We start from the raw sequence: 54468 nt of genomic DNA on the forward strand, positions 1-54468 counted from the left end.
CCGAGAATGTCGGTGTAGAAGTGCTCGGCGGCGTCGAGGTCGGTGACATAGAGGGCGGATTCAAGAATGGCAGAGGGAGTCACGAGGCACCCCCCTCTGGCCTGCCGGCCATCTCCCCCGCAAGGGGGGAGATTGGCAGCGTGAGCGCCGGCTCATGGTATTCTATGCTGATTATTGGCGAAGCTCTCGACAACAGCCGATCTCCCCCCTTGCGGGGGAGATGCCCGGCAGGGCAGAGGGGGGTGCCCAGGCTCCGCATGAAAAACTAAGCCACCGCCATCTGCTGCAGGCTGACCAACCGGGAAATGCCCTTCTTGGCCAGGCCCATCAAGGCCGCGAACTGCTCTTCGGAGAAAGGCTCGCCCTCGGCGGTGCCCTGGATCTCGACGATGCCGCCCTTGCCGGTCATGACGAAATTGGCGTCGGTGCCGGCCGAGGAATCCTCGATATAGTCGAGATCGATGACCGGCTGGCCGTCATGGATGCCGCAGGAAATCGCCGCGACATGATCCTTCAGCACTTTCGAAACACTGGCCATCTGCCGCGCTTCCATCCAGCGCAGGCAGTCATACAGCGCCACCCAGCCGCCGGTGATCGAAGCGGTGCGGGTGCCGCCATCGGCCTGGATGACGTCGCAGTCGACGGTGATCTGCTGTTCGCCCAGCGCCTGCAGGTCGACCACGGCGCGTAGCGAACGGCCGATCAGCCGCTGGATTTCCAGCGTGCGGCCGCCCTGCTTGCCGGCGGAGGCCTCGCGGCGCATGCGCTCGCCGGTCGAGCGCGGCAGCATGCCATATTCGGCCGTCACCCAGCCCTTGCCGGAATTGCGCATCCAGCCAGGCACCTTTTCCTCAAGGCTGGCGGTGCACAGGACATGCGTGTCGCCGAACTTCACCAGGCACGAGCCTTCGGCATGCTTGGAGACGCCGCGCTCGAAGGATATGGCGCGCATTTCGTCGAATTGGCGTTTGGAGGGGCGCATTCGGCCTGCTTTCTTGTCATTTTTTTGAATCGTGGCCGGCTTTTAGACGCATGCAGAGCACGGCGCAAAGGAAAAGGGGCGGTGACCCGACACAGACACCGGGTTGCGCGCGGCCCACCGAAGTCTATATCCTTGAACCGGAGGTTTTTAGCCGAATGACCAAGGCAGTCGATCCCGCCTCGCAGTCGCTGGCTCTTCAGTCGCTCGACATGCGCTCGCGCGACATCTTCCGGCGCATCGTCGATTCCTATCTGCGGGACGGCGAACCCGTGGGCTCGCGCAGCCTGTCGCGCATCCTGCCGTCCTCGCTGTCGCCCGCCACCATCCGCAACGTGATGAGCGACCTCGAGCATCTCGGGCTGATCTACGCGCCGCACATCTCGGCCGGGCGCCTGCCGACCCAGGCTGGCCTGCGTTTCTTCGTCGATGCCTTCATGGAGCTTGGCGACCTCTCCGACGAGGAGCGCCGCACCATCGAGGCGCAGGTGCGGGCCTCCGGCTCCGGCGCGACGCTGGAGCATATGCTGACCGAGGCCAGCCAGATGCTGTCGGGCATGTCGCGCGGCGCCGGCCTGGTGCTTGCCGCCAAGAACGAGGTGGCGCTCAAGCATATCGAATTCATCCAGCTGGAGCCGACCAAGGCGCTTGCCGTGCTGGTATCGCAGAATGGCGATGTCGAAAACCGTGTCGTCGAGCTGCCCGCCGGCATCACCGTCTCGCAACTGCACGAGGCCTCGAATTTCCTCAACGCGCATATCCGTGGCCGCACGCTGGCCGAGGCGCGCACCGAGATCGCCCGCATCAAGGAAGAGACGAGAGCCGCCCTCGACACGCTGTCGCAGGACCTCGTCGAGAAGGGGCTTGCGGTGTGGGCGGGCGCCGAAAGCGGCCTGCCTGCCCGGCTCATCGTGCGCGGCCGCGCCAATCTGCTGGAAAACGTCACCGCCCAGGCCGACATCGAACTCTTGCGCCACCTGTTCGAGGACATGGAAACGCAGGACGGGCTGATCCAATTGCTCGACCTCGCCGAGCAGGGATCGGGCGTGCGCATCTTCATCGGCTCGGAAAACAAGCTGTTCTCGCTGTCGGGCTCGTCGCTGGTGGTGGCGCCCTATCGCGACAAGGACGCCCGCGTCGTCGGCGCGCTCGGCGTCATCGGCCCGACAAGGCTGAACTATGCCCGCATCGTGCCGATGGTGGATTATACGGCACAGCTGATTTCCCGCATGCTGAGGTAAGGAGTCCGAGGAATTATTGCTTTGGTTTCCATGCCGGAATTCGACCGCGAACGACTTTCCTGGCGGGACCGTAATCCAGACAGGCTGCAAAGGAGAAAAAGAATGGCGCTGGAATCGTTCAAGGCCCAGATCAGTCTGCTGCTCGAGGAGATGGTCAACCAGCCGGAGGACCAGCACGAAATTCAGGAACAGCTGCGCGAAAAACTGCGCGAGATGCGCGCCATGGGCCTCCCATTGCCGGCCGATCTCGTTGAATTGGAAAAACGCCTGGACGACGATTTTTACGCTGCCGGGACCTGATCCGAGAAGTTTTGCGCATCGAGCGCAACGGAACCCACGAGCAAACCGATCGTTGCTTTCCTTCATGACGGATTGGAGGAAGTGATGCGATTGGCCGGACTGGCGCTGTCCGCACTGTTTGTCACGACCGCGGCGCTCGCCCAGCAAGCCGACCAGCCTGTGCTCAAAGGCCCGGCCGCCTTCGGCGACTGGCGGGCGGACAGGCCCGGCGTGCGCCGGCTGATCAAGCCGGAAGACCTGCCGAAACCCTATGTCACCAAATCCGCCTCCAACAGCGCCGGCGTGATCGACATGCCGGCGGACGCAAAGCCGCATTTGCCGCCGGGGTTTTCGGCCGAGTTGATCGCCTCGGGGATCGACAATCCGCGCGTCGTGCGCATCGCACCCAACGGCGACCTGTTCGTTGCCGACAGCAAGGCCAACCAGGTTCGGGTCTATCGCCTGGCGAAGGGCAGCGCGAAAGCCGCGGAGAAAAGCATCTTTGCCGGCGGTCTCAACCGGCCCTATGGCATTGCCTTCTATCCCCCGGGCAAGGACCCGCAATGGGTCTACGTCGCCAACAGCGACAGCATCGTGCGCTTTGCCTACGGCAATGGCGACCTGAAGGCCTCGGGCGAGCCGCAAACCATCGTCGCCGACATTCCTTCGACCCACCACTGGACCCGCGACATCGCCTTCTCGCCCGACGGCAAGACACTTTATCTTTCCGTCGGCTCCGGCTCGAATGTCGCCGAGGACATGGGCAAGAGGCCCAGGGGCGGGCTCGACGCCTGGGTGAAGGCTAAGCCGCTCGGCGCCAGTTGGGGTTCCGAGGCGGGCCGGGCCGAGGTCCGGGCCTTCGATCCCGACGGCAAGAACGGCCACACAGTCGCCACCGGCTTGCGCAACTGTTCGGGCATGACCGTCCAGCCGGCGACCGGCGCGCTATGGTGTGTCGTTAACGAGCGCGACGGGCTCGGCGACAATGTGCCCGCCGAATACGCGACATCGGTCAGGGAAGGCGCCTTCTATGGCTGGCCCTGGTATTATATCGGCGACAATGAGGACCCGCGCCACAGGGGCGAGCGCCCCGATCTCGCCGGCAAGGCTGACAGTCCCGACGTGCTGATGCAGGCGCATTCGGCGCCGCTCAATATCGCCTTCTACGATGGCAAGGATTTGCCCGCCGACACCGGCTTTCCCCAGGACTATCGAGGCGACGCCTTCGTTGCCCTGCACGGTTCGTGGAACCGCGGCAACAGGACCGGCTACAAGGTGGTCCGGCTTCTGTTCAAGGACGGCAAGCCAACCGGCGAATACGAGGATTTCATGACCGGCTTCGTCGTTTCGAACGGCGAGGTGTGGGGCCGCCCGGTCGGTGTTGCGGTGGCCGGCGACGGATCCTTGATCGTCTCCGAGGACGGCAACGGCACAATCTGGCGCGTGACTTATGGTGGCGACCGCTCCTGATCCTTGCTTGCGAACCGGGCCATGCCGTCTGGTGCAAGCGAATCCCGCGCTCAGGGGTTCACCTGGAGACCCGCCTCGTGCGACAAGGGTGCGACCGCCCTTGGACGCCAACGCCAATGACCCTCACCGGATTCCTCGCCTATAGCGCCGCTCTTGGTATCGCCGCCGCCATTCCTGGCCCCGGCATCACCGCGCTGGTCGCGCGTGCGCTGGGCTCGGGCTTTCGCTCGTCGCTGGCCATGTCCTTCGGCCTCATGCTGGGCGATCTCACCTACCTGACCGCCGTGGTGCTGGGCCTCGCCTTCGTCGCGCAGGAATTCGGCATGGTTTTCCTGGCCATCAAATGGGCCGGCGTCGCCTACCTGGCTTTCCTCGGCTGGCGCTTCTGGACCGCCGGCATCACACCCGAAACCGTCGAAGCCAGGAAGGGAAAGGGCGGCTTGCTGTCGAGCTTCGTCGCCGGCCTCACCGTGACGCTCGGCAACCCCAAGACGATGATCTTCTACCTCGCCATCACGCCGACCATCGTCGACCTGAAGACGATCACGCTTGCCGATTACGGCATTCTCGTCGCGCTGACGGTCGTCGTCCTGTTCGTCGTGCTGGTGCCTTACCTGGCGCTGGCGGCCAAGGCGCGCTGGTTCCTGAAGTCGCCGCGCGCGCTGAAGGTGCTGAACCGCACCGCCGGCGCCTTCATGGTTGGCGCAGCGGCGGCGATCGCCGCTCGTCAGTAGGTCGTTTCGGCCAAACCATTCCCTGCCCCGGCTGTTTCGGGAAATGCTTTTCCGAGGGCCAGGCGTTTTCAGCACGCGCCCCACTCGGATATTTTCCAGCCGCAGCCTATCTTGCGCGGTTGAAAGCCCTATTCTGTCGGCTACTGCCAATTGCCTGAAATCCAGGGAGCGAAACCAATGAACAAGCCCGTCACTTCAGCCCGCGTACCCGGCCGCGGCCGTATCTACGATTCCATCACCGACACGATCGGCGACACACCCCTGGTACGGCTCGACAAGTTCGCCAAGGAGAAGGGCATCGTCGCCAATCTGGTCGCCAAGCTCGAATTCTTCAATCCGATCGCCTCGGTCAAGGACCGTATCGGCGTGGCGATGATCGAGGCGCTGGAAGCGGCCGGCAAGATTGCCCCCGGCAAGACCACGCTGATCGAACCGACATCCGGCAACACCGGCATCGCGCTCGCCTTCGCCGCCGCCGCCAAGGGCTACAAGCTGATCCTGACCATGCCGGAGACGATGTCGGTCGAGCGCCGCAAGATGCTGGCGCTGCTCGGCGCCGAGCTGGTGCTGACCGAAGGCCCGAAAGGCATGAAGGGCGCCATCGCCAAGGCCGACGAACTGGCCGCGACGATCCCCAACGCCATCATTCCGCAGCAGTTCGAAAACCCGGCCAATCCAGAGATCCATCGCAAGACGACGGCGGAGGAAATCTGGAACGACACCCAGGGCGGGATCGACATCTTCATCGCCGGCATCGGCACTGGCGGCACCATCACCGGCGTCGGCCAGGTTTTGAAGAAGCGCAAGCCCGCGCTGCATGTCGTCGCCGTCGAGCCGGATGCTTCGCCGGTGCTGTCGGGCGGCCAGCCCGGCCCGCACAAGATCCAGGGCATCGGCGCCGGCTTCGCGCCAAAAATCCTCGACACCACGGTCTATGACGAGATCGTCAAGGTCTCGAACGAGGACTCGGTCGCCAATGCGCGCCTCATCGCCCGCCTCGAAGGCGTGCCGGTCGGCATCTCCTCGGGCGCGGCCCTGCAGGCGGCCATCGTCGTCGGCTCGCGCCCAGAGAACAAGGGCAAGACCCTGGTCGTGGTCATCCCCGATTTCGCCGAGCGGTATCTGTCGACGATCCTGTTCGAGGGGCTGGGGGCTTAGGCCTCGATACCCAAGAACAGCAGCGCTGGCGGGCCAGCGCCCTCAGGGGGGAGATTGGCAGTTTCAGCCCCGCGTCCTTTCTTCAGCGCCAAAATTGGCGAAAACGTTCGTGACATCCGATCTCCCCCCTTGAGGGGGAGATGTCCGGCAGGACAGAGGGGGCGCTGGCCCGCTAGCGTGGCTTGTTTAGCGTCCTGAGCCTGGCCCGTTGAAAAACCTGCCGTGGAGTCCTTACCCGACTTGAGTAGCCCCTGCTTCCGGTGCAAATCTCGAGCGCGCCCTGGTTCGGGCCGGGGGAGGATTTCATGTACAAGCTCTACACGCGTCCGGGCAGCGGCGGCTTTGTCGTCGAGGCGGCGCTGGCGCTGATCGATGCGCCTTTCCAGCAGATCGACGTGCCGAAGAGCGAGGCGCCCGATCCGGCCTTCCTCGCCATCAGCCCGTTGAACCAGGTGCCGGTGCTGACCTTGCCGGACGGACGCTCTATCACCGAATCGGCGGCGATCTGCATCCTGCTCGCCGAGCGTCACCCGCAAGCCGGCTTGGCACCGGCCGCCGATGAACCGGCGCGCGCGGAGTTCCTGCGCTGGATGGCGTTCATGTCCTCGGTGCTCTACCCGGCGATGCTGCGGCTCTACTACGCCCATCGCTACACGACGGATGCCGAGGGCACGAAGGCGGTGAAACAGGCGGCGGTCGCCGAGATGGACCGCGGGTTTGCCGTCGTCGATGCAGCCTTGCGCAACCGCGACTGGCTCGCCGGCGATCAGATGTCGCTGGCCGACATCTATCTCGTCATGCTGGTGGCCTGGCATCCCGACATCGACATGGCGCGGGCGGCTTGGCCCGGTATCGAACGCCTGTGGGCGCGGTTGCGCGAGCATCCGCTCATGAAGACGCTCAACACGTCGCACGAGATGTGGCCGGCCTGAACGAGGTGGTCCGAAATGCCGCCCGCGCCCGGGAGCTCATTGGATGAGAGCGGCGCGTCTTGCCTGCAGGAAGCGGCGCACCGCCGGATCGCGCTCTAAGCCGATCGCCCGATCATAGGCCTCGAGCGCCTGCGGTGCCTGGCCGAGCCTGGCCAGCAGGCCGGCTCGCGCGGCCCAGTAGGGCTGGTAGTCATTGAGCCGCTTGTCGTCTCCCAGCACGTAAAGAGCCGCCAACCCCGCCACCGCGCCCTCGGTCTCTGCGATCGCCACCGCGCGGTTGATCGCCACGACCGGTGATCCCGCGATCGAAAACAGCGCTTCGTAGAGCGCGCGGATCGCCGCCCAGTCGGTGCGGCCGCTCAGTCGTCGCGCCACATGCGCCGACTGGACCGCCGCCTCGAGCTGATAGCGGCCGATCGTGCCCATGGCGGCGGCACGGCGGAGCAGGGCTTCGGCCTCGTCGACCAGGGCGTGATCCCACAGTGCATGGTCCTGCTCGGCGAGCGGCACATACTCTCCGGCCGTGTCGCGACGCGCGGCGCGGCGCGCTTCGGCGAACAGCATCAGCGACAGCAGGCCCAGCGCTTCCGGCTCTTGCGGCAGCAGCGAGGCCACCAGCCGGCCGAGCCAGATGCCTTCGGTGGCGAGGTTCCGGCGCCGCGTCTCGGTACCGGCCGGGTCGGACCAGCCCTCGGCGAAAGCGGCGTAGATTGCCTCCAGCACCGCGTCCAGCCTTTCGCCGAGTTCGGCTCGCTCCGGTACGCGGAACGGAATGCCGGTCTCGCGGATGCGGCTCTTGGCGCGCACCAGGCGCTGCCCCATCGTTGACGGCGAGAGCAGGAAAGCGGAAGCGATCGTCGCGGCATCGAAGCCGAGGATGGTCTGCAGGATCAGCGGCGCCCGCACGCCGGGTTCGATCGCCGGATGGGCGCAGGCGAACATCAGCCGCAATCGTTCGTCGGGCAGGTCCTCATCGGTCATGCGCGCCTCCGCCTCCTCGGCAATCAGCTTGAGATGGTCGCGGCCGGCTTCGCTGGTCAGCCGCCGCCGCACCGCATCGACACGCCGCCGCCTTGCCACCGCGAGCAACCAGGCTTCCGGCTTTTCCGGCACGCCGGTGCGCGGCCAGCGTTCAAGCGCCGCCGCAAAGGCGTCGGCCAGAGCATCCTCCGCGGCAGCCACGTCGCGCGTGCGCGCCGCCAGCCAGGCGACCAGCTTGCCGTAGCTCTGCCGGGCGGCCGTCTCGGCGGCCACCCGGGCAATTTCGGGGCGTGTGTCCATCACGCCGTCATTTCCTGGGCAGATAGTCGGCCATTTCCCAGATCGGCCGCACCTCGACAGTCCCGGTGCTGGCCGCCGGACAGCGCGCCGCCCAGGCGATCGCGGCGTCGGCGTCCTCGGCCTCGATCATGTAGAAGCCGGCAAGCTGCTCCTTGGTGTCGGCATAGGGGCCGTCGAGCACGCTGGTCTTGCCGTCAGTCATCCGGACCAGGGTGGTCGCCTGGCTCGGGCGCAGCCTGTCGCCGGCCAGCCAGGTGCCGGACTTCTTCAGCGCTTCCGTGTAGGCGTCATAGGCGGCGCTCATCTGATAGGTCGCCTCGGTCGGCACGTTCGCCATCGCGGCTTCGTCGGCGTAGATCATAAGCATGTATCGCATGGGTCTTCTCCCGTGGTTTCGAAGGCCGCTTCGTTGCGGGCCGAACGTATGTCGCGCGACCTTGGCCGATTTCGACAGGCGCTGGAAAAACTTTCGGCTCCGGCCGCGCCTTGTGCAAGCGGGCATATGTTTGGCGACACTCTCAACCATTCGTCTAACGAGCGGAATTGCGGGTTGGCATTTCCCCTCCGCTGTCTAAACTCGCCCGGTTCGCGTCAGGGAGGCGATGCGGCCAATATTTCAGGGAGGAAACCGGATGTTGAATTTCAGAAAGACGTTTATTGCTGCCGGCGCGATGGCGCTTTCCCTTGGCCTTGGTGCGGTGTCCGCTACTGCGCAGGAATTCATCAATGTGCTGACCGGCGGCACTTCGGGCGTCTATTATCCGCTCGGCGTGGCACTGTCGGAAATCTACGGCAAGGGCATCGAGGGCGCCCGCACCCAGGTGCAGGCGACCAAGGCCTCGGTCGAGAACCTCAACCTCCTGCAGCAGGGCAAGGGCGAGATCGCGTTCGCGCTCGGCGATTCCGTCAAGATGGCCGCCGAGGGCAATGCCGAGGCCGGCTTCCCCGGCAAGCTGGACAAGCTGCGCGGCATCGCCGCCATCTATCCCAATTACATCCAGATCGTCGCCAGCCAGGAATCCGGCATCAAGACGCTCGCCGACCTCAAGGGCAAGAGCCTGTCGGTCGGCGCGCCGGCATCGGGCACCGAGCTCAACGCGCGGGCCATCTTCGCCGCCGCCGGGCTGAAATACGAGGACCTCGGCCGCGTCGAATACCTGCCCTTCGCCGAATCGGTCGAGCTGATCAAGAACCGCCAGCTCGACGCCACGCTGCAATCGGCCGGGCTGGGCGTCGCCTCGATCCGCGATCTCGCCACCTCCTTGCCGATCAATGTCGTTGCGGTGCCGGCCGAAGACGTCGCCAAGATCGGCTCGCCCTATCTGTCGGTGGTCATTCCCAAGGGCACCTATGAGGGCCAGACGGAGGATGTCGCCACAGCCGCCGTCGGCAATTTCCTCATCACCCGGGCCGATGTCTCGGATGAGACCGCCTACCAGATGACCAAGCAGATGTTCGAGCATCTCGACCAGCTTGCCGCCGCGCACGCCGCCGCCAAGGCGATCGACCCGGCCAAGGCCCTCGACGGCATGCCGGTGCCGCTGCATCCGGGCGCGGAGCGGTATTACAAGGAGAAGGGGCTGCTGAAGTAGGCGAGGACTATCTGAGATGTCTTCGCGACGCGCCTCGCACTATCATTCGCTCATTTTGGAGTGCGTCGGATGAGCGAAGCAGTCGACGGCAAATCCTCCACCTTCCATCTCCCCGTCGCCGAAGAGCAGGTCGAAGGACTGCCGCCGGGTTTCGGCGACGGCATCGCCGGCAAGGCGGCCTTCGCCATCGCGGTCGCTTTTTCCGCCTTCCAGATCTACATCGCCGCCTATGGCAGCCTGCCGAGCCAGGTGGTGCGGGCCATGCATGTCGGTTTCCTGCTGCTGCTCGGCTTCGGCCTGATCGCCAATCTGCGCGCCACCAGCCTGCCGGCCAAGGCCGCGTTCTGGACGCTGGGCGTGCTCGGCTTCGGCACCGGCCTGTACAATTGGGTGTTCTATACCGACCTCATCCGGCGCTCCGGCTTCCTCACCACGCCGGACCTGATCGTCGGCGCGGTGCTGGTGGTGCTGGTCTTCGAGGCGGCGCGCCGGCTGATGGGGCTGCCGCTGGCGGCCATCGCCTTCATCTTTCTCGCCTATTGCTTCGTCGGCAATCATCTGCCCCCGCCCTTCATCCATCGCGGCTATGACTTCGCCCAGCTGGTCGACACCTTCGCCTACGGCACCGAAGGCATTTACGGCACGCCGATCTATGTCTCGGCCGCCTATATCTTCATCTTCGTCGTCTTTGCCGCCTTCCTCGAACGCGCCGGGATGATCGCGCTGTTCAACGATTTCGCGCTCGGCCTGGTCGGCACCTGGCGCGGCGGCCCGGCGCAGGTCTGCGTGCTGTCCTCGGCGCTGATGGGCACCATTTCCGGTTCCGGCGTCGCCAATGTGGTGGCCAGCGGCCAGTTCACGATTCCCTTGATGAAGCGCTTCGGCTTCCGCTCGGCCTTCGCCGGCGCCGTCGAGGCGACCTCCTCGATGGGCGGCCAGATCATGCCGCCGGTGATGGGCGCGGTCGCCTTCATCATGGCCGAGACGCTGAACATCCCCTATGCCGATGTGGTCAAGGCGGCCATCATCCCGGCGCTGCTCTATTTCGGCGCCTGTTTCTGGCAGGTGCATCTGGAGGCAGGCAAGGCCGGCCTGCGTGGCATGGCCAAGGCGGACCTGCCCAACCCCTGGGACGCGGTGCGACAGCACTGGCCGCTGGTGCTGCCGCTGGCGGCGCTGATCTATCTGCTGTTCGCCGGCTACACACCTGTCTTCGCGGGTACGATGGGCCTGGCGCTGACCATCGTGCTGATCCTCGGCACGCCGCTGGCGGCGCTGATCGGGCCGCTCGCCTTCCGCGTCGTCTTCTGGCTGGCGCTGGGGCTTGCCGCCGCCTCCTTCATGAAATTCGGCGTCAACATCCTCAGCCTTGTCATCGCCGCACTCGTCATTGCCTGCCTTGCCTTCAGGGGTGGCCGCGAGACGCTGCGGATCTGCATCGACTCGCTTGCCGAAGGCGCCAAGAACGCGCTGCCGGTCGGCATTGCCTGCGCCATCGTCGGCATCGTCATCGGCACGCTGACGCTGACCGGCATCGCCTCGACCTTCATCGGCTGGATCATCTCGATCGGCGAGAACAATCTGTTCCTGTCGCTGGTGCTGACCATGCTGACCTGCCTGGTGCTCGGCATGGGCATCCCGACCATCCCCAACTACATCATCACCTCGTCGCTGGCCGGGCCGGCGCTGCTATCGCTCGGCGTGCCGCTGGTGGTCAGCCACATGTTCGTCTTCTATTTCGGCATCATGGCCGACCTGACGCCGCCGGTGGCGTTGGCCGCCTTTGCCGCCGCACCCATGGCCAAGGAGAGCGGCCTCAAGATCGGTATCCAGGCGACAAAACTAGCCATCGCCGGTTTCGTCGTTCCGTTCATGGCGGTCTACACGCCGGCGCTGATGCTGCAGGACGCCGGACCGATCGCCGCCCAGTTCGGTTATCCCGTCGAGGTCACCTACATCGTTCTCAAGGCCTGCATGGGCATCGTGCTGTGGGGCGCCGCCGCCGTCGGCTTCCTTGCCACGCGCATGGCCTGGTGGGAACGGCTGGTCGCCTTCGCCGCCGGCGTGCTGCTGGTGGCGGCGGTGCCGCTGACCGACGAGACCGGCTGGGCGCTGTCGCTGGCCTGGATCGGCTGGCATGTCTGGCGTGCCCGGCAGGCGCCGGCCAGGGCATGATCCCGAAGCGAAGGTCGGCGAACGCAAAATGCGGCACCCGGCTGGCGGCGGCGATCCTGCTCAGGCGAGAAACCGCATGAGCCTGTGCATCTTCGCCGCCGGCAAGAGCGTGACGCTCGGCGTTGCCGCCTTCACCCTGTCCTGGACGCATTCGGTGGAGCGGACACGCTGGGAGGAAGACTGGAAGGTGACGCCCTCCGGCCTGCAAGTGGTCGAGGCCCGTATCAAGGGCTCGGGTGCCGGCATGGAGCCGCCGGAAGGTGCGGTGCTGAAGGATGGCTGGTGGGCCTATTCGCCCAAGGTCGGGCCGCAGCCCCGTCTCGTGCTGGCGGCCTCCGGCGCGACGGCCGGTGGCTGGACGCTGTGCACGTCCCAGGATTGCCGCGAACTGGGTAGGGCGGCGGGCGGCGCGATTGTGCTCCAACCTTGTGTGGCCGATCGCTTGAGCCGGCCGCGGTAGCGCGCATTCATCCGATTGGCCGCAACCAGGCGCGACGCTCTCGAAGAGGATCAGCGGCTGCACCGAAGGGTTCAGAGGGGCGGCTTGCCTGGGGAGGGCTCGTCCGCGGCGGTCACGCTGGCCTCGGCTGCTTATGTCCTATGACATCAAGCCGGCCGATGGCGGCATCAAAGACGCGGCGTTGCCGCACGCCGCCGGTCGGCCAGGACAGGGCGTTCGGCGCGATAGGCGGTGGCGCGGCTGTCGGCGTCCGGCCTGCAGATGCGGCTGTTGTGTCGGCTTTCGAAGCTCATGGTCAGTGCGCGCCCAGCGACGTGCCGCGACGGGCGCAGGCCGGACCGGGGCCACGCATGTAATAGCGCTCGGGCCGATAGGTCGGCGCGACGAATTCGCGGATAGCGGCGGCATAGCCGATGAGTTGCGTGAGGAAGTTCATTTTACCTGGTCCCTGTCCCGATTTTCGGACGTCCCTTCCGAAGTGCGAGAACGATAGCATCGAGGCGTGAATACTCAGTGAACGTGATGTTAATTTTTGGTCGAAAACCCGTCGCTTCATGGCCGGATTGCGGCTGATTCGGGGTGTTTCGACGCCTTTTGTCACCATTTCGGTTGGTGTGACTTTTGCATCACATATGTTTCGTTTGAATGTCGCCTTGGCGCGCTTGTGTTTCAACTTTCGTGCCGCCCGGGAATTTCCTGCCGTGCGGCCGCGAGCGCTCGGAACCGGCCCCACCAATGGACGTTGAGTTCCAAGAACCGGCATTGCCGGCTCACAGGCACTGCCCAGGCAAGGCCGGGATCTCCCGAACAAGCAAGAGCAATGGAAAGGTTGAAATCATGGGCTTCTTTTCGAAGGACATCAAAACGCTGGACGACCTCTTCGTGCACACGCTGCGCGACATCTATTATGCCGAAAAGCAGATCGAGAAGGCGCTGCCGAAGATGGTCGACAAGGCAACCGATCCGCAATTGAAGGCCGGCTTCGAAAAACACCTCGAGCAGACCAAGGGCCATATCGAACGCGTCGAGCAGGTGTTCGAGCTGCATGGCGTCAAGGCCAAGCAGGTCAACTGCCCGGCCATCGACGGCATTCTCGAGGAGGCCGACGACGTCAGCGGCGATGTCGACGACAAGGACGTTCTGGATGCCGCGCTGATCGCCTCCGCGCAGGCCGTCGAGCACTATGAAATGACCCGCTACGGCACCTTGATCGCCTGGGCCAAGCAGCTCGGCCGCAGCGACTGCGCCAATGTGCTGGCCAAGAATCTCAAGGAAGAGCAGGCGACGGATCGCAAGCTGACCGAAATCGCGGAAAGCAAGATCAACCTGCAGGCCGCCGAATAGAGGCTGAAGGCCGGGGCCGGCGGCAACCGCGCCGGCCCCGGCCCGACCGGGTTGGAACCGAGCGAGGTGGTCGCCCGTTCCAGCTGATCTTTCTCACGGGGAAATCATCATGGCGCCGCGCCCGGCCTGGAAAGGCTATCTGAAGCTCTCGCTGGTCACCTGCGCCATCGAACTCACCAACGTGGTCACCCATGCCGACAAGGTCTCGTTCCACATCCTGAACCGCAAGACCGGCAATACGGTGAAGCGGATCTATGTCGACGCCGAGACCGGCAAACCGGTCGAGGACGGCGACGAGATCAAGGGATACGAGATCGAAAAGGGCGACTTCGTCCATATAGAGGAGGACGAGATCGAGGCGGTGCAGATCGAAACCTCGCACACGATGAGCCTCGACGGCTTCGTCGACAAATCCTCGATCCGGCAGATCTATCTCGACACCCCCTACTATGTCGCGCCGGCCGACAAGGTTTCGGAGGAGGCGTTCGCCGTCATCCGCGACGCGATGGCGGGCAAGAAGATGGCCGGGCTGGCGCGCATCGTCCTTTATCGACGCGAGCGTCCGGTGGTCATCGAGCCGCTCGGCAAGGGCATGGTGCTGACCACGCTGCGCTACGACAACACGGTGCGCCAGCCGGAGACCGTCTTCGGCGACATCGAGGCGGTGAAGACCGACCAGGAGATGACCGATCTGGCCGAGCTCATCATTGACAAGAAGAAGACCAAGTTCGATCCCTCGAAATTCGACGACAAATATGAGGAAGCCCTGCTCGAGCTGATCCGCGCCAAGAAGGCGGGGCACAAGGCGCCCAAGGCCAAGGAGGCGCCCAAACCCTCCAATGTCGTCAACCTGTTCGACGCGCTGAAGAAGAGCTTGTCGTCGGATTCGGCGCCGACCAAGTCGTCCCCGGCGAAAGCCAAGCCGGCGGCCAAACGTGCCAAGGCGAAAAGCGTTGCGCCGAAGCGCAAATCGGCCTGAGGATACGAGATGGCCAGCAGCCTCGAACAGTATCATTCGAAGCGTGACTTCAAGAAGACCGCCGAGCCGGCGGGCAAGGTTGCGCGCGGCAAGAAGGCCGGCGGCATCTTCGTCGTCCAGAAGCATGCCGCCACAAGGCTGCATTACGATTTTCGCCTCGAGCATGACGGCGTGCTGTGGAGCTGGGCGGTGACGCGCGGTCCGAGCCTCGATCCGCACGAAAAGCGGCTGGCCGTGCATGTCGAGGACCATCCCATCGACTATGCCGGCTTCGAAGGCACCATCCCCAAGGGCGAGTATGGCGGCGGCTCGGTCCTCGTCTGGGACGAGGGCACCTGGATGCCCGAGGGCGATCCGGCCAAGATGATGGCGAAGGGGCACATCAACTTCGAGCTCGAGGGCCACAAGCTGCGTGGCAAGTGGCATCTGGTGCGGCTGCGGCCGCGGCCCGGCGAAAAACGCGACAACTGGCTGCTGATCAAGTCGGACGATGCCGCCGCACGCCCCGGCGAGGATATTCTGCAAGACGAGCCGAAATCGGTGAAATCAGGCCTGACGATCGAGGAGGTCGGCGAAGGCAAGGCGGCCAAGGGCGAGAAGCCGAAGGTCTGGCATTCGAACAAGCCGGCCGCCGGCAAGGCCAAGACCGGCGGCAAGAAGCTCGATTTCATCGAGCCACAACTCGCCACGCTGGAGCGCGACGCACCGTCGGGCCAGGACTGGCTGCATGAGGTGAAGTTCGACGGCTACCGCATGCAGGCGCAGATCGCCGGCACCGACGTTCGGCTCCTGACCCGCACCGGGCTGGACTGGACGGAAAAATTCGGCGGCGAGATCGCGGCCGAACTCGCCGGGCTGAAATGCAGCGACGCCATCCTCGACGGCGAGATCGTCGTGCTGGCCGACAGCGGCGTGTCGTCCTTCGCGCTGCTGCAGCAGGATCTGTCGGCGAAGCGGACGAACCGCTTCATCTATTACGTCTTCGACCTGATGCGGCTCGACGGCAAGGATTTGCGCCGCGAGCCGCTTGTCGAGCGCAAGCAGGCCCTGCAGGCGCTGCTCGGCGAGCCGTCCGACACCGCGGCGGTGCGTTTTTCCGACCATTTTGCCGAACCCGGCAAGATCATGCTGGAACATGCCTGCCGCATGGGGCTGGAAGGCGTCGTCTCAAAACGCGCCGATGCGCCCTACCGCAGCGGGCGCGGTCCGGCATGGGTCAAATCGAAATGCACGGCACGGCAGGAATTCGTCATTGGCGGCTATCTGCCGTCGGACAAGACCGGGCGCGGCCTGCGCTCGCTGCTGGTCGGCTATTTCGAAGGCGGCAGCCTGCACTATGCCGGCCGTGTCGGCACCGGCTTCTCCACCAAGAGCGCCAACGACCTGAAGAAGAAGCTCGATGCGCTGAAGGCGGACGCCTCGCCCTTCGATGCGGCCGTGCCGAAGGGCAAGGGCCTGGTCTGGGTCAAGCCGGAACTGGTCGGCGAAGTGGAGTTTCGCAGCTGGACGTCGGACCGTATAATACGCCATGCTTCGTTCCAGGGGCTGCGCGAGGACAAGCCGGCGGAGGAAGTCGTGCAGGAAAAGCCCAATGCAACGGGAACAGGGGCAACGGGAACCAAGACAGCGACAGGCAAAAGCCCCGCCAAGGCCAAGCCGGCGGCAGGCAGCGCCAATACGGCGGCAACGGCGGCGAAAACCAGCGTGAAGCTCTCCCACCCGGACAAGCTTCTGTGGCCCGACGAAAAGATCTCGAAGCAGGCCCTGCTCGATCACTACGCGCTGGTATGGCCGCGCATGAAGCAATTCGTGGTCGACCGCCCGCTCAGCCTGGTCAGGGCGCCCGATGGTGTCGGCGGCCAGCGCTTCTTCCAGAAGCATGCCTCGCCCGGCATGCATGCGAAGATCGAGAAGACCAAGGATCCCACGGATGGCGAGGAAATCCTGTTCATCCGCGATTTCGACGGCATCGCGGCGCTGGTCCAGCTCGGCGTGGTCGAGATCCACATCTGGGGCTGCACCATCGACAAGCTTGAACAGCCCGACCAGATCGTCTTCGACCTCGACCCCGACGAGGGCGTCGACGTGAAGGCGGTGCGCGAGGCGGCGCTCGACATCAGGGGCAAGCTCGACGAGCTGTCGCTGCCCAATTTCGTCAAGACATCAGGCGGCAAGGGCTTTCACGTCGTCGTTCCGCTGAAGCCGTCGGCGGATTGGGCCGAGGTCAAAGGCTTCGCCCATGATTTCGCCAGGGCGCTGGAGCAAGGCGCGCCGGACCGTTACACCGCGACGCTGTCGAAGAAGGCGCGCACGGGGAAGATCTTCGTCGACTACCTGCGCAACGGCAGCGGCGCGACCACCGTCGCGCCCTACTCCTCGCGCGCCAAGAAGGGCGCGACGGTGTCGATGCCGGTGACATGGGCCGAGATCGAGGCCGGCCTGCCGCCGAACGCCTTCCCGATCGGCGACAAGACGACGCTGAAACGGCTCTCGGAAGCCGATCCGTGGGTGGATTTCTTCAAGAAGGGGAAGGTGCTGAAGCGCGGCTAGCTCGACTTTCAACGCTGCGGGACTCTCACCCCAAAAACACCCTCTCGAACGCCTGCTTGCCCGGCGGCGAGAAAATCACCGCGCGGCTGTCCTTCTCGCGGCGCGCCCATTTCTCGGCAAGGATCTTGTCGAGGATGGCGGCGCCCAGCGTCCCGGCGAGGTGCGAGCGCCGCACGCTCCAGTCGAGGCAGGCGCGGCACACCGGCCGCCGAGGCTTGGTGTAGACATCGATGCCGATCGCCGCGAAATGCGATGCGGCGGATGGCCCGAGCCTGATCTCCTTGTCGTTGCGGACCAGTATGTTTTTCTCGACGAGGCGGTCCAGCATCGCAACGGCCTGCTCGCCGGCAAGGTGATCGTAGCAGACGCGCGCGACGCGCATCGCGCCGTCGCGCGGGCCTGGCCGCACGCGCCTGGGGCCAACGGCTTCCGCCACGCCGGTGATGGCCTCGATCATGCCGGCCACTTGCGGGCCGGCCAGACCGTAATAGCGATGCCGGCCCTGGCTGGCCAAGGTCAGCAGTCCGCCCTCCATCAGCTTGGACAGATGCGAGGAGGCGGTCGGCAGCGACACGCCGGCCTCCAGCGCCAGTTCGCTCGCGGTCAATGCCGTGCCGCCCATCAGGGCATTCAGCATGTTGGCGCGGGCCGGATCGCCGACCAGGCTGGCGATGCGGGCAATGTCGGGTCCTTCACGCATGGTTTGATCCTCATCGAAGCATTCTTGTCAGATAACCATTATTCTCCGACGGGATCAAGGAGACGAGGATGGCCGCACGAATCGCTTTCACCCCCGAACCGGTGCCCCGCCGCCAATCGTTCCCGTTCGTCACCTGGGTCCGCTCACGGTTGCTGGCCCGCTGGTATGACCGCCATTCGCAGCGCCGCGACCTCTCGGAGATCGACGACCACCTGCTGCGCGACCTCGGCCTGACACGGGAGGACGTGCGCCGCGAATGCGCGAAATCCTTCTGGCAGGCGTGATCGCCAAATCATCTGCCTAGCAGATCGGGTGGCACGACGTTTCGAGGCCGCTCGAACTATCGGCGCGAAAGCCCATCAAGGAGACCGACATGACCATCACCTGCTTCATCCGCTACGAGATCGACCCGTTCGGCAAGGCCGCCTTCGAGGAATATGCCCGCAACTGGGGTCAGGCCATTCCGCGCTGCGGCGCCGATCTGATCGGCTATTTCGCGCCGCATGAGGGCTCAGCCACGACGGCCTATGCCGCCTACAACATCGAAAGCCTTGCCGCCTATGAAGCCTATCGTGCTCGGCTTGCCGCGGACCCCGCCGGCAAGGCAAACTATGAATTCGCCAAGCGCGAACGCTTCATCCTCAAGGAGGACCGCATGTTCCTGAAACTGGCTTCCGGCCCGCATGCGCCGCTGGTCAAGCTATGATCGCCGTCATCTTCGAGGTGCAGCCTGCGCAGGGCCGGCGCGAGGCCTATCTGAGCATAGCCGCCGACCTGCGTCCGCTGCTCGACGGCATTGACGGCTTCATCTCCGTCGAGCGCTTCCAGAGCCTGGCCGACCCGAACCGGGTGCTGTCGCTGTCGTTCTGGCGCGACGAGGAGGCGGTGAAGGCCTGGCGCAACACCGAAGAGCACCGGCAGGCGCAGCGGGCCGGGCGCGGCGGTATCTTTGCCGGCTATCGATTGCGGATCGCGCACGTGGTGCGCGACTACGGACTGGCCGAGAGGGACGAGGCGCCAGCGGACAGCCGGGCCGTGAATGGGTGAGAGCTATTGGGCTGACGTTTGGCGCCGCCCCTCACCTGCCAGCCGGCACCCTCTCCCCGTATACGGACGGGGAGAGGCGCTGTCATCGCCGGTTTCGCCAATCGCCAGCGTTGGAATGCCGGCAGGGCGATGAGGGGCAGCGTCGATCTTCGCCACTCTGTTTATGCATTCCCGATCAGCACGCCCGCCGCGAACACCAGGGCGCCGCCCAGCACCACCTGGAAGGCGGCGCGCAGGAACGGGGTCTGCATGTAGCGGTTCTGGACGAAGGCGATGGCCCACAATTCGAAGAACACCACCACGGCGGCTACCGCCGTCGCGGTCCAGAAATGCGGGATGAGATAGGGCAGAGCGTGGCCGAGGCCGCCCAGCGTCGTCATGACGCCGACGGTCAGGCCGCGCTTGATCGGCGAACCCCTGCCCGACAGCTTGCCGTCGTCGGAAGCGACCTCGGTGAAGCCCATCGAGATCCCGGCGCCGATCGAGGCGGCGAGACCGACCAGAAGCGTCTGCCAGGTATCATGGGTGGCAAAGGCGGCGGCGAAGATCGGCGCCAGCGTCGATACCGACCCGTCCATCAGCCCGGCCAGGCCCGGCTGCACATAGGTGAGGATGAACTGGCGCTGCTCGGCGGTCGCCTCCTCGACCTTGACTTCGCCCGGCACGTGTTTCTGCTCCAGCGCATGCGCCGAGCTTTCATGGCCCTGTTCGGCCGCGGCCAGATCGTCGAGCAGCTTGCGGGTCGAGGCGTCGGTGGTGCGCTTGGCCGCCTCGACATAGAACAGGTAGGCCTGCCGCTCCATCGCCTCGGCCTGGCGGCGCACGGCCTCGATGCCGAGCGGCCGCACCAGCCAGTCGGGCTTCCGCTCGAAATAGCCCCTCACATGTTCACGGCGGATCAGCGGAATGCGCTCGCCGAAACGTTTGCGGAAGAGTTCGATCAGCGAGTCGCGATGGCCGTCTTCTTCCTCGGCCATGGCCTCGAAGAGTTTGGCCGATTGCGGAAAAGTCTCGGACAATCCGTCCGCATAGGCTCGGTAGATACGCCCGTCATCCTCCTCCGATGAAATGGCCAGCGCCAGGATCTCCTGTTCGGAGAGCGATTCGAAGGAGCGGCGGCCGAAGCCGAAAACACGGGAAAGCATGAGGAAATCACCCTAGTTTAGAATTGTTCTAAACTATGGTTTGCAACGTCCTTGGTCAATCGTGCGCTTGGCCGCGGTCAAGAATAGTTGAGCCGGCACCGGGCATCCCCCTTCATTATCAGCGAATGTTTACCTATATATCGGGCCAAGCCAAAAAAGGAACGAGCTGATGACGGCCAAGAAGCCTCCGCACGCCTACGACCCGAAACCGGTCCTCGATCTCATCGCCAGCATCGAGGCCGACCTGCAGCGCCTGAAGGGGCTGGTCGAGCAGCAGGTCGAGAAATTCGACCCCGCCAACCCGCACAACAAGGCACCCGACGGCAAGCTGACAGAGGAAGGCGTCGAGTGCTGCTACCGCATGTTCGACGAGGGCAAGTCGCGCTATTCGGTCGCCCAGCAGATGAAGATCTCGTTTGCCGCCGCCACGCATCGGTTCAACAATTGGCGCAAGCTGGGCGGCAGCAAGCGGCAGCGGACATTGCTGGGGTGAATTTCGATATGCGGGCGTGACGGCCGCAACGCTGGATGCGTTTGTGTCTTGATCACAATCGCGAACTTTGTCCCCGTCACATCTTTTCGTTGGCATCGAGCGCGCCTTTGCGTGCACCATGGCCGGATCGCATCGCCACAGGACCCGCCATGACCACCCCTCCCGGCATCGCCGACATCCATGCCGCCGCAGCGCGCCTCTCGGGCCTGATCGTCGAGACCCCCTTGATCGAATCGCAGGAACTGAACAGGCAGTTCGGCGGCCGCATCCTGTTCAAGCCGGAGACGCTGCAGCGCACCGGCTCGTTCAAGTTCCGCGGTGCCTACAACAAGCTGTCGACGCTGAGCGAGGCGGAGCGCTCGCGTGGCGTCGTCGCTTTCTCTTCGGGCAATCACGCGCAAGGCGTGGCGGCTTCCGCCGCCATGTTCGGCGTCAAGGCGGTCATCGCCATGCCGGCGGATGCACCTGACATGAAGATCGCCAATGTCCGCAGGATGGGCGCCGAGGTGGTGCCCTTCGACCGATTCAAGGACGACCGCATGACGGTGGTGCGCCCCTATCTCGACAAGGGCATGGCGTTGGTGCCGCCTTTCGACGATCCGGCCATCATTGCCGGCCAGGGCACGATCGGACTGGAGCTGGTCAAGCAGGCGCGGGCGCTGGGTGTCGGCCTCGACGCGGTCGTCATCCCCTGTGGCGGCGGCGGCCTGACCAGCGGCATCTCGGTTGCCGTGAAGGATACCTCGCCCGGCACCGCGATCTGGGCTGTCGAACCCGAGCATTTCGACGACACGCGCCGCTCGCTGGCCGCGGGCGCCAGGGTTTCGAACGAGCCTGGCCACAGTTCGATCTGCGACGCCATCCTCACCGCCGAGCCGGGCGCGATCACCTTCGAGATCAACCGCCGCAACCTCGCCGGCGCCGTCGCCGTCTCCGAGGATGCCGTCAGGCAGGCGATGCGCGACGCCATGGCCTATCTGAAGCTGGTGGTCGAGCCCGGAGGCTGCGTCGCGCTGGCGGCGCTGTCGTCGGGCGAGATCGAGCTGTCGGGCAAATGCGTCGCCGTGGTGCTGTCCGGCGGCAATGTCGATTTCGGCACCTATGCCGGGATCATGGCGGCCGCCTAAATCGGCTTCATCTGCGATTGGACAAATTGAAGGCACTCGATTATTTGGCAGGTGTTAGCGTTGCAGCGATGTTCAGCGCGGCGAACATGGTTTCGAGTATTTATGGCCCTTTCGATCTACCTTGCCACCAGGCGGAACCTGATACTCCGGGGCGTGAAGAATACATCCGATCGCAATCCCATCCTTATCGACAAAGATCTATTCCTACTGTTCGTCACACTTGAGCGAGCACTACGCTCGAAATCTTTTGACGCCGTTCTGGCGGCAGTTCAGGCCATCGAGAGTTACGCAACCTCCATAGGGAAGCGATATCTCGTCCTTTTTGCGTATTGGTATATCCATTTTTCGGATCGAACGCCGAAAATGACCACAGTTGACAATGGCTTAGAGGGCGGAGGTATGAGGATAACGATGGAATATAGGCGAGCGGTCACGGACGAGGAAATCGCTATCGCTGCTTGGGCCAAAGTCAAGTTCAGCCGATACGGGGATAGCTTCTTCCGTGTGTTGTATTCCAATCAACTTTAATCCAGCGTGCGCCTGAACCGCACCAGCGCCACGCCGGCGAACAGCGCCACGAAAACCGCCAGCCAGCCGATCTCGGTCGCTACCGCCGGCAGTTGCGCGCCCTTCAGCATGACGGCGCGGGTGATGCGCAGAAAATGCGTCAGCGGGAAGATCTCGCCGAAGGTCTGCGCCCAGTCCGGCATGCCGCGATAGGGGAACATGAAGCCCGACAGCATGATCGAGGGCAGGAAGAAGAAGAAGGTGAGCTGAAGCGCCTGCATCTGCGTGCGTGCGATCGTCGAGATCGTGTAGCCGAGCAGCACCAGCGACAGCACGAACACCAGCACCGCCGACAAAAGCAGCGTCATCGAGCCGGTGAACGGGATGGCGAACAGAAGCTTCGACGCCGCCAGCACCACCACCACCTGCACCGCGCCGACCGCCAGGTAGGGCAGCACCTTGCCCATCATGATCTCCAGCGGGCTCGACGGCATCGCCAGGAGATTCTCCATCGTGCCGCGCTCGGTCTCACGCGTCAGCGCGATCGACGTCATCATCACCATCGTCATCTGCAGGATGACGCCGAGCAGGCCAGGCACGATGTTGTATTGCGAGATGCCTTCGGGATTGTAGCGGCGGTGGACGACGACATCGAGCTGGCCCCTGGCGGCTTCCGCCGCGGCTTCCTGCGTGCCCTGCGCTCTCAGCAGCGCCTGGCCGGCGATGGTGCCCAGCGTCGAGATGGCGCCGCTGGCCACCGCCGGATCGGTGGCGTCGGCCTCGATCAGGATTTGCGGCTTGTCGCCGCGCTCGACGCGCCGGGCGAAATCGGCCGGGATGGTGACGACGAAGGCGACGTCGCCGCGCGCCATCAGGAACTCGGCCTCCTCGGCGCTTTGCGCGACATGGTCGAAGCGGTAATAACCGGTGGTCTGCAGCGCCGCGACCATGGCGCGGGTATAGGGATCGCTGCTGGTCGCCACCAGGGCCGCCGGCAGGCTTTTCGGGTCGTTGTTGATGGCGTAGCCGAACAGGACGAGCTGAATCAGCGGCACGCCCAGCATCATGGCGAAGGTGATGCGGTCGCGCCGCATCTGGATGAACTCCTTGATCAGCAGGGCGCCGAGCCTGGCGAAGGAAAAGACGCTGTTCATGCCATGTTGTCCTTCGATCCCGACATGAACTGGATGAAGACATCCTCCAGGCTGGTCTCGCCCGGCGTCACCGTCACGCCCTTGTGCTCTCTCTCGACATCGGCAAGCGCGGCCTCGAGCTTCTCGCGGTCGGAACCGACGACGTGCAGCGTCGCGCCGAACGGGGCCACCTGGTCGACGCCGGGGCGGCCTTGCAGTGCTTGCGCCACCTCGTCGAGCTTTGGACCTTGCAGCACGAAGGTGGTCAGGCCTGCATTCTTCACCACCTCGGCGACAGTGCCGGTGGCCAGCATCCTGCCATAGGAGATGTAGCTGATGCGGTGGCAGCGCTCGGCCTCGTCCATGTAATGAGTGGACACCAGCACGGTCAGCCCGCCGCTCGCCAGGCGATGGATCTCGTCCCAGAACTCCCGCCGCGCCTTCGGGTCGACGCCGGCCGTCGGCTCGTCCAGCAGCAGCAGTTTCGGCTTGTGCATGATGCAGGCGGCCAGCGCGAGGCGCTGCTTCCAGCCGCCGGACAAGGTGCCGGCCAGCTGGTTGCGGCGCGTCGTCAGGCCGAGCTCCTCCAGCGTGCGCGAGACATAGTCCTCGACCGGCCGCAGCCGGTAGAGCCGCGCCACGAATTCGAGGTTCTCGCCGATCGTCAGATCCTCGTAGAAGGAGAATTTCTGCGTCATGTAGCCGACTTCGCGCTTGATCCTGAGGCTGTCGGTGCGGATGTTGAAGCCCAGCACCGTGCCTTCGCCCTCGTCCGGCGTCAGCAGGCCGCACATGATGCGGATGGTGGTGGTCTTGCCCGAGCCGTTGGGGCCGAGGAAGCCGACGATCTCGCCCTCGGCGACCGACATCGTCACATGGTCGACGACGGTCTTGTCGCCGAAGCGTTTGACCAGGCCGTGAACGTCGATGGCGTTCATTTTCCCATATCCGCGAGATCGACATCGACGATCTGGCCGGGCTGCAGCGGCCCCGCATCGCCCTCCGGCCGCGCCTCGACGAGGTAGACCAGCTTCTGCCGGTTCTCCAGGGAGTAGATCACCGGCGGGGTGAATTCGGGATCGGGCGAGACATAGCTGACGCGCGCCTTCACCTCCGGGCCACAGCCGTCGCAATGGACGCTGAGCAGGCTGCCGACCTTGACCGAGGAGAAGGCGCTTTCCGGAATATAGACGCTGAGCTTCACCGCGCCGTCGGGAAGCACCGAGATGACCGGCGCGGTCGGGCCCGCCGTGTCGCCGGGATTGCGGATGACGTCGTTGACGCGGCCGGGCGAAGGCGCCGCCAACACGCGTTTGGAGAGCCGCCATTGCGCCTGATCCAGCGCCGCCTGCGCCTGTTTGACCTGATTGTCGGCGGCCTTGATCGTTTCGGCGCGCGCCGGCAGGCCGCCGACCGCCAGGTTGGCCTCCGCCTGGCCGACCTGCGCATTGGCCGTCTCCAGCGTCGCGGAAGCCGTGTCGAAATCTGCCTGCGTGCCGGCGCCGCGTTTGAACAGGTCGCTGGCGCGGTCGAATTTTCGCTTGGCGTCGGCGGCCTGTGCCTTGGTCATGTCGACCTCGGCCTTCAGCACGGCGATCTCTTCCGGCCGCTTGCCGACCTGGAGATCGGCATACTGCGCCTGCGCCTGGGCCAGCGCCGCCTGCGCTTGCGCCACCGCGATCTTGGCGTCGGCATTTTCGAGTGTCACCACGGTGGCTCCCGGCGTGACGCGGTCGCCGCGCTTCACCGCCACCGTCTCGACCTGCGCCACCTCGATCGGCGCCAGGAGCACATAATCGCCCTCGACATAACCGACGGCGAGCGGTGCCGCCGGCGCGCAGGCACCGAACAACTGCGCGGCGAGCGGCAGCGAACACAGAAAGCTCATTGTTTTGATCCCTTCATCCCTGGCCCCTTCCGGGCGGCCAGTATGGCGCCGAGATTGTCCGTGGTGACCGCCACCACCTTGGCGACCTCGGCGGCGCCGATGTCGCGCCAGCCCATGCGGCGCATGACAGCCTCGCGGCCGATGCGGAAATAGATGACCTGGCCGATCAACGTGAACACGGTGAGCCGGGTGCGTTCGCTCTCGGCCGGCTCGCCGGTGGCCTGCTCCCACATCTGGCACAGCCGGCGGTGCGTCGGCTCGAAGACGCCGTCATAGATGCGGTCGAGCGCCGCCGTCGGATGCGACAGCTCGCGCAGCACGAATTGCACGATCTCTCCGGCCTGCGGCTGTGCCACGATGAAGCCGACCATCCGCTCGAGTGCCGTGAAGAGCTGCGCGCGCGCCGCCTCAGGATCGCTTGCCGCCGCCTGTCCGTGGCCGAGCCCCTCGCCGGCGCCCAGTGCCTGCCCAGCGACGCCCTGGATGGTCTCGACGATGAAGTCGGCGGCAGCGGCGCGAAGACCTTCCTTGCCGCCGAAATGATAGGCGATCGAGCCGATATTGGCCCCCGCCTCGGCGGCAATTTCGCGCGTCGAGGTGCCGTCGAAGCCCTGCCGCCCGAACAGTTTCAACGCCGCCTGGACAAGCGCGGCGCGCGTCGGCTCTGCCGGGGCGGTCTCGCGGCGGGGTCTCTTGGCATCTGGCAATTTGATCATGCCAAAGACCTTAATCAATCGATTGATTAAGGTCAACTTGTGTGCGGCGCTGTCTTGCCATCGCGCGCGGCAACCGCTTTAGTGCGCGGCCATGGGCAAGGAAGTCGAGCGTAAGTTCCTGGTCTCCAGCACCGCATGGCGGGATCTGGCGGAAGCGGATATCCGCATTCTCCAGTTCTATCTCGCCACGGCACCCGGGCGAACCGTCCGCATCCGCATCAGCGATGGCGCCTCCGCCAGGCTGACGCTCAAATTCGGCAGCAGCGCGCGCGAGCGCGACGAATTCGAATACCCGATCCCGCTGGCGGAGGCGGTGGAGATGCTGGGCTTCGCCATCGGACGTGTCATCGAGAAGACACGTCACCATGTTAGGCATCGCGGCTATCTCTATGAAGTCGATGTCTTTGGCGGTGCACTGGCGGGACTTGTGGTGGCCGAGCTCGAGACGCCGGAAGAGGTTCCGGACGAAATGCTGCCTGACTGGCTCGGCCGGGAAGTGACCGGCGAGCAGAAATTCTACAACGCGTCGCTCGCCCTCGGGGGGATACCGGAGATCGCCGCATGAGCTTTCGTATCGATCCGCGCCTGCCGCTGACCGGCGAGGTCAGGCGTATCCTTGCCGAGGAGATCGGCAAGGCCCTGCTGCATCTGGAGACCGCGCACACCCGGCCGGAACAGGGGCTGCACAAGTGCCGCAAGCGGCTGAAAAGCGCGCGTGCCTTGTTGCGCTTGGTTCGTTCCGGTGACGAAACATTCTGCACTACGGAAAACCAGTGCTATCGCAATGTCGCGGCGCTGCTTGCCGGTCCGCGTGAAGCCACGGCCCTGATCGAAACCATCGATCGGCTGGCGGCGGGCTTCGCCAGGGAAAGCGTCGATGGCGGGCTTGATGCCGTTCGCGACAGGTTGATCGCACGCCAGCATGATCTGCACGAAGGCGCCGGCCTGAAGGCGGCGATCGGGGCGGCCACCGCCGCCTGCGAAGACGGCCTGAAGCGCATCGAAACCCTTGCTTTGCCCGATCAGCCGGAACAGGCCGCCGACGTGCTTGCCGAAGGCGCCCGCGTCGCCTTGCGCCGCGCCAGGAAGGCGCTCGACAAGGCCGGCACGCGCGGTGAAGCCGACGATTTCCATGACCTGCGCAAGGCGGCCAAGACGCATGGCATGCACCTGTCGCTGCTGGGCAGGCTGTGGCCGACCCCGATCAAGGCGAGGCGCAAGGCCGTGGATGAACTGGGGGAGCGGCTCGGTGAACTGCATGATGTGTTCGTCATGCGCGCGCTGCTCGAGGCGGACAGCGAGCCGCTGGGGCCGCCCGAGGACACAAAACTTCTCGGCAAGTTGCTCAAGCGCTCGGAAAAGAGCCTCAGGAAAGCCTGTCTCGCCGAGGCCGCCGAGCTGTTCGGCGACAGCCCCAAGCACGCGACGAAAAAGCTCGCCCGCAAGGCACGCGACGATCTCGCCGGCGCCTCGTCCGCTGATGATCTTGCCGCCAGTGCCGGCTGATGGGCGGCGGACCTCGGCCGGTCTAAGCGGGTAGCGGCCGCCGGCCTTTTGCCAGGGAAGGCTGGTCCTCCATCCGCGCCCCGGCGTCGCGTGGATGCGGCCCGATCGGCATGATCGCCTCGAATGGCGTGGCGCCAAAGGCAAAGGTCCATTTGTAGCCGATCAACCCGTCCTCGGGCGTGGTGTGCTGGTCGTGATGGGCCAGCAGCCTCGCCCGGTCGGCCAGTTCCTCGGCCTCGCGCCGCACCATCTCCGCCGTCTCCGGACGCGTTCGCCTGGAGAAGCTGACGAAGGTCGCCTCCTTCTCGATATGGGTGATGGCCCAGCCGATGAAATTCTTGTTGGTCATTTCGAACAGCGGCCTGAGCGGCCCCTCGAAATTCCACTGGATCGGCGTTTCGACCAGCAGTTTCGCCGACAGGCCACGGCCAAGCGCGATCAGGCCGAGTTGCTCGAGGTCGCGCAGATAGAGGAACATCGAGGCCTCACTCAGGCCTTGCGAGCGCATGGCATGACGAAGACGAACAGCAGCGCCGGCCGGCCGGCGAGCCGGCGCTCGATCTCGGGCGCGATGTGGTTGACCGGCCCCCGCCCGCGGTTCATCGAGCCGAGCACGTTTTCCAGTTCGACGCCGGCGGCGGCGCAGATCTCCACCAGCCGGTCGAGCTTGCAGTTCTTCTCATGGAAGATGCGCTTCACCGTCGGCTCGGAAACGCCCATCCGTTCGCCGAGCTCACGATAGGTGACACTCTTGGCCTTCAGTGTCCGTTTCAGCGCCTCGAAGATCGGGCCGTTCATGGGATGCGCCTCTTGCCGGCGGTTTCGTATCGATATTCGATACTAGCTTCAATCCGCCTTCCCGAGAAGTATCGAAAATCCTAGCTGTTCACCGACATTCACAGGAGAGCAGCCATGAACATTGTCGTCACTTCCGCCGTCATCGCCGCCATCGGCATTGCCGCCGCCCAGGCCGCCCAGGCCGACGAGCTCTGGCGCGCAACGGGCCTCGAACAGCCTGAATCGGCGCTGTTCGACGCCGCCAACGGCCGCATCATCGTTTCCAACATCGTCGGCAATCCGGGCGACGCCGACGGCAACGGCTACCTCAGCCTGCTGTCAATGGATGGCAAGATGGTGAGCCAGCACTGGACCGACGGCATGGACGCGCCCAAGGGCATGGCGATATCGGGCGGCAAGCTCTATGTCGCCGACATCACCAAAATCCGTGTCGTCGACCTCGCCAGCGGCAAGCTCATCGCCAGCATCGTGGTCCCGAATGCCGTTTTCCTGAACGACATGACGTCGGATCGGTCCGGCAAGGTCTACGTCACCGACATGCTGGCCGACACGATCTACCGCATCGACGGCGACAGGCCGGAGCTGTTCGTCAAGGATCCGCTGCTCGCCTCGCCCAACGGCGTCTTCGCCGATGGCGACAGGCTGATCGTGGCCTCCTGGGGCAAGGGCATCAAGGCCGACTTCAGCACGGCCGAGCCCGGCGGGCTGCTGGCGGTCGACATCGCCAGCAAGGCGGTGACGCCGCTGGCGGGCGCCCAAAACTTCGCCGACCTCGACGGCGTCGTCGCCATCGGCGGCACCATCTATGCCACGGCCTACATGACCGGCACGCTCTATCGATACAGGACCGGCGGCGGGCCGGAAGCGGTGGCGCATTTCAAGCCGGGCAGCGCCGATATCGGCACCGACGGCAAGTCGATCCTCTACGTGCCGCTGATGAATGAAGGCGAGGTCGCGGCGCTCAAGATCGAATGAGCGCTGGCGTCCGCACGACCTTCGCTGACAGCCGTGGATGGAGCGTGGTAGGACGGTCCCTCCACGGCAATGGTCAAGGAGGTGTGCCATGGACGACCGGGAGATCAGAGCGGCCCGATGGATCCCGTGAGCCACAGCGACAAGCATCGTCCGCTCGCGCGAGAAGAGCTCCCGGACGATACGGCCGCGCTCGCCCGGTTTCTCCTAGGCAAGCTGGTGGTGCGCGACTTGCCCGAAGGCAGGGTCAGCGGCCGCATCGTCGAGACGGAAGCCTATGTCGTCGGTGATGCGGCCGGGCACGGCTTTCGAGGGATGACGCAGCGCAACCGGTCGCTGTTTCTCGAAGCCGGGCACGCCTATGTCTACCTCGCCTATGGCACCTCCTTCATGCTGAATGTCTCGAGCGAGACGAAAGGGGTCGGAACCGGCGTGCTGATCCGGGCGCTGGAACCGCTGGAAGGCGTCGCGATCATGCGGCTGAACCGAGGCGTCGAGCGCCTGCGCGACCTGGCGCGCGGGCCCGGGAGGCTGGCCGCGGCGTTGCGGATCGATCGTTCGCTCGACGGGATCGACCTGTGCCGGAAAGGCCCGCTGTGGCTCGCCCACGATGAATGTGAGCCCGGCGCGATCGGACGGGGCATCAGGATCGGCATTTCGAAGGACGCCGACCGCCTGCTGCGGTTCTACGTCAGGGAAAGTCCGTTCGTCAGCGGCCCGGCATCGCTCAATCGTTGAGAGACGGCTGCTTCGCCTCTTGTCTCCCCGCCAATTGGTCCCGCGCGTCGCGGATCGACGCGGCATAGGTCACCAGCGGCGGCTTGACGCCGTGATTGATCAGCATGCGCCGGATCTGCGGCGAGGCGCCCGAAATGGTGAAGCGCACGCCGGCGCGCCCCGCCTTGTGGGCCGCGCTTTCGATGACATTGGCCGCCGTCGAATCGAAAAGCGGCACGGCCGAACAGTCGAGCACGAAGTTGCGGCGCTGGTCGGCGATGCGGTCGAGCACGCTGCCGACAGTGGACGCGGCACCGAAGAAGAAGGCGCCCGAGATGCGGTAGACGACGGTGTCGGCGTCGCTTGCCTCCGCGGAATCATAGGCGCGGGCGACGCCGACGCTGTCGGCGATATCGTCCTGCGCCAGGTCCGCCTCGACCGCGACGGACTTGGCCATGCGGTCGATGAACAGGATCGAGCCGAGCGAGAAGCCGACGACGATGCCTTCGGTGAGGTCGCGGAAGACGACGATGAGGAAGGTCGCCATCAGCACCAGCGCATCGCCGCGCGATGCCCTGAGCAGCGTGGCGAAGGCTTGTTTCTCGACCATGTTCCAGCAGACCACCGCCAGGACGCCGGCAAGGGCCGCGAGCGGGATGTAGCTGGCAAGCGGCGCCGCCACCAGCATCAGCACCAGCAGGATTCCCGAATGGACCATGCCCGAGACCGGACCGTGTGCGCCGGCCCGCACATTGGTGGCGGTGCGGGCTATGGTGCCGGTGGCGCAGATGCCGCCGAACAAAGCGGACGCGACATTGGCGAAGCCCTGCGCCACCAACTCGCAATTTGAGCGGTGCCGCCGGCCCGTCATGCCGTCTGCGACGACGGCCGACAGCAGCGATTCGATGGCGCCGAGCAGCGCGAAGGCGATGGCGTCCGGCAAGACGTCGAGCATCCTGCCGAAGCTGACGGGTGGCATGCCAGGCCATTGCAGGCTGCTCGGAATGCCGCCATAGCGCGTGCCGATCGTCTCGGCCGGCAACGCCAACAGCGCCACGACCAGCGAGGCGAGCCCGATGGCGATCAACATGGCCGGCCATTTCGGCCGCCAGCGCTTCAGCAAGACGATGGTCGCGATGGTCAGCGCCGCCACGCCGGTCGCCGCGAGGTTGATCGTGCCGGCTGCTTCGCCAAGCGCGATCAGCTTGGGCACGAACGGTCCGGGCTCCCGGCCCGGCAAGGTCAGCCCGAACAGTTCGACGATCTGGCCGGAGAAGATGATGACGGCAATGCCGGCGGTGAAGCCGACAGTGACCGGATAGGGAATGAACTTGATGTAGGTGCCGAGCCGGAGATAGCCGATGGCAATGAGGAACACACCGGCCATCATCGTCGCCAGCAGCAGGCCGTCGAGGCCGACGCGCGCCACCGTCGCCGCCACCAGCACGATGAAGGCGCCGGCCGGGCCGCCGATCTGGAAGCGGCTGCCGCCCAAGGCCGAGATGATGAAGCCGCCGACGATGGAAGCGTAGAGGCCACGCTCCGGCGTCACGCCCGAAGCGATCGCGATCGCCATCGACAGCGGCAGCGCGACGATGGCGACAGTCAGCCCGGCGATGACATCCGCCTTGAAATGCGGCAGCCGGTAGCCCTCCCGCCAGACCGTCACCAGCTTCGGCGTGAACAGCTCGGAGAATGTCGGCTTCACCGCCTGATGCACTGCCTGACGCGATTGATCCACGGACTGCCCCTGCAAAAGCGGCGGGATCGTCGGCAGGACTGTCGGCGGTCGCCGTCGCGACTTATTCCGGCCCGGCCTTGGGTTCCGGCGGCATGGCGGCCTTGAGGCGCACGCCCCTGCCGCCGCGCTCGCTGGCCTGGTTCTCGCCGATCAGTTCCACCCCGGCTTCGTCGAGAGCCTGGATGACCTTCATCAGCGTATCGACCACGCCCCTGACCACGCCGCCGCTCGCCTCCATGCGCTGGATGGTGGGAAGCGAGACGCCGGCGCGCTCGGCGAGCGTCCTCTGGTCGATGCCGGCCAGCGCCCTTGCGGCGCGCATCTGCGCGGCAGTGATCATCGGCCGGAATCCCCGTCTGAGCCTGCTAGCGTAACGTATAATACCATCATTATCATGTTTCAAGCATCATCATATCGGTTTTAGACGTAACCACACCTGATGCCCATTTTCTTCGATACCTGCCAGGGATTTCAGGTAGGGTGGCATGCATCAGACGCAGGGGGTACGCGGGTGAACGTTTTCAAGACCATGGTAATATCGGCAGGCTTGCTGTCGACGGTTCTGATACTGACGGGCTGCGGAGGGCACCTCATCAACAGGTTGATCTGACTCAGTCAGGCTCCTCGCTCACCGCCTTGCGCCGTTGCAGAAGCCTCGCCACCAACCAGCATAGCATCGCCCAGGCGAAGCCGGCACACCAGCCCGCCAGCACATCCGAGGGCCAGTGGACGCCGAGATAGATGCGGCTGACGCCGACCAGCACTGTCGTCAGCACCGCCAGGAACAACACGTAGACCTTGGTCGTCCGGCCCGGCAGGAAGCGCGCCGCCAGCGAACCGAGCGTGAGGTAGGTCACCGCCGACAGCATGGCATGGCCGCTCGGGAAGGAAAGCGACGTCTCGTTGACGAGATGCGAAACCAGTTCCGGGCGCGGCCGGTCGACGCCGACTTTCAGCAGGCTCGACAGCACCTGGCCGCCCGCCACGGCAACGAACATGAGAAGCGCCGTCGCCGGGCGGCGGATCAACAGCAGATAGATGATCGTCGCCGCCGTGATCAGCACCAGAACACTGGAGCTGCCGAGGCTGGTGATGTCGCGCATCGCGCCTTCCAGCCATGGCGGACCGATCGGGATCGCCGGTTGACCGGCCTGGCGGAATGCAAGCAGGATTTCGGTATCGAAGGCGTGCGGCGTGGTGGCCCGTGCCACCTCCATCAATTCCTCGAACGCCCACAGCCCACCGGCGATGACCAGGCCGGCCAGCAGCACCGGGAATTCGACCCGATTGAGCAGAGCTTTCGCGGCGTTCTTCATCGGCACCGTTACATCCGCCCTTGCAGATAGGGCCCAAGCGTGATCAGCGCCACGGCTGCGATTGCCAGCGCGATGCCGGCCGCCTGCAGCGCGTTGACGCGCTCGCCGAAGAACACCAGTGCAACGACATTGACCGAAACCAGCTGGATCACCGCCGAGAGGCTGAACGATACCGACATGCCGAACTCGCGGATCAACCGCAGCATGATCAGATTGCCCACCGAATAGAGCGCCAGCGTCAGCAGGATCTTGCCCAGGCTGGGCGCCAGCCCCCATTGCTTGGCGGCGGTCGCTGCCAGCAGGAAGATCACCGTCGAAAAGCCGAGCTGCAGAAGTCCCGAAAAACTCAACGTCCCGTCCCCCTCGAAGCGCCTTTTGCCTGATATCGCCGACCTTGTTTCCGAAGCGTGCCGGAACGTCAAGCGACGTCGTTCAAAGGAGGGTCTTGGCAACGGCGAGACTGAAGCTCAATGTGCCGGAATCGCCCAGCCTGTCGATAGAAGGGCGGTCAGGGGTTCATGACTCGTATTTTTCAGAACTTGGCGCGGCGCTGGAGCGAGCTTTCCCTTGCCCTGCAATTCGTCGTTGCCGGCGGTTTTGGGCTGCTGGTCGTCATGGTGGTCGTCGGCACCTGGGTGACGACGCAGATCCGGGACGGCGTCACTCGCAATTCGGCCGCCACGACGGCGCTCTATGTCGACAGCGTGATTGCGCCGCTGCTGCCCGACCTGCGCAAGAGCGAGGAGCTCAGCGCATCCGTCAAGCAGGCGCTCGACGAGACGCTCGGCCAGGGCGCGCTCGGCAAACGCCTGGCATCCTTCAGGCTCTGGCGCCGCGACGGCACGATCCTCTATGCGAAGGACTCGGCTTTGACGGGTCGCCGCTTCGACCTGAACGACAATCTGCGTTCTGCCTTCCAGGGCAGCGTCGTTGCCCAGTTCGATACGTTCGACGAGAACGAAGACAAGGAGCGGGCCGCGGGTGTGCCGTTGCTCGAGATCTACAATCCAGTGCGCGAGCCCTGGTCCGGCGAAGTGGTCGCCGTCACCGAATTCTACGAGGTCGCGAGCGATTTCAAGGCTACCCTGGCTTCCGCCCTGCTGTCGAGCTGGCTGGTCGTGGCCGGCACCACCTTGACGGCATTCCTGCTTCTGTCGGGCATCGTCCTGCGCGGCAGCCGCATTATCGACGACCAGCGCGGGGCGCTGCGCCGCCAGGTGTCGGAGCTGCAGGGCCTGGTGACACAGAACAGCGCCTTGCGGCATCGTGTGCAGCGGGCGTCCCGCCGCGCCACCGCGCTCAACGAAAGATATCTGCGCCGGATCGGCGCCGACCTGCATGACGGCCCTGCCCAGCTCGTGGCGCTGGCCGCGCTGCGCATGGACAGTCCGGTGTTTACCGGCGACGGCCATGGCAGCGAAGGCCGCTCGACCGAAATCGCCATGATCCGCAAGACGCTGGAGGATGCGATGCGCGAGATACGCGGCATCTGCACCGGCCTGGTCCTGCCGCAGATAGAAACGGCGGCGGCGGCGGACGTGCTGCGGCTGGCCGTCGAGGAGCATGAGCGCCGGACGGGCACATCGGTGACGCTTACGATGCCGAGACATTTGCCGGAGCCCGGCGCTTCTGAGAAGATCAGCATCTATCGTTTCGTGCAGGAGGGGCTGAACAATGCCTACCGCCACGGACGGGGCAAGGATCAGGCGGTGCGTGCAGGCATGAAAAATGGTAGGCTTTTCGTTGAAGTATCGGACGGCGGACCGGGCTTCGATCCGGCGCGGGCCGAGGGGTTGGGCCTTGCCGGCCTCAGGGAGCGGGTTGAAAGCATTGGCGGCCAATTCGAAACACTCACAGGGCCGAAAGGCACGAAGCTGGTGATCCGTCTTTCGGTCGAGGAGCAAGCATGATCGGCGCCATCCGCATTGCCATTGTCGACGATCATCCGCTGTTCCGCGAAGGCGTGACGCGCAGCCTGTCGGAGATCGGCGGCTTCGAGATGGTCGGCGAAGGTGCGACCGCGCAGGACGCGGAGCGCATCGCCTCGACCATGCAGCCCGACATATTGCTCATCGACATTTCAATGCCGGGCGGCGGCCTGGCCGCGGTTGCCAGCATCCTTGCCGACCATCCCGCCCAGAAGATCGTCATGCTGACCGTTTCAGAGGCGAATGCCGATGTGACCAAGGCCTTGAACGCCGGGGTGCTCGGCTATGTCCTCAAAGGCGTCGGATCGCGTGCGCTTGCCGATATCCTGCGCAACGTGGCGGCCGGCGAAAGCTATCTTTCGCCGATGCTGTCGGCCCGGCTGCTTTCCGACGTGCAGTCCTTGCAGCCCGCCAACGGCGTGGCGGACCGGCTGCGGCAACTCACCGGCCGGCAGACCGAAATCCTGCGGCTGGTGGCGGAGGGACTGAGCAACAAGGAAGTCGCCTTACGCCTGGAGCTGCAGGAGAAGACCGTCAAGCATCACATGACGGGGGTGCTGTCGAAACTCAACGTACGAAACCGTACTGAAGCGGCCCTCATCATGCGCGAGTTTCGCGACCGCGACAGGGACCGTTCGTAGCCGTCGCGGAACGCCGCGAAACGAGGTCACCTCCGCCGGGGGGCGGCGGAGGTGACGTGTGAAGCTGGTCGTTGCCTGTTGACCAGCTTCACAAGGCGAAATTCATAGGGCCGAAATTCAAAGGGTCGAAATTCATAGCGCCTTGAGACGGCTGGCGTCGGCCGGTGTGGCACGGCGATCGATGATCGTGCGGCCGAGCTTATCCTTCATGCTGAAGCGGCCGTTCTCGATCTTTTCCGTCAAGCCGTCAGGGTGCTGAACTGTAATCTTGTTGCCGTCCACGTCGACCGTGTCGCCGGTCGTGGCGTTGACATGGCTTGTGCTCTGGTTGCCCTGGCCCTTACCCTTTCCGCTATTCCCGCCGCCGCTGTTACCGCTATTGCCGTTGCCGCTGTTTCCTCCATTGCCGCTGTTGCCGCCACCGCCACCACTGTTGCCGCCACCGCCGTTGCCGCCATTCCCACCGTTGCCACCACCGCCGTTGCCACCCTTGTCGGCATGTGCGGTCGCGGCATCGATTCCAGGCACGAAGCCATGGAAGACGACTCCATAGGGAGCGATGGTCAGCGCCAGGACGGCCGCCGATCTGAGAGCCAGTCGGCAACAATGGGCCGTGATCGATCCACGCATACTGATCTCCGTCGATTGAGCCGGCGCGCCCACCCCAACGTTGCAGTGCAACAACATCGCCGAAAGACGTGGTGACCGGAAGCGACCTCCGACCGTTGCGTTTGTCCCCCAGGACCTTTGCAGGCGCAAGCTTGGACCAAAGTCCCAGGCGAGGCGTAAAAAATCGGTCTCGTGAGCGAGCGACAGCGGAGATACCATGTCACGAAAATGTGATCAGCCGACTGTAAGCCGGAAGCTCCAGCCAAAACCCACCAGAGGTTCCCATGACCGAACATCGCTCCCCCGACGCCCGATTCCGCACCAGCCTGCTCGAGGAAAACGAAGGCCCGGCCAACAATCCCAGCGAGAACCGCACCATGGGCGAGATCATCGCCGCGCGGTTCTCGCGCCGTGGCTTCCTCAAGGGTTCGCTTGCCGTTTCGGCGATCGCCGCCACCGTCAGCCCGCTGGCCATGATCGCCGCCGACGGTGCCCGCGCCGCGGAAGGCTCAGCGTTCAAATTCGACGAGCTGGAGGCCGGTATCGACGATAAGCACCACGTCGCGCCGGGCTACGACGCCGACGTTTTGCTGCGCTGGGGCGATCCGCTGTTTGCCGATTCGCCGGAATTCGACCCGACGAAGCAGTCGGCGCAAGCCCAGGCCAGGCAGTTCGGCTACAACAACGACTATGTCGGTTACATCCCGCTCGATGGCTCGGCCGAACATGGCTTGCTGGTGGTCAACCACGAATACACCAACCCGCATCTGATGTTCCCAGGCATCGTCAAGATTGTCGAGAAGGACGGCAAGAAGTCGGCCGAGGTGGCGCCGCTCTCGAAAGAGCAGGTCGATGTCGAGATGGCCGCCCATGGCGGCACCATCGTCGAGATCCGCAAGGATGGCGGCAAATGGCGGGTGATTCGCGACGGCAAGCTCAACCGCCGCATCACCGCAAACACCGAGATGGCGCTGTCGGGCCCGGTTGCCGGCCATGACCGCGTCAAGACCAATGCCGACCCGTCCGGCGTCAAGGTGTTCGGCACCATCAACAATTGCGCCGGCGGGGTCACGCCCTGGGGCACGTATGTGATGTCCGAGGAGAACATCCATGGCTATTTCTCCGGCGAGCTGCCGGAGGGCCACAAGGAGGCGGCCAACTACAAGCGCCTCGGCATTCCGGAAGGCGCCTATGAATGGGGCGCGCACTATGACCGCTTCAACCTGGCCAAGGAGCCGAACGAGCCCAACCGCTTCGGCTGGATCGTCGAGGTCGATGTCAACGACCCGGCCTCGGTGCCGCGCAAGCGCACCGCCATGGGCCGCTTCAAGCATGAGGGCGCCGAATCGATCGTCGCCAAGGATGGTCGAGTGGTCTTCTATCTCGGCGACGACGAGCGCTTCGACTATGTCTACAAGTTCGTCACCAAGGGCATGTTCAACGCCGGCGACCGCGCGGCCAACAAGGATCTGCTCGACGACGGCACGCTGCATGTCGCCAAATTCGCGGAGGACGGCTCGGTCGAATGGATGCCGATCGTGTTCGGCCAGGGGCCGCTGACGGCGGAAAACGGTTTTGCCGGCCAGGCCGACGTGCTGATCGAGACACGTCGCGCCGCCGACCTCCTTGGCGCCACTAAGATGGACCGGCCCGAAGACATCCAGCCCAATGCCAGCAACGGCAAGGTCTATGTCATGCTGACCAACAATTCCAAGCGCAAGGCCGATCAGGTCGACGCCGCCAACCCGCGTGCCGAAAACGCCTTCGGCCACATCATCGAAATCGTCGAGGACGAGGGCGATTTCGCCGCCACCAAGGGCAAGTGGGAAGTGCTGCTGAAATGCGGCGACCCGTCGGTGGCCGCCGTCGGCGCCACCTTCTCCACCGCGACGACGGCCAATGGCTGGTTCGGCATGCCCGACAATTGCGCGGTCGATTCGGCCGGGCGCCTGTGGGTCGCCACCGACGGCCAGGGCCCGAAGGCAACCGGCCGCACCGACGGCCTGTGGGCGGTGGACACGGAAGGATCGGCGCGGGCGACCTCGAAGCTGTTCTTCCGGGTGCCGATCGGCGCCGAAATGTGCGGCCCGCTGTTTGCGCCGGACGACCAGACCGCCTTTGTCGCCGTCCAGCATCCGGGTGACGGCGGCGAGGATTGGGAAGCGTTCTGCCGGCCCTCCTATTATGAGGACCTGTCGACCCGCTGGCCCGATTTCAGGCCCGACATGCCGGTGCGGCCGGCGGTGGTCGCCATCACCAAACAGGGTGGCGGCAAGATCGCCGTCTGAGGTCGGGCGAGACAAAAATGAGAGGGGCTCCGGCGATCCGGGGCCTCTCTTTTGTGCGATATCATATTCAAGCCTCGGGAAAGATTGGCAATTTACACGTGGCGCCCTAGATCGTGATCAGGAGATCATCGCCATGCCCAAGTCGATCTACGACCGTGGCCTGCTCAAACCTGACGAAGTGGCCACCTTGCAACGTGTCTTCGACGAGGCCTGCCGCCGACGGCAAGCGCATCCCGAATCCGTCGAGGCGCGTGAATTGGCGCTCACCTTGCTGGCCCTCTACAATGCCGGCATGGTCGACGAGGAGATGCTGACCGAGGCTGTCGGTTTCCGGCGGCTGGAGCCGAAATCGGCGTGACGCCGACGGCAAATGTTGTCCTATGCGGTCGCTCAGCGTGAGGCGCCGGAGGGGCGGGATGAGCCGGCGATCCGCGCAGCTATCGCCTTGGCCAATATGCCGGCATTGGCAAAGCAGCCGCGGATGCTCGGCCGCATGCCGGTGAACCACAGGCCGGGTAGTTTCGGATCGGCCTGGCCCCCGTTGAAGAGCGGAACGCCCTTCTCGTCGAGCACGCCGAGATTGCCGACCATCCGCCCCAGCCCGGTGCGGTAGCCCGTCGCGGCAATGACGATGTCGGGAGCGATCAGGCTGCCATTGGCCAGGATGACGCCGTCGCGGGTGAACTCCCGTACCCCGGGCACCACCACGATCCTGCCCGATTTGATGGCATCGACGGCGCCATCGTCGGCGGCGATCGCGGTATAGTCCGAGGTCAGGCGGCTGGCGCCGCCCGCGGGCGCGGGCGGCACGCCGAATTTGGTGAGATCGCCGAACACCAGGCGCTGCGTCACCGCCATCACCGCATCGGCGACGCGCAGCGGCAGGCGCGCCATGAGCGGCGAGAGGCGGTGCACGGCGATCTTGCCGACGCGCTTGGGCAAAAGGGCGGGGCCGTTGCGGGCCGACAGCCAGACAGCGGCGGTATCGACACCCGCCAGATGATTGAGTGCGTCGAAGCCCGAATTGCCGGCGCCGACAACCAGCACCTTCTTGCCCGCATAGGCCTGGGCATCGCCAAAATCCGCCGAGTGGATGATCCGGCCCGCGAACGCCTGCATGCCCGTCCACTGCGGCGTGAAGGGTTCCCGGTCGCGGCCGGTGGCCACAACGACATGGCGCGCCAGGCGCGAGCCGGCGCTGGTGCGCACGACCCAGTGATCGCCCCTGAACGTGATGGACTCGACGGAAACGCCAAACTCCACCGGCAAACGGTTCGCCTCATGGAAATCGTTCATATGGCGGATGACGACGTCCCGGTGCGGAAAGGCAGGGGTGCCCTTGGGATAGGCAAGGCCAGGCAGTGCCGAGAGATCGCGGTGGGTGTTGAGGTGCAGCTGCTCGTGACGTCGGCGCCAGGGCTCGGCCAGCCGGCTTTCCTTCTCCAGGATCGCCGTCGCCACGCCGGCCTTCATCAAGGCCCTCGCGACGGCCAGCCCGGCGGCGCCGGCGCCAATGACGATCGCCGGCTCGACCGTCACCGCCTGCTCCACCATCGATCTGCTTGTCGTATCAGCCATTCACTCTCGAACCCCATTCGCCCTCGCGGCAGCCCTGAAGGCTCGCAGGCCGCTGTAACAGTTTGATCGCGCGCAGGACCCGAACGGCAACTCGATGCCGATCTTCGATGGTCCCGCGCCGAGGCGGCTTCGCTTCCGGAGCATTCCGCCGCCCGTCGGAAACAGCCGGTCGCGGCACCGCGTCAAAACCACGACATGGAGCGCATTACCCGCTTCCGTCCGAATACATCCAGCCCTATATGGCATATCGGCGGCATCGGCGATAATCAGGTCGCGGCAAAGTGATTGATTCGAGGTCCGGGGGCTGGCGGATCTCGTCACGGACGCGGGCATTCGAAACCGGCAACCCGATTTCGGCTACCTTGCGAAAAATCAAGACGCCGTGGCGCGTCTTGCGTGTCGTCGGACACGTCGCGCCATGGACGGCACGCGGAATCTCGACCATGCCCTCCTTGCGGATCTATTTCGACAACCTCCTCGAGGGGGCCTCGCCCAAGGTCGAGCGCCGGGCGCTGACGCATGTCGAACGGCTGGCGCTGGTGCGCCGTCATGGCGACTTCTCGCTCGCCTATTCCACCGCCGTGCAAAGCAAGCTTTCCTATTTTGGCGATGCCGACGGTTACATCGCCTTCGGCACCAAGATGAGGCATCATTTCGCGCTCGGCGATCCGGTGGCGGCGCCGGATCGGCGGCCCGATTACATCAGACGCTTCGTCGAGAGCGCCGGCGGCCCGTGGTTCGTGCAGATCGGCGAACAGACCGCCCAGGTCCTTGCCGGCCTTGGCTACAAGATTAACCGGCTGGGCATCGACACGCGCCTCGTTCTGCCCGACCATGATTTTTCCGGCAAGCGCAACGAAACGGTGCGTTATTCCGAGCGCTGGCTGTTGAAGAAAGGCTTTTCGTTCGAGGAGGACAAACGCACGATCCACCTCGACGAGATCTCCCGGCTGTCTCAAAACTGGCGCGGCGACCGTATCGTCAAGCGCTGGGAGATGGGTTTCCTCAACCGACCATTTTACGATCAGCTCGGCACCGATATGCGCCGTTTCGTGCTGCACGGCCCCGATGGCGACCTCGTCGCCTTGCTCGATTTCGATCCGATGTTCGCCGACGGCAAGGTGATCGGCTACACCACGGCCTTCAAGCGCAAGCACATCGATGCCTCGCCGCATGCCGAGATCGGCCTGACCAAATTCGCCGTCGACCGCTTTCGCGAGGAAGGCATTTCGGTGGTGACGCTCGGCCTGTCGCCGCTGCTCGATGTCGGCCCGAGCGGATTTGCCGAAAGCGAGTTCTGGCGCAACGCCTTCCAGCGCGCCTACGACTCGCCCTGGGTCAACCGCCGCAGGTTCAACCTGCAGGGACAGGCGGCATTCAAGCGCCGCTTCCACGGCGCCGAGGAGCCGGTCTACATCGCCTTTCGCGAGGGGACCTACATCGAGATGCTGGGATTGCTGCGGCTGGTCAAGGCCATTTGAGGCCTCTCTCACGACCTTAGGGCCGCGTCAGTTCCTCAGCCGGTAGCCGGTCCGGAAGATCCAGGCGACGATCGCGATGCAGACGGCCAGGAACACCAGCGTCATGCCGAGGCTGACGACGACCGAGACATCGGCCTTGCCGTAGAAACTCCAGCGGAAGCCGCTGATCAGGTAGACCACCGGGTTGAACAGCGTGATCGTCTTCCAGATGCCGGGCAGCATGTGGATCGAATAGAAGCTGCCGCCGAGGAAGGTCAGCGGGGTGATGATCAGCAGTGGCACCAGCTGCAGCTGCTCGAAGCTTTTCGCCCAGATGCCGATGATAAAGCCGAAAAGGCTGAAGGTCACCGCTGTCAGGATCAGGAAGGCGAGCATCCAGAACGGATGTTCGATGTGCAGCGGCACGAACAGCGAGGCCGTGGCCAGGATGATCAGGCCGAGGATGATCGACTTGGTCGCGGCGCCGCCGACATAGGCGATGACGATCTCCAGGTAGGAGACCGGCGCCGACAAAAGCTCGTAGATCGAGCCGACGAATTTCGGGAAATAGATGGCGAAAGAGGCGTTGGAGATCGACTGCGTCAACAGCGACAGCATGATCAGTCCCGGCACGATGAAGGCGCCGTAGGCGATGCCGTCGATTTCGGTTATGCGCGAGCCGATGGCCGAGCCGAAGACGACGAAATAGAGCGACGTCGAGATGACCGGCGAGATGATGCTCTGCAGCACGGTGCGGAACGCACGCGCCATCTCGACCCGGTAGATCGCCCAGACCGCGCGAAAATTAGGGGCCGCACGCAGGTTCATGGCTCTTGCCTCAGGAGATTGACGAAGATCTCTTCGAGCGAGCTGTTCTTGGTGTCGAGATCGCGGAACTGGATGCCGGCCGCCTCGAGATCCCTGATCAGCGAGGCGACGCCCGGCCGGTCGCTCTGGTTGTCGTATGTGTAGGTGAGTTGCGTGCCATCCGGCGACAGTTCGAGCGCATAGCGCGAGAGCCCGTCGGGCATGCTGCCGAGCGGCGCGCGCAGCTCCAGCCTCATCTCCTTGCGACCGAGTTTGCGCATCAGTTCGGCCTTGCCCTCGACCAGGATGATCTCGCCGCGGTTGATGACGCCGACGCGGTCGGCCATGGCCTCGGCTTCCTCGATATAATGCGTGGTAAGGATGATGGTGACGCCGTCCTCGCGCAGCCGCCGGACCATCGCCCACATGTCCTGGCGCAGTTCGACGTCGACGCCGGCGGTCGGTTCGTCGAGGAACAGGATACGCGGCTCGTGCGACAGCGCCTTGGCGATCATCAGCCGCCGCTTCATGCCGCCCGACAGCGTGATCGCCTTGGCGTCCTTCTTGTCCCACAGCGACAGGTCGCGCAGCACCTTCTCGACGAAGGCCGGATTGGCCGGCTTGCCGAACAGGCCGCGGCTGTAATTGACGGTTGCCCAGACGCTCTCGAAGGCGTCGATGGTGAGTTCCTGCGGCACCAGCCCGATCAGGCTGCGCGCGGCGCGATAGTCCTTGTTGATGTCGTGGCCATCGACGGTCACGGTCCCCGAAGAGCGGTTGACGATGCCGCAGACGATCGAGATCAGCGTCGTCTTGCCGGCGCCATTGGGGCCGAGCAGCGCGAAGATCTCGCCGCGCTGGATATCGAGGCTGACTTCCTTGAGCGCGGTGAAGCCGGTGGCGTAGGTCTTGGAGACCCCGGAAATGGACAATATGGAGGGCATGGTTGAAAACGGCTGCCTGAAAGAGGTGACTTGATATAGGCCTGTTGTCGCCCAGTGCAACCGCAAGTCAATGCCCTGCTGCCAGTTCTGGACATCGAAGCGCGGAGCTGGCTGGGAATGCGCCGCGTCCATCCGGTAAAATTGTCCTGTGGCGTTCAGCCTCGCGGCAGGAGGCCGCTTTGACCTGACCCCGCTTCGGGCCTATCCTTCGCGAGTATTTACAGCCGGAGCCCGCCATGGACCCGCTCATACTGTCGCGCATGCAGTTCGGCGCGAATATTTCGTTTCATATCCTGTTTCCGACAATCACCATTGCCCTTGGCTGGGTGCTGCTGTTCTTCAAGCTGCGCTACAACGCGACCAATGATTCCGCCTGGATGCGCGCCTATTTCACCTGGGTGAAGGTGTTCGCGCTGTCGTTTGCCATGGGCGTGGTCTCGGGCGTCACCATGAGCTTCCAGTTCGGCACCAACTGGCCGGGCTACATGCAGCATGTCGGCAACATCGCCGGACCGCTGCTCGCCTACGAGATCCTCACCGCTTTCTTCCTCGAGGCGGCCTTTCTCGGCATCATGCTGTTCGGCTTCCGCCGCGTCTCCAACCGCATCCACACGCTGGCGACGGTGCTGGTCGCCGGCGGCACGACGCTGTCGGCGTTCTGGATCATCGCCCTCAATTCCTGGATGCAGACGCCGGCCGGCTTCGAGATGCGCGACGGCGTCGCGCACGCCGTCGATTGGTGGGCCATCGTCTTCAACCCGTCCATGCCCTACCGGCTGGTGCATATGCTGCTCGCCTCGGGGCTTACGGTGTCGTTCCTGATCGCCGGCCTGTCGGCGCTGCGCTACCTCAACGGCGACCGTTCGGAATCGATGTGGAAGGCGCTGCGCACCGGCGTCTTCACCGCTGCGATCCTGATCCCGATCCAGATCCTGGCCGGCGACCAGCATGGGCTCAACACGCTGGAACACCAGCCGCAGAAGATCGCCGCCATGGAGGCCAACTGGAACACCGGTCCCAACGTGCCGCTGGTTTTGTTCGCGCTGCCCGACGAGGCGGCCAGGGAAAACAAGTTCGAGGTCGCGATTCCGGACGGGGCCAGCCTTATCCTGCGGCACTCGACCGACGGTGTCGTGCCGGGGCTGAACGACTATCCCGGCAACCATCCGCCGGTCTTTCCGCTCTTCTGGAGCTTTCGTATCATGGTTGGCACCGGGCTTTTGATGCTCGCCGTCTCCTGGTCGGCCGCCTTCTTCCTCAAGCACCGGCACGCGCTGCCAAAGCCGCTCGCCATGCTGATGGTGCCGATGGCATTGTCGGGCTGGCTGGCGACGCTGGCCGGCTGGTACACGACCGAGATCGGCCGCCAGCCCTGGCTGGTGACCGGCGTATTGAAGACCGCCGACGCCGTCGGGCCGGTGGCCGGCAGCCATGTGGCGCTGACGCTCGCCATCTATCTCCTGCTCTACGTGCTTTTGCTGATCGCCTATCTCGGCGTGCTGGTGCACCTGGCGCTGAAGGCGGCCAAGGACGGCGACACCTCGCCGCTGCCGGGTGTTCTCAACGCACCGCTGTCGCAGCCGGCCGCGGGGGAGTGAGCATGTTTTCATTGCAGGCCCGCGCCGCCCCTCACCTGCCTGCCGGCATCCTCTCCCCGTATAGGGACGGGGAGAGGGGCGCTGAGTCCTATGGTTTCGCCAATCGCCAACGTTGCATGGATGGCGCCGGCGTTGCGGCCAGCCCGCTTCTCCCCGTCCCTATACGGGGAGAAGTGCCCGGCAGGGCGATGAGGGGCTGCGCTAGCTTCGCAAACCGAAATCAGGGCGTGAGGAGAGCAAGATGACCTACGACTGGCCAACCCTGCTCCCCCTGATCTTCGCCGGACTGATGGGCCTTGCCATCCTGATCTACGTCATTCTCGACGGCTTCGACCTCGGCATCGGCATCCTGTTCGCCGCCGCCGCGGACACCGAGCAGGACACCATGATCGCGGCGATCGGTCCGTTCTGGGACGCCAACGAAACCTGGCTGGTGCTGGCCGTCGGCCTGCTGCTGGTCGCCTTTCCGCTGGCGCATGGCGTCATCCTGACGGCTCTCTACATTCCGGTCTTCGTCCTGCTGGTCGGCCTGATCCTGCGCGGCGTCGCCTTCGATTTCCGCGCCAAGGTGCCGGCGGGGAAGAAACATCGCTGGAACCGTATTTTCTTCCTCGGCTCGCTCATCGCCTCGCTGGCGCAAGGCTATATGCTGGGCGTCTACGTGCTCGGCCTCGATGTCGGGCCAGGCGGCATGGCGTTTGGCGTGCTGGTGGCGTTCTGCCTGGCGGCAGCCTACGCGGCGATGGGCTCCGCCTGGGTGATCTACAAGACCGAAGGCGCGCTGCAGAATAAGGCGGTGCTCTGGCTGCGCACCGCCCTGGTGCTGACCGCGCTCGGCATGGCCGCCGTGTCGCTGGCGACGCCGTTCGCCAGCCCGCGCATCTTCGCCAAATGGTTCGTCTGGCCCGAGATGCTCTATCTGTCGCCGCTGCCGATCCTGTCGGCGCTGCTGTTTGCCTGGCTGTGGCGGCAGACCTTCCATCTGCCGAGGCCTGACGATCGCCATTCGCTGACGCCGTTCCTGACGCTGGCCACCATCTTCGCGCTCGGCTTTGCCGGCCTGGCCTGGTCGTTCTATCCCTATGTGGTGCCCGATCGCCTGACCATCTGGCAGGCGGCGTCGGCGCCCGAAAGCCTGGCGATCATCCTGGCCGGCACCGTGGTGGTGCTGCCGGTCATCATCTTCTATTCGTTCTATGCCTACCGCGTGTTCGGCGGCAAGGCGACGGATCTGACGTATGATTGAGGCGCGATGACAGCGCCTTTCTCCCCGTATAATGACGGGGAGAAAGGCCAGAATGGCGCGCCTCGCAATCTCAGTTGCTCGCCGACAGCACCAGCACCGGCTTTTCGCTGTAAAGCGCCGGGAACAGCGTCTTCAAATTCGCCACCTTGGGCAGGTCGTTGTAGACGATGTAGGGATAGGTCGGGTTCAGCGTCAAAAAGTCCTGGTGGTAGGTCTCGGCCGGATAGAAGGTCTTGCCGGTCTCCAGCGTGGTGACGATCGGCTCGCCGAACACTTTGGCCTTGTCGAGCTGGGCGATGTAGCTCTGCGCGATTTTCTTCTGGGCGTCGTTTTCGGCGAAGATCGTCGAGCGGTACTGGGTGCCCGAATCCGGACCCTGGTAGTTGAGCTGGGTCGGGTTGTGGGCGACCGAGAAATAGACCTGCAGCAGCTGGCCGTAGGTCACCTTGGACGGATCATAGGTGATCTCGACGGACTCTGCGTGGCCGGTGCGGCCAGTGCCGACCGTCTCGTAGACGGCATCGTCCTTGGCGCCGCCGGTATAGCCCGAGACCGCCTTGCTGACGCCCTTGACATGCTGGAACACGCCCTGCACGCCCCAGAAGCAGCCGCCGGCGAAGATCGCCTTCTCTGTGCCGGTGGCCGCCTTTTCGTCGATCGCCGGCGGCGGGATCTTCACCGCATCCTCGGCGGAGATGGCTGGCGTCAGCCAGAAAGCAGCGCCCGCGACGGCAAGGGCGAGTGCGGCGAGCGCCCCCCGGACAAAGCCTGTCGAACGTTTGTTGATAATGGTCATGGTTGCACTCCTCATGGCTTCCATTTGGGATCAGTCTATTGGATCAGCTACGGTGGCGCGATGCGTGAGTTGCGGCGGAGGCTCACATTCGCGTGCGCCTGCGGACTTTCTGTTTCGACCTCGTTGCCGAAGCAAAACCGCTTCAAGCCTTTCCCGGGGGCTGCTCCAGCAACTGTCCCCGGCTGGACAGGGAGCCCGCCAGGGACAGAAGGCCACGCACCAATCTCAATTGGCGGTGGCATCCGTTGCAGGCTTCATGGCGTCGGTCGCCGGTTTCATCGCATCCGTGGCAGGCTTCATGGCGTCCGTAGCGGGCTTCATGGCGTTGGTGGCCATCGGGTCGGCCGGCTTCATCGCGTCGGTTGCCGGCTTCATGGCGTTGGCGGCGGGCTTCATCGCATTGGTGGCATCGTCGGCGCGGGCGATGCCGCCGGCAAACAGCGCCGTGGAGCACAAAGCGAGGGCGAGAGCCGGCAGCGTCAAGCGGGAGAAAGTGGTCATGGTCGGTTCCTTGGGTTTACGGGTTGATGGCACGCCGGTTTGGGCGGCCGGGCTCTTGCACCGCTGCTCATGCGGCGGTGCAAATCTCTGTTTTAAAAATCTCTGCTCGAACGGGATCTAGTTGGCGGCGGCGGCCAGGATCGGTCCGCCGCCGGGCGACTGCACCAGCACGGCGGTGCTGAGGCCGCCCGAGGCCGCCGGCAGATCGAGCGTCTTGGCGTCGCCGCTCCAGCTGCCGAGTTTTGTCAGCGCATGCACGACATTGGCGTGCGGCAAGGTGCGGCCGGTGTTTTCGCCGCGCGCCACCGGCACCTCGACGACACCCTTGGTGTAGCGCACCAGCCAGACATCGGCGTGGCCGCCCGGAGCGGCGCCGGCGCCGATCGCGACCTTGCCGCCCTCGAGCGCCAGCGACGGACCTCCGGTCTTGGCCGTGGCCGCGATCAGATGTTCGATCTCGCCGGGTGCGGCGCCAACGACGTCGGCATGGCCGTTGACCACCACTTGCGGCGTGAACGGCCCGTCATGGCCGAGCGATGGCTCGTAGGACACCTGGCGCTGGGTGAATTCCTGCTTGCCGAACGTGTCCTTCCAGCCGAGGTAGTCCCAGTAGGTGACGTTGAACGACAGCGCCAGCACGCCGGGCCGGTCCTTGACCTTGATGAGGTTGGCGTTGGCCGGCGGGCAGGACGAGCAGCCCTGGCTGGTGAACAGCTCGACCACGGTGAGCGGCTGGGCGACGGCGCCGGCGAGCGATCCGGCGAGCGCCAGCGCGGCGAGGCCGGACAGTGCGAAAAACCTGCTTGGTAGGACTGGCGACATCGGCTTGCTCCGTGGGGACGACGCCACGATGCGCCGCTCATATCCCCACTTCGCCGCCACGGACGGCTTCGTTACAACGCTCACCGGTTTGTGATTGAAGAGCGCTCTGCCCTGCGCGCCTCAGAGATTGGCGAACACGGTCGCCAGCTCCAATCTCACCCACGAGGGGAGATCGGCAGCGTCACTGTGTCAGCAGCGTGTCGGATGCCCGCTTGTTAAAGGCGCACTTGCCCATCACGCTGTAAAAGAAGTCGGCGTTCGTAACGTCTGGAAGTGGAGGATTGTTGCCGCCGTCTTCCCATGCCTGGTCGCTGGTCTCGCTGCAGGGCACAGCGCCGAAGATGTCGACGATTGTGTTGCTGTTGACCTCGACGGGGAGGTATTTGGAAGGGCTCAGGGCCTTTTGTGCCGCAGTGCTGTACCCGGCACCGAGGTAGAGCCGATTCGACGTGCTTGCACTATTCGACTTGAGCGGGTTGACCGGTCCGGACGGCACATCCATCTGCAGATAAACCTGGTCCATCATGCTCACGTCGACTGTCGCACCACTGCTGCTTCCGGCGGAATTCGTGGTCACGCATGTCGTTTTGAAATAGATGGTGGAGCCGGTCGTACTTCCGCTTTTTGCTACCGCGGTACTCCTGTAAGTTCCCGCAGTCGGTGTGAAATCGGTTGTTTGTCCTACTGGCGTGCACACTTGGCTCTGAACCACCTTCGCAGATGTTCCCGACCCCGTGGAAATAGTGGTCGTACCGTAACCTTTCGGGTCCGCAGCGGTATAAGTCTTACCCCCGCTCGTGTAGGAATAATTATACGCCTTGTAGGCGTAGTCGATCTTCATCATCGCGGTAGGCGTCGTATTGGAGTTCCACCCAAACGGAAGGCCATACAGGGTCATGGTTTTATTCCAGTAGCCTGAAACGTGATCGACGTTGAAGGTAGCTTCAACCAGCGCTGGTGTCTTGCTCACAGCCGAGGAGACGCCGACTGGTACGGTGTTGATCCTGGCGATCTGCATAAAAAGGGTCGGCATGGCGAAATTCGCCGAGGCCTGCGCTGTGGCGGTACCATCGGCGGCGACGGTGAAAGTGTTCAGCGTCGCGTCGCCCTGTCCACCGTTGGCCACGTAGGAAGCCTGCATCGCCACCTGGCGCTGCGCTTTTGTCGAAGCCGTATCCATCGTGGTAATCGACAGGATCGCGGCATCGAGTGCCGCTTGCTCGGTCGACCGGGTCTGCACCGCAGAGGTGTAGTCGACCGCAAAGCCTACCGCGCTGATTAGCGGGATCATGCTGAGGACAATTATGGGCGCGAACGAGCCGCTCCTCGAGCTGACAAACCTACCTGCTAACCCCCGCATGTCTTGATCCTTACAAACGAATATCTCTCCGGCTAACATGGCAGTCGCAAATTATGCTCTAACGGACTTGGTTAATGTTTATCGATTTTTCGGCAAAGTCCCGTGAAAAGCCGACAAGTTCGGCGCGTAACTTTGACGCCGGAATTGGTGCACGCAACGCGGGTGGATTCCCTTTTCCCTTATAAGGTCGGCGGGTACACCCGTTTGCCCCAGGCAGCCCTTGGGCGCCAAGCCTTGCCGCCGCTTGCCGCCCCTGCTAAAGCGCGCGGCATGAGCACGCCCCTCGACCACATCCGGAATTTTTCCATCGTCGCCCATATCGACCATGGCAAATCCACGCTTGCCGACCGCCTGATCCAGTCCACCGGCGGGCTGGAGCTGCGCGACATGAAGGAGCAGGTGCTGGACTCGATGGACATCGAGCGCGAGCGCGGCATCACCATCAAGGCGCAGACGGTGCGGCTGAAATACCGCGCCAACAATGGCGAGGACTATATCCTCAACCTCATCGACACGCCCGGCCATGTCGACTTCGCCTATGAAGTGTCGCGCTCGCTCGCCGCCTGCGAGGGTTCGCTGCTGGTGGTCGACGCTTCGCAAGGCGTCGAGGCGCAGACGCTGGCCAATGTCTACCAGGCCATCGACAACAACCACGAGATCGTCGTGGTGCTGAACAAGGTCGACCTGCCGGCCGCCGAGCCCGAGCGCATCCGCGAGCAGGTCGAGGAGGTGATCGGCATCGACGCCTCCAACGCCGTGCTGATCTCGGCCAAGACCGGCCTCGGCATTCCCGACGTGCTGGAGGCCATCGTCCACCAATTGCCGCCGCCGCGCGAGGGCGATGCCACGGCGCCGCTCAAAGCCATGCTGGTCGACAGCTGGTACGACGCCTATCTCGGCGTCATCGTGCTGGTGCGCGTCATCGACGGCGTGCTGAAGAAGGGCCAGACCATCCGCATGATGGGCACCGGCGCCAAGTACCTGGTCGAGCGCACCGGCGTGTTCACGCCCGCCCGCATCAATGTCGACGAGCTCGGCCCCGGCGAGTTCGGCTTCTTCACCGGCTCGATCAAGGAAGTCGCAGACACCCGCGTCGGCGACACCATCACCGAGGACAAGCGCCAGACCGCGCATGCGCTGCCCGGCTTCAAGCCGGCGCAGCCGGTGGTGTTCTGCGGCCTGTTCCCGGTCGACGCCGCCGATTTTGAGGATTTGCGCGCCGCCGTCGGCAAGCTGCGCCTCAACGACGCTTCTTTCTCTTATGAAATGGAAACCAGTGCGGCGCTCGGCTTCGGCTACCGCTGCGGCTTCCTTGGCCTGCTGCATCTCGAAATCATCCAGGAGCGGCTGGAGCGCGAGTTCAACCTCGACCTCATCGCCACCGCGCCGAGCGTCGTCTACCGGCTGCTCCTCAATGACGGCTCGATGAAGGAACTGCACAACCCGGCCGACATGCCCGACGTGGTGAAGATCTCTGCCATCGAGGAGCCGTGGATCCGCGCCACCATATTGACGCCCGACGACTATTTCGGCGGCATATTGAAACTCTGCCAGGACCGGCGCGGCATCCAGGCCGACCTCTCCTATGTCGGCAAACGCGCCATGCTGACCTACGACCTGCCGCTCAACGAAGTCGTCTTCGACTTCTACGACCGGCTGAAGTCGATCTCGAAAGGCTACGCCTCGTTCGACTATCACCTGACCGACTACCGCGAGGGCGATTTGGTGAAGATGTCGATCCTGGTCAACGAGGAGCCGGTCGACGCGCTGTCGATGCTGGTGCACCGCACGGCGGCGGAAAAGCGCGGCCGCCAGATGGTCGAGAAGCTCAAGGAGCTGATCCCGCATCACCTGTTCAAGATCCCGATCCAGGCCGCGATCGGCGGCAAGGTCATCGCCCGCGAAACCATCTCGGCGCTCCGCAAGGACGTCACCGCCAAGTGCTACGGCGGCGACGTCTCCCGCAAGCGCAAGCTCTTGGACAAGCAGAAAGAGGGCAAGAAGCGGATGCGGCAATTTGGCAAGGTGGATATCCCGCAGGAGGCGTTTATCCAGGCGCTGAAGATGGGGGATTGAGCGGTCCGGCCGAATAGAATGGATACAACACAAGTTGTTCTTCCGGCCGTTTGCGGGACGGCAGCAGCTTGTCGGCAAACCCCTAACGCTACGCAGACGCCTCAGCAATCTTTGCCGGGTCAAGGGTGATGCCTACAGCTTGTAGCCTCCCGACCAGTTTTGGGACGGCCTCTCTTACGTGATCCTTGAATGCGATGTAGATAATGCCGGCCACATCTGATGGATGCTCCATGTAGCCCTTCTGAAGGATGGCAACCCGCTCTCTAGTGAGAGACGCAAGCAGCATACCCATTTCTAGAATCACGTTTTGCCTAGCGCGCGGCTTCGCTTGGGCGTCGCCATCAGATTTTGAGTATCCGACGTCATCCGGAGTCAAAAGCACTATGCCGAATGAGCTCGCGGCATTCTTTCCAATCATCTGCTCCAGTTTTTCTATGATGGTAAGTCCACCGCCATCGGTATTTTGTAATACGTATGGTCGAAGTCCAAGTCGGTGTAGAACCAGTTCGAGTTGCTCCCGAGCTTCAGGATCATGTCCGTGCACGACAAAAATTGTCCTATTCGTGTCTGGTTTGACCACGCCCGATCCCAATACGGCCTCAATTGTCCCCATCAGGGCTGTCTTGGGGTCGTTTGGGCCATCAAACCACATAGTACCCTTTGTCGAGGACCAATTTAGACCGGCCCGATCCCGTCCCGTGAACTTCCAGCACTGATTGGGCTTCTCTTCCCAGTTTCCCTCGGCTCCGGCGGACTCTACGGCAGCCACAAGTTCAGCAATAGATCCGTTGAATGTTGGCATCCTAGCTTCAACCCCTCTGGAGCTTGGTGTTTAGCAGTCGTCTCGCCTAGGCATATGATTGATTTTCTCAATACGGTAGAAATGTCTGATTGTATACTTTGGGGATTTGGCAAAGATTGCCTGGTCGACCGATGGTCATCGCATCGTGGCGATGTGATCAGTTGGTTGCAGCTTGCGCAACCGGTCCCACACTCCACGGTATATGGCCCCACTCGCTGGACGGCTCTTAGCGGGGTATTGTCCTGACGCCGGAACATGCAGACGACTTAGAGAGTCAAGAAGAAGCTGCAGGTTGAACAGGGGGAGCCTGGGATCAGTCGGGATAAAAATTTCGAGACTCAAATCAAGAAAAATGACAACAATGGGAGATCGATTCTCAAGGCACGGGGATTTCTTAGTGCAGATAGATTTCTCTCAGTACTCATACCTCCCATGTTTGCAATGCTCGGAAGCCGAACAGATCGCGTATGCGAAACTTAGCGAGGAAGACAAGAACGCTATCCTACCGATCTTCGAATTGAGTCAAGTCAAATACGAGGCAGCACTCGAAGAGTCAGTTACAGCCATTGCGGCGCTTGTTAGCAGCCGGCCTTTTGTAATTGATCTCTCGAAAGACCGAGCGCCTCCTCCCTTTGTCGCTGTGAATAATCCCGACCAAGGGAAGATCGCGAAGCTCCAAAAAGCACAAGACGCCTATAACAAGAGTCTCACCTCGCTTTTGAATGCGAGTGACGGTTTCGCAGAATGGCGAACGCTGGTCGGAAAGTTCCCAAATGCGGTGCCGGTTGTCCAATTCACCGATCCAGAAACGCAAGGAAAAAACATTTTACGGCAGGCGGTGCAGCTTGCTAAGAGTGGCTATGATCATCTGGCAATTCGGATCACGCAAGAGACCAACGAACAGATATTTCCCATTGTCGGGCAAATCCTCGCGATCCTCGATTCGGCAGCACAATTGCTCGTCATCATAGATTGTGGGCAGGGACGTCTGCAAACTTCCGAGCGAGCTGAATTTGCCAAAAAAGCCATAGCGAGGATCATAGAAGAAATCGAACCAAGCCAGGCCCAACATCTATCTGCGGTTTGTCTGAGCGATTCCTACACCACGCCAGGGAATGCCAAGTTGAAATTATATGAGAGCTACTCGTGGCAGCTGTGGCTAGAGGCGCGTGAGAAGTTCCCTTTCCTCTTCGGAGACTATGGTGCCAACCATCGGTTAAAGAAGGCCAACACTTTCATGCCGGGTGAGTGGAAGGCACAGGTAGTCTACCCTCTTGACGAAGCATGGATTGTCTACCGGCATCCTGATGCGCAGGATGCAAACGGTTGGATAGAAGGCTCCAAGGAAATTAAAGGCGATCCTAGCTATGACGGGGCGTGCAATTGTTGGGGGAGCGAACTTATCGATAAAGCGGCGGTGGGCGACATCATCGGCGCTACATTCGCTCGATTTTGGCACGCTGCCAAAATCAATATGCATATACACCGGAGGATTGGGTACTCGTTTGAAGTCATGAGCGGCAGCGATGGACCATAGGCTGGCGGCTCCTTCCGCGGATCAGATCACGAGCGTGATCGCGTATTTCTTGTTCGCAAATGGCCGCTTCGGCTTTTTCAACCATTAGGCTCTTTTTATCTGACGTCGAAATTCGGCACCCCGCTAAACGGCCAAGGTCAGAGATTTCGCCCTTTGATAAAGCGAATAGAAGCGAACGGATATCGACGCTTCTGTTTTGTTTCGGCGTTCTAGCAATTTGGAAACTGGTGCCCTCTCCGTATAGGATTATCCCCCACCACAGGGGAATTTTCATTCGCGCGGAAGCGTGGTGTTTCGCGGTTGTTACTAAGCTGACCTTGTCGAAAAACCGAGAAAAGGCCGGCACCTGCGAGGTCAAGCGGCTGAGCGAGTCGCGGTCGCTTTTGATTTCAAATCCGGCCAACTCACCATTCACAACTGCGACATCTATACGGGCCGATGGCTTTGGCATTTTGAATTCTTCGACAAAGCCTGTCGATCCGTCATCAGGATGTT

The 54468-nt window shown here is 63.9% G+C and carries 57 protein-coding genes and 1 pseudogene (1 of these 58 only partly in view); 30 read left to right on the top strand and 28 right to left on the bottom strand.

Annotated features, from left to right (window positions below; genetic code table 11):
- Together LB524_RS28970 and rph are read right to left on the bottom strand one after the other, a co-directional pair.
- Window positions 1-83 (bottom strand): annotated as a pseudogene (locus LB524_RS28970) (glyoxalase/bleomycin resistance/extradiol dioxygenase family protein); the annotation flags it as partial.
- Window positions 84-265: 182 nt separating this feature from the next.
- Window positions 266-982 carry a ribonuclease PH gene (rph, locus tag LB524_RS06935; protein ID WP_015314794.1) on the bottom strand — a complete coding sequence of 239 codons (717 nt, stop codon included), beginning with the start codon at window positions 980-982 and terminating at the stop codon, window positions 266-268.
- Between the two features lie 155 nt (window positions 983-1137).
- Between rph and hrcA the strand changes: the two genes are divergently transcribed.
- The 6 genes from hrcA (at window position 1138) to LB524_RS06965 (ending at window position 6793) form a co-directional block, all read left to right on the top strand.
- Window positions 1138-2220, top strand: a complete 1083-nt coding sequence (gene hrcA, locus LB524_RS06940) for a heat-inducible transcriptional repressor HrcA (RefSeq protein ID WP_015314793.1) — start codon at window positions 1138-1140, stop codon at window positions 2218-2220.
- A gap of 102 nt (window positions 2221-2322) precedes the next feature.
- Window positions 2323-2520, top strand: a complete 198-nt coding sequence (locus LB524_RS06945) for a hypothetical protein (RefSeq protein ID WP_015314792.1) — start codon at window positions 2323-2325, stop codon at window positions 2518-2520.
- 84 nt (window positions 2521-2604) lie between these two features.
- Window positions 2605-3969, top strand: coding sequence for a PQQ-dependent sugar dehydrogenase (locus LB524_RS06950; protein ID WP_224524682.1), 1365 nt, complete (start codon window positions 2605-2607; stop codon window positions 3967-3969).
- 116 nt (window positions 3970-4085) lie between these two features.
- Window positions 4086-4703, top strand: a complete 618-nt coding sequence (locus tag LB524_RS06955; protein WP_140618139.1) for a LysE family translocator — start codon at window positions 4086-4088, stop codon at window positions 4701-4703.
- A 177-nt stretch (window positions 4704-4880) separates the two neighbouring features.
- Entirely contained in the window at window positions 4881-5861 is a 981-nt protein-coding gene (gene cysK / locus LB524_RS06960) for a cysteine synthase A (protein WP_140618137.1), read from the top strand.
- Between the two features lie 305 nt (window positions 5862-6166).
- Window positions 6167-6793, top strand: coding sequence for a glutathione S-transferase family protein (locus LB524_RS06965; RefSeq protein WP_224524685.1), 627 nt, complete (start codon window positions 6167-6169; stop codon window positions 6791-6793).
- Window positions 6794-6829: 36 nt separating this feature from the next.
- On the opposite strand, the gene LB524_RS06970 is transcribed toward LB524_RS06965, so the two are convergent.
- Together LB524_RS06970 and LB524_RS06975 are read right to left on the bottom strand one after the other, a co-directional pair.
- The gene (locus LB524_RS06970) at window positions 6830-8074 is read right to left on the bottom strand and encodes an RNA polymerase sigma factor (RefSeq protein WP_140660506.1); all 1245 of its coding nucleotides are present in this window, start codon (window positions 8072-8074) and stop codon (window positions 6830-6832) included.
- Window positions 8075-8081: 7 nt separating this feature from the next.
- The gene (locus LB524_RS06975; protein WP_015314786.1) at window positions 8082-8450 is read right to left on the bottom strand and encodes a YciI family protein; all 369 of its coding nucleotides are present in this window, start codon (window positions 8448-8450) and stop codon (window positions 8082-8084) included.
- A 256-nt stretch (window positions 8451-8706) separates the two neighbouring features.
- Between LB524_RS06975 and LB524_RS06980 the strand changes: the two genes are divergently transcribed.
- The 3 genes from LB524_RS06980 to LB524_RS06990 all read left to right on the top strand — a co-directional run bounded on the left by LB524_RS06980 (window position 8707) and on the right by LB524_RS06990 (window position 12301).
- Window positions 8707-9666 (top strand): TAXI family TRAP transporter solute-binding subunit, encoded by a 960-nt coding sequence (locus tag LB524_RS06980; RefSeq protein ID WP_224524687.1) that lies wholly within the window; start codon window positions 8707-8709, stop codon window positions 9664-9666.
- Window positions 9667-9735: 69 nt separating this feature from the next.
- A complete protein-coding gene (locus LB524_RS06985) occupies window positions 9736-11841 on the top strand; it encodes a TRAP transporter permease (protein WP_224524689.1) in 2106 nt (701 codons plus the stop codon).
- Window positions 11842-11917: 76 nt separating this feature from the next.
- Window positions 11918-12301 (top strand): DUF1850 domain-containing protein, encoded by a 384-nt coding sequence (locus LB524_RS06990; protein ID WP_224524690.1) that lies wholly within the window; start codon window positions 11918-11920, stop codon window positions 12299-12301.
- A gap of 167 nt (window positions 12302-12468) precedes the next feature.
- Here LB524_RS06990 and LB524_RS28795 read toward each other — a convergent pair whose 3' ends face one another.
- On the bottom strand, window positions 12469-12594 hold the full coding sequence (locus LB524_RS28795; RefSeq protein WP_263484918.1) for a hypothetical protein: 126 nt from the start codon (window positions 12592-12594) through the stop codon (window positions 12469-12471).
- A gap of 2 nt (window positions 12595-12596) precedes the next feature.
- Window positions 12597-12737: a hypothetical protein gene (locus LB524_RS06995; RefSeq protein ID WP_015314782.1), complete on the bottom strand. Its 141-nt coding sequence runs from the start codon at window positions 12735-12737 to the stop codon at window positions 12597-12599.
- A gap of 401 nt (window positions 12738-13138) precedes the next feature.
- Between LB524_RS06995 and LB524_RS07000 the strand changes: the two genes are divergently transcribed.
- The 3 genes from LB524_RS07000 to ligD all read left to right on the top strand — a co-directional run bounded on the left by LB524_RS07000 (window position 13139) and on the right by ligD (window position 17174).
- A complete protein-coding gene (locus LB524_RS07000) occupies window positions 13139-13645 on the top strand; it encodes a ferritin-like domain-containing protein (protein WP_015314781.1) in 507 nt (168 codons plus the stop codon).
- Window positions 13646-13754: 109 nt separating this feature from the next.
- Window positions 13755-14624 carry a Ku protein gene (locus LB524_RS07005; RefSeq protein WP_224524692.1) on the top strand — a complete coding sequence of 290 codons (870 nt, stop codon included), beginning with the start codon at window positions 13755-13757 and terminating at the stop codon, window positions 14622-14624.
- A gap of 9 nt (window positions 14625-14633) precedes the next feature.
- Entirely contained in the window at window positions 14634-17174 is a 2541-nt protein-coding gene (ligD, locus tag LB524_RS07010; protein ID WP_224524695.1) for a DNA ligase D, read from the top strand.
- Between the two features lie 25 nt (window positions 17175-17199).
- Here the strand turns inward: ligD and LB524_RS07015 are convergent, their stop codons facing one another.
- Window positions 17200-17874: an ArsR/SmtB family transcription factor gene (locus LB524_RS07015; RefSeq protein WP_140712075.1), complete on the bottom strand. Its 675-nt coding sequence runs from the start codon at window positions 17872-17874 to the stop codon at window positions 17200-17202.
- A 68-nt stretch (window positions 17875-17942) separates the two neighbouring features.
- On the opposite strand from LB524_RS07015, the gene LB524_RS07020 reads away from it, so the two are divergent.
- From LB524_RS07020 to LB524_RS07030, 3 genes are all read left to right on the top strand, one after another.
- A complete protein-coding gene (locus tag LB524_RS07020; RefSeq protein ID WP_224524698.1) occupies window positions 17943-18158 on the top strand; it encodes a DUF1127 domain-containing protein in 216 nt (71 codons plus the stop codon).
- Window positions 18159-18247: 89 nt separating this feature from the next.
- Window positions 18248-18580, top strand: a complete 333-nt coding sequence (locus LB524_RS07025) for an NIPSNAP family protein (protein ID WP_140712071.1) — start codon at window positions 18248-18250, stop codon at window positions 18578-18580.
- Window positions 18577-18921 (top strand): antibiotic biosynthesis monooxygenase family protein, encoded by a 345-nt coding sequence (locus LB524_RS07030; RefSeq protein WP_140618120.1) that lies wholly within the window; start codon window positions 18577-18579, stop codon window positions 18919-18921. The genes LB524_RS07025 and LB524_RS07030 overlap by 4 nt, the downstream gene beginning before the upstream one ends.
- Before the next feature lie 161 nt (window positions 18922-19082).
- Here the strand turns inward: LB524_RS07030 and mbfA are convergent, their stop codons facing one another.
- Window positions 19083-20066, bottom strand: coding sequence for an iron exporter MbfA (gene mbfA, locus LB524_RS07035; RefSeq protein ID WP_140618116.1), 984 nt, complete (start codon window positions 20064-20066; stop codon window positions 19083-19085).
- Window positions 20067-20235: 169 nt separating this feature from the next.
- On the opposite strand from mbfA, the gene LB524_RS07040 reads away from it, so the two are divergent.
- Window positions 20236-20559, top strand: a complete 324-nt coding sequence (locus tag LB524_RS07040) for a hypothetical protein (RefSeq protein WP_140618115.1) — start codon at window positions 20236-20238, stop codon at window positions 20557-20559.
- A gap of 149 nt (window positions 20560-20708) precedes the next feature.
- Window positions 20709-21686, top strand: coding sequence for a threonine/serine dehydratase (locus tag LB524_RS07045; RefSeq protein WP_224524701.1), 978 nt, complete (start codon window positions 20709-20711; stop codon window positions 21684-21686).
- A 524-nt stretch (window positions 21687-22210) separates the two neighbouring features.
- Here LB524_RS07045 and LB524_RS07050 read toward each other — a convergent pair.
- From LB524_RS07050 to LB524_RS07065, 4 genes are read right to left on the bottom strand one after another with little or no spacing between them, the layout of a single operon-like run.
- Complete coding sequence (locus LB524_RS07050) at window positions 22211-23347, bottom strand: ABC transporter permease (protein ID WP_015314771.1); 1137 nt, start codon at window positions 23345-23347, stop codon at window positions 22211-22213.
- A complete protein-coding gene (locus tag LB524_RS07055) occupies window positions 23344-24264 on the bottom strand; it encodes an ABC transporter ATP-binding protein (protein WP_140618109.1) in 921 nt (306 codons plus the stop codon). The genes LB524_RS07050 and LB524_RS07055 overlap by 4 nt, the downstream gene beginning before the upstream one ends.
- The gene (locus tag LB524_RS07060) at window positions 24261-25214 is read right to left on the bottom strand and encodes an HlyD family secretion protein (protein WP_015314769.1); all 954 of its coding nucleotides are present in this window, start codon (window positions 25212-25214) and stop codon (window positions 24261-24263) included. Before LB524_RS07060 ends, LB524_RS07055 begins: the two co-directional genes overlap by 4 nt.
- On the bottom strand, window positions 25211-25930 hold the full coding sequence (locus LB524_RS07065; protein WP_224524704.1) for a CerR family C-terminal domain-containing protein: 720 nt from the start codon (window positions 25928-25930) through the stop codon (window positions 25211-25213). Before LB524_RS07065 ends, LB524_RS07060 begins: the two co-directional genes overlap by 4 nt.
- Before the next feature lie 91 nt (window positions 25931-26021).
- On the opposite strand from LB524_RS07065, the gene LB524_RS07070 reads away from it, so the two are divergent.
- On the top strand, window positions 26022-26495 hold the full coding sequence (locus LB524_RS07070; protein ID WP_224524706.1) for a CYTH domain-containing protein: 474 nt from the start codon (window positions 26022-26024) through the stop codon (window positions 26493-26495).
- A complete protein-coding gene (locus LB524_RS07075; protein WP_140823001.1) occupies window positions 26492-27436 on the top strand; it encodes a CHAD domain-containing protein in 945 nt (314 codons plus the stop codon). The genes LB524_RS07070 and LB524_RS07075 overlap by 4 nt, the downstream gene beginning before the upstream one ends.
- A 22-nt stretch (window positions 27437-27458) precedes the next feature.
- Here LB524_RS07075 and LB524_RS07080 read toward each other — a convergent pair whose 3' ends face one another.
- On the bottom strand, window positions 27459-27914 hold the full coding sequence (locus LB524_RS07080) for a hypothetical protein (RefSeq protein ID WP_224524708.1): 456 nt from the start codon (window positions 27912-27914) through the stop codon (window positions 27459-27461).
- A gap of 11 nt (window positions 27915-27925) precedes the next feature.
- Complete coding sequence (locus LB524_RS07085; protein ID WP_224524710.1) at window positions 27926-28234, bottom strand: helix-turn-helix domain-containing protein; 309 nt, start codon at window positions 28232-28234, stop codon at window positions 27926-27928.
- Between the two features lie 114 nt (window positions 28235-28348).
- Here LB524_RS07085 and LB524_RS07090 point away from each other — a divergent pair, with 114 nt between their 5' ends.
- Both LB524_RS07090 and LB524_RS07095 read left to right on the top strand, forming a co-directional pair.
- Entirely contained in the window at window positions 28349-29209 is an 861-nt protein-coding gene (locus LB524_RS07090) for an SMP-30/gluconolactonase/LRE family protein (protein WP_015314764.1), read from the top strand.
- A 117-nt stretch (window positions 29210-29326) separates the two neighbouring features.
- Entirely contained in the window at window positions 29327-29944 is a 618-nt protein-coding gene (locus LB524_RS07095) for a DNA-3-methyladenine glycosylase (RefSeq protein WP_224525445.1), read from the top strand.
- Here LB524_RS07095 and LB524_RS07100 read toward each other — a convergent pair.
- The 4 genes from LB524_RS07100 to LB524_RS07115 all read right to left on the bottom strand — a co-directional run bounded on the left by LB524_RS07100 (window position 29934) and on the right by LB524_RS07115 (window position 33330).
- Window positions 29934-31664 (bottom strand): SulP family inorganic anion transporter, encoded by a 1731-nt coding sequence (locus LB524_RS07100; protein WP_224524712.1) that lies wholly within the window; start codon window positions 31662-31664, stop codon window positions 29934-29936. The two genes, LB524_RS07095 and LB524_RS07100, sit on opposite strands and share 11 nt — an antisense overlap.
- A 61-nt stretch (window positions 31665-31725) precedes the next feature.
- Entirely contained in the window at window positions 31726-32004 is a 279-nt protein-coding gene (locus tag LB524_RS07105; protein ID WP_015314761.1) for a helix-turn-helix domain-containing protein, read from the bottom strand.
- A 271-nt stretch (window positions 32005-32275) separates the two neighbouring features.
- Window positions 32276-32980 carry a phosphatase PAP2 family protein gene (locus LB524_RS07110; RefSeq protein ID WP_140660505.1) on the bottom strand — a complete coding sequence of 235 codons (705 nt, stop codon included), beginning with the start codon at window positions 32978-32980 and terminating at the stop codon, window positions 32276-32278.
- Between the two features lie 8 nt (window positions 32981-32988).
- Complete coding sequence (locus LB524_RS07115) at window positions 32989-33330, bottom strand: hypothetical protein (RefSeq protein ID WP_224524723.1); 342 nt, start codon at window positions 33328-33330, stop codon at window positions 32989-32991.
- Window positions 33331-33498: 168 nt separating this feature from the next.
- Here LB524_RS07115 and LB524_RS07120 point away from each other — a divergent pair, with 168 nt between their 5' ends.
- Entirely contained in the window at window positions 33499-34890 is a 1392-nt protein-coding gene (locus tag LB524_RS07120) for a sensor histidine kinase (RefSeq protein ID WP_224524726.1), read from the top strand.
- On the top strand, window positions 34887-35549 hold the full coding sequence (locus LB524_RS07125) for a response regulator (RefSeq protein ID WP_015314757.1): 663 nt from the start codon (window positions 34887-34889) through the stop codon (window positions 35547-35549). Before LB524_RS07120 ends, LB524_RS07125 begins: the two co-directional genes overlap by 4 nt.
- Window positions 35550-35681: 132 nt before the next feature.
- On the opposite strand, the gene LB524_RS07130 is transcribed toward LB524_RS07125, so the two are convergent.
- Entirely contained in the window at window positions 35682-36179 is a 498-nt protein-coding gene (locus LB524_RS07130; protein WP_181177733.1) for a hypothetical protein, read from the bottom strand.
- A 263-nt stretch (window positions 36180-36442) separates the two neighbouring features.
- Between LB524_RS07130 and LB524_RS07135 the strand changes: the two genes are divergently transcribed.
- Both LB524_RS07135 and LB524_RS07140 read left to right on the top strand, forming a co-directional pair.
- Entirely contained in the window at window positions 36443-38446 is a 2004-nt protein-coding gene (locus LB524_RS07135; protein ID WP_224524729.1) for a PhoX family protein, read from the top strand.
- Between the two features lie 133 nt (window positions 38447-38579).
- Complete coding sequence (locus LB524_RS07140; RefSeq protein WP_015314754.1) at window positions 38580-38804, top strand: hypothetical protein; 225 nt, start codon at window positions 38580-38582, stop codon at window positions 38802-38804.
- Between the two features lie 32 nt (window positions 38805-38836).
- On the opposite strand, the gene LB524_RS07145 is transcribed toward LB524_RS07140, so the two are convergent.
- On the bottom strand, window positions 38837-40024 hold the full coding sequence (locus LB524_RS07145; RefSeq protein WP_224524732.1) for a flavin-containing monooxygenase: 1188 nt from the start codon (window positions 40022-40024) through the stop codon (window positions 38837-38839).
- A gap of 443 nt (window positions 40025-40467) precedes the next feature.
- Here LB524_RS07145 and LB524_RS07150 point away from each other — a divergent pair, with 443 nt between their 5' ends.
- Window positions 40468-41505, top strand: a complete 1038-nt coding sequence (locus LB524_RS07150) for a phosphatidylglycerol lysyltransferase domain-containing protein (RefSeq protein ID WP_140660328.1) — start codon at window positions 40468-40470, stop codon at window positions 41503-41505.
- A gap of 27 nt (window positions 41506-41532) precedes the next feature.
- Here the strand turns inward: LB524_RS07150 and LB524_RS07155 are convergent, their stop codons facing one another.
- Complete coding sequence (locus LB524_RS07155; protein ID WP_015314751.1) at window positions 41533-42312, bottom strand: ABC transporter permease; 780 nt, start codon at window positions 42310-42312, stop codon at window positions 41533-41535.
- Window positions 42309-43235, bottom strand: a complete 927-nt coding sequence (locus tag LB524_RS07160; protein WP_224524735.1) for an ABC transporter ATP-binding protein — start codon at window positions 43233-43235, stop codon at window positions 42309-42311. The genes LB524_RS07155 and LB524_RS07160 overlap by 4 nt, the downstream gene beginning before the upstream one ends.
- Before the next feature lie 236 nt (window positions 43236-43471).
- Between LB524_RS07160 and LB524_RS07165 the strand changes: the two genes are divergently transcribed.
- Complete coding sequence (locus LB524_RS07165; protein WP_224524738.1) at window positions 43472-44833, top strand: cytochrome ubiquinol oxidase subunit I; 1362 nt, start codon at window positions 43472-43474, stop codon at window positions 44831-44833.
- A 241-nt stretch (window positions 44834-45074) separates the two neighbouring features.
- Window positions 45075-46079 (top strand): cytochrome d ubiquinol oxidase subunit II, encoded by a 1005-nt coding sequence (locus tag LB524_RS07170; protein ID WP_224524739.1) that lies wholly within the window; start codon window positions 45075-45077, stop codon window positions 46077-46079.
- Between the two features lie 70 nt (window positions 46080-46149).
- Here LB524_RS07170 and msrA read toward each other — a convergent pair whose 3' ends face one another.
- From msrA to LB524_RS07190, 4 genes are all read right to left on the bottom strand, one after another.
- Window positions 46150-46875, bottom strand: coding sequence for a peptide-methionine (S)-S-oxide reductase MsrA (gene msrA / locus LB524_RS07175; RefSeq protein ID WP_224524742.1), 726 nt, complete (start codon window positions 46873-46875; stop codon window positions 46150-46152).
- A 225-nt stretch (window positions 46876-47100) separates the two neighbouring features.
- Window positions 47101-47376 (bottom strand): hypothetical protein, encoded by a 276-nt coding sequence (locus LB524_RS07180; protein WP_224524752.1) that lies wholly within the window; start codon window positions 47374-47376, stop codon window positions 47101-47103.
- A 117-nt stretch (window positions 47377-47493) separates the two neighbouring features.
- A complete protein-coding gene (locus LB524_RS07185; RefSeq protein ID WP_224524754.1) occupies window positions 47494-48198 on the bottom strand; it encodes a DUF1223 domain-containing protein in 705 nt (234 codons plus the stop codon).
- A 181-nt stretch (window positions 48199-48379) separates the two neighbouring features.
- A complete protein-coding gene (locus LB524_RS07190; RefSeq protein WP_318012217.1) occupies window positions 48380-49597 on the bottom strand; it encodes a TadE/TadG family type IV pilus assembly protein in 1218 nt (405 codons plus the stop codon).
- Window positions 49598-49828: 231 nt separating this feature from the next.
- Between LB524_RS07190 and lepA the strand changes: the two genes are divergently transcribed.
- Window positions 49829-51634 (top strand): translation elongation factor 4, encoded by a 1806-nt coding sequence (gene lepA, locus LB524_RS07195; protein ID WP_224524769.1) that lies wholly within the window; start codon window positions 49829-49831, stop codon window positions 51632-51634.
- A gap of 88 nt (window positions 51635-51722) precedes the next feature.
- On the opposite strand, the gene LB524_RS07200 is transcribed toward lepA, so the two are convergent.
- Window positions 51723-52436: a TIR domain-containing protein gene (locus LB524_RS07200; RefSeq protein ID WP_140788809.1), complete on the bottom strand. Its 714-nt coding sequence runs from the start codon at window positions 52434-52436 to the stop codon at window positions 51723-51725.
- A gap of 397 nt (window positions 52437-52833) precedes the next feature.
- Between LB524_RS07200 and LB524_RS07205 the strand changes: the two genes are divergently transcribed.
- Window positions 52834-53973 carry a beta family protein gene (locus LB524_RS07205; RefSeq protein WP_224524771.1) on the top strand — a complete coding sequence of 380 codons (1140 nt, stop codon included), beginning with the start codon at window positions 52834-52836 and terminating at the stop codon, window positions 53971-53973.
- Here the strand turns inward: LB524_RS07205 and LB524_RS07210 are convergent.
- A protein-coding gene (locus tag LB524_RS07210; protein WP_224524773.1) for a sce7726 family protein crosses the window boundary here: on the bottom strand, window positions 53948-54468 show its 3' portion. Its footprint extends 79 nt past the window's final position; the window shows 521 of its 600 coding nt (coding positions 80-600); its start codon lies beyond the right edge, outside the window; it ends in the stop codon at window positions 53948-53950. The genes LB524_RS07205 and LB524_RS07210 overlap by 26 nt on opposite strands.

It is taken from the genome of Mesorhizobium sp. ESP6-5, from assembly GCF_020164695.1.
Taxonomy (GTDB): Bacteria; Pseudomonadota; Alphaproteobacteria; order Rhizobiales; family Rhizobiaceae; genus Mesorhizobium; species Mesorhizobium australicum.

Excerpts from the sequence above, each read along its gene's own strand:
- lepA (WP_224524769.1), top strand. The coding sequence starts at position 49,829 with ATGAGCACGCCCCTCGACCACATCCGGAATTTTTCCATCGTCGCCCAT.
- LB524_RS07015 (WP_140712075.1), bottom strand. The coding sequence starts at position 17,874 with ATGCGTGAAGGACCCGACATTGCCCGCATCGCCAGCCTGGTCGGCGAT.
- LB524_RS07080 (WP_224524708.1), bottom strand. The coding sequence starts at position 27,914 with ATGTTCCTCTATCTGCGCGACCTCGAGCAACTCGGCCTGATCGCGCTT.
- LB524_RS06955 (WP_140618139.1), top strand. The coding sequence starts at position 4,086 with ATGACCCTCACCGGATTCCTCGCCTATAGCGCCGCTCTTGGTATCGCC.
- LB524_RS07075 (WP_140823001.1), top strand. The coding sequence starts at position 26,492 with ATGAGCTTTCGTATCGATCCGCGCCTGCCGCTGACCGGCGAGGTCAGG.
- ligD (WP_224524695.1), top strand. The coding sequence starts at position 14,634 with ATGGCCAGCAGCCTCGAACAGTATCATTCGAAGCGTGACTTCAAGAAG.
- mbfA (WP_140618116.1), bottom strand. The coding sequence starts at position 20,066 with ATGCTTTCCCGTGTTTTCGGCTTCGGCCGCCGCTCCTTCGAATCGCTC.
- LB524_RS07125 (WP_015314757.1), top strand. The coding sequence starts at position 34,887 with ATGATCGGCGCCATCCGCATTGCCATTGTCGACGATCATCCGCTGTTC.
- LB524_RS06975 (WP_015314786.1), bottom strand. The coding sequence starts at position 8,450 with ATGCGATACATGCTTATGATCTACGCCGACGAAGCCGCGATGGCGAAC.
- rph (WP_015314794.1), bottom strand. The coding sequence starts at position 982 with ATGCGCCCCTCCAAACGCCAATTCGACGAAATGCGCGCCATATCCTTC.
- LB524_RS07105 (WP_015314761.1), bottom strand. The coding sequence starts at position 32,004 with ATGATCACTGCCGCGCAGATGCGCGCCGCAAGGGCGCTGGCCGGCATC.
- LB524_RS07150 (WP_140660328.1), top strand. The coding sequence starts at position 40,468 with ATGCCCTCCTTGCGGATCTATTTCGACAACCTCCTCGAGGGGGCCTCG.
- LB524_RS06950 (WP_224524682.1), top strand. The coding sequence starts at position 2,605 with ATGCGATTGGCCGGACTGGCGCTGTCCGCACTGTTTGTCACGACCGCG.
- LB524_RS07145 (WP_224524732.1), bottom strand. The coding sequence starts at position 40,024 with ATGGCTGATACGACAAGCAGATCGATGGTGGAGCAGGCGGTGACGGTC.
- LB524_RS06970 (WP_140660506.1), bottom strand. The coding sequence starts at position 8,074 with ATGGACACACGCCCCGAAATTGCCCGGGTGGCCGCCGAGACGGCCGCC.
- LB524_RS06980 (WP_224524687.1), top strand. The coding sequence starts at position 8,707 with ATGTTGAATTTCAGAAAGACGTTTATTGCTGCCGGCGCGATGGCGCTT.
- LB524_RS07065 (WP_224524704.1), bottom strand. The coding sequence starts at position 25,930 with ATGATCAAATTGCCAGATGCCAAGAGACCCCGCCGCGAGACCGCCCCG.
- LB524_RS07000 (WP_015314781.1), top strand. The coding sequence starts at position 13,139 with ATGGGCTTCTTTTCGAAGGACATCAAAACGCTGGACGACCTCTTCGTG.
- LB524_RS07130 (WP_181177733.1), bottom strand. The coding sequence starts at position 36,179 with ATGCGTGGATCGATCACGGCCCATTGTTGCCGACTGGCTCTCAGATCG.
- LB524_RS06995 (WP_015314782.1), bottom strand. The coding sequence starts at position 12,737 with ATGAACTTCCTCACGCAACTCATCGGCTATGCCGCCGCTATCCGCGAA.
- LB524_RS07020 (WP_224524698.1), top strand. The coding sequence starts at position 17,943 with ATGGCCGCACGAATCGCTTTCACCCCCGAACCGGTGCCCCGCCGCCAA.
- LB524_RS07135 (WP_224524729.1), top strand. The coding sequence starts at position 36,443 with ATGACCGAACATCGCTCCCCCGACGCCCGATTCCGCACCAGCCTGCTC.
- LB524_RS07140 (WP_015314754.1), top strand. The coding sequence starts at position 38,580 with ATGCCCAAGTCGATCTACGACCGTGGCCTGCTCAAACCTGACGAAGTG.
- cysK (WP_140618137.1), top strand. The coding sequence starts at position 4,881 with ATGAACAAGCCCGTCACTTCAGCCCGCGTACCCGGCCGCGGCCGTATC.
- hrcA (WP_015314793.1), top strand. The coding sequence starts at position 1,138 with ATGACCAAGGCAGTCGATCCCGCCTCGCAGTCGCTGGCTCTTCAGTCG.
- LB524_RS07005 (WP_224524692.1), top strand. The coding sequence starts at position 13,755 with ATGGCGCCGCGCCCGGCCTGGAAAGGCTATCTGAAGCTCTCGCTGGTC.
- LB524_RS06965 (WP_224524685.1), top strand. The coding sequence starts at position 6,167 with ATGTACAAGCTCTACACGCGTCCGGGCAGCGGCGGCTTTGTCGTCGAG.
- LB524_RS07090 (WP_015314764.1), top strand. The coding sequence starts at position 28,349 with ATGAACATTGTCGTCACTTCCGCCGTCATCGCCGCCATCGGCATTGCC.
- LB524_RS07030 (WP_140618120.1), top strand. The coding sequence starts at position 18,577 with ATGATCGCCGTCATCTTCGAGGTGCAGCCTGCGCAGGGCCGGCGCGAG.
- LB524_RS07110 (WP_140660505.1), bottom strand. The coding sequence starts at position 32,980 with ATGAAGAACGCCGCGAAAGCTCTGCTCAATCGGGTCGAATTCCCGGTG.
- LB524_RS07190 (WP_318012217.1), bottom strand. The coding sequence starts at position 49,597 with ATGTTAGCCGGAGAGATATTCGTTTGTAAGGATCAAGACATGCGGGGG.
- LB524_RS07025 (WP_140712071.1), top strand. The coding sequence starts at position 18,248 with ATGACCATCACCTGCTTCATCCGCTACGAGATCGACCCGTTCGGCAAG.
- LB524_RS07160 (WP_224524735.1), bottom strand. The coding sequence starts at position 43,235 with ATGCCCTCCATATTGTCCATTTCCGGGGTCTCCAAGACCTACGCCACC.
- LB524_RS07180 (WP_224524752.1), bottom strand. The coding sequence starts at position 47,376 with ATGACCACTTTCTCCCGCTTGACGCTGCCGGCTCTCGCCCTCGCTTTG.
- LB524_RS07170 (WP_224524739.1), top strand. The coding sequence starts at position 45,075 with ATGACCTACGACTGGCCAACCCTGCTCCCCCTGATCTTCGCCGGACTG.
- LB524_RS07055 (WP_140618109.1), bottom strand. The coding sequence starts at position 24,264 with ATGAACGCCATCGACGTTCACGGCCTGGTCAAACGCTTCGGCGACAAG.
- LB524_RS07060 (WP_015314769.1), bottom strand. The coding sequence starts at position 25,214 with ATGAGCTTTCTGTGTTCGCTGCCGCTCGCCGCGCAGTTGTTCGGTGCC.
- LB524_RS28795 (WP_263484918.1), bottom strand. The coding sequence starts at position 12,594 with ATGAGCTTCGAAAGCCGACACAACAGCCGCATCTGCAGGCCGGACGCC.
- LB524_RS07045 (WP_224524701.1), top strand. The coding sequence starts at position 20,709 with ATGACCACCCCTCCCGGCATCGCCGACATCCATGCCGCCGCAGCGCGC.
- LB524_RS07050 (WP_015314771.1), bottom strand. The coding sequence starts at position 23,347 with ATGAACAGCGTCTTTTCCTTCGCCAGGCTCGGCGCCCTGCTGATCAAG.
- LB524_RS07155 (WP_015314751.1), bottom strand. The coding sequence starts at position 42,312 with ATGAACCTGCGTGCGGCCCCTAATTTTCGCGCGGTCTGGGCGATCTAC.
- LB524_RS07070 (WP_224524706.1), top strand. The coding sequence starts at position 26,022 with ATGGGCAAGGAAGTCGAGCGTAAGTTCCTGGTCTCCAGCACCGCATGG.
- LB524_RS06990 (WP_224524690.1), top strand. The coding sequence starts at position 11,918 with ATGAGCCTGTGCATCTTCGCCGCCGGCAAGAGCGTGACGCTCGGCGTT.
- LB524_RS07200 (WP_140788809.1), bottom strand. The coding sequence starts at position 52,436 with ATGCCAACATTCAACGGATCTATTGCTGAACTTGTGGCTGCCGTAGAG.
- LB524_RS07085 (WP_224524710.1), bottom strand. The coding sequence starts at position 28,234 with ATGAACGGCCCGATCTTCGAGGCGCTGAAACGGACACTGAAGGCCAAG.
- LB524_RS07095 (WP_224525445.1), top strand. The coding sequence starts at position 29,327 with ATGGATCCCGTGAGCCACAGCGACAAGCATCGTCCGCTCGCGCGAGAA.
- LB524_RS07185 (WP_224524754.1), bottom strand. The coding sequence starts at position 48,198 with ATGTCGCCAGTCCTACCAAGCAGGTTTTTCGCACTGTCCGGCCTCGCC.
- LB524_RS06945 (WP_015314792.1), top strand. The coding sequence starts at position 2,323 with ATGGCGCTGGAATCGTTCAAGGCCCAGATCAGTCTGCTGCTCGAGGAG.
- LB524_RS07165 (WP_224524738.1), top strand. The coding sequence starts at position 43,472 with ATGGACCCGCTCATACTGTCGCGCATGCAGTTCGGCGCGAATATTTCG.
- LB524_RS06985 (WP_224524689.1), top strand. The coding sequence starts at position 9,736 with ATGAGCGAAGCAGTCGACGGCAAATCCTCCACCTTCCATCTCCCCGTC.
- LB524_RS07040 (WP_140618115.1), top strand. The coding sequence starts at position 20,236 with ATGACGGCCAAGAAGCCTCCGCACGCCTACGACCCGAAACCGGTCCTC.
- LB524_RS07120 (WP_224524726.1), top strand. The coding sequence starts at position 33,499 with ATGACTCGTATTTTTCAGAACTTGGCGCGGCGCTGGAGCGAGCTTTCC.
- msrA (WP_224524742.1), bottom strand. The coding sequence starts at position 46,875 with ATGACCATTATCAACAAACGTTCGACAGGCTTTGTCCGGGGGGCGCTC.